This window comes from Samsonia erythrinae (assembly GCF_004342665.1).
GTDB classification, from domain to species: Bacteria; Pseudomonadota; Gammaproteobacteria; order Enterobacterales; family Enterobacteriaceae; genus Samsonia; species Samsonia erythrinae.
In genome coordinates this window covers 403,701-461,371 of sequence record NZ_SMBY01000002.1, presented here as the reverse complement: position 1 = coordinate 461,371, position 57,671 = coordinate 403,701, and the positions used below count along the sequence as shown (strand labels likewise).

Genomic DNA, 57,671 nt, shown 5'->3' with positions numbered 1-57,671 from the left:
CTCCATCGGTCTGGGCGAAGACGGCCCGACGCACCAGCCGGTTGAACAACTGGCGAGCCTGCGCGTGACGCCGAACATGAGTAACTGGCGTCCGGCGGATCAGGTGGAAACGGCGGTGGCGTGGAAATACGCGATTGAGCGTCAGGACGGCCCGACGTCTCTGAGCCTGTCCCGTCAGAACCTGGCGCAGCAATCGCGTACAGCCGAACAGCTGGCGAACGTGGCAAAAGGGGGCTACGTGCTGAAAGACAGCGACGGGCAACCGGAACTGCTCCTGATTGCCACCGGCTCGGAAGTCGAGCTGGCTGTCGGCGCCTATGACAAACTGACCGCAGCAGGCCGTAAGGTGCGCGTGGTGTCGATGCCGTCTACGGATGTGTTCGACAAGCAGGATGCGGCCTATCGTGAAGCAGTGCTGCCGCAAGCGGTGTCGGCGCGCGTGGCGATCGAAGCGGGTATAGCGGACTACTGGTACAAGTATGTCGGCCTGAACGGCGCGATTGTGGGGATGACAAGCTTTGGCGAATCAGCGCCGGCAGAACAGCTGTTTGAAGCGTTCGGCTTTACGGTAGACAACGTGGTCGCGAAGGCTCAGGCATTGCTGAAGTAAAGCCGTAGTGCAGTAAACTGAGCCACTGCGCTGCTCGCTTGCGTTTTGAGTTCGACGGCAGCCACGCGTACATTTATCGCAATGCTGAATAGTCGATCTCAATACAAGAAATTCAGGAAAAATTGCCTCAAAAAACGTCCATACCGGACCGACTAAAGTGATGACACCCAAGCCACAATTAAACTCATCACATTGAAATTCAAATGAGAAATCAGCAATAGAAAAACAAATCAAACGGCACACGTAGAGATCCGTGTGCCGTAAAATACGTTTACCCTTTGGCGAACCAGCCGCGAATGATCGCATGCTGTAACAGCATAATGGTCTTGCCGTCTTTAATCCGGCCGTCGTTCATCATCGCGATGGCTTCGCTAAACGGCAGTTCCAGCACCTCAATATCTTCATCGTCCACACCGCCGCCCGGATTGTCCCGCAGCGACTCATTGTATTCAGCAGCGAAAAAGTGCAGCCGTTCTGTTACGCCCCCCGGCGACATGTAAGCATCAAACAGCTTCTCCACGTTGCCGACCGCATAACCGGTTTCTTCTATCGCCTCGTTGCGGATACATTCTTCGGGCGAATGGTCGTCCAGCAGACCCGCGCAGGCTTCCAGCAGCATGCCGCTTTCATTGCCGTTCACATAAGTGGGAATACGGAACTGTCGCGTCAGGATCACCGTGCCTTTCGCGCGATTGTACAAAAGGATTGTCGCCCCATCACCCCGATCGTAAACCTCACGGATCTGGCGCACCACGCCACCATTTTTTCTTTTTAAGTCAAAAACATACTTATGCAGAATAAACCAGTTATCGGATAGCAGCTTCTTTTCGACAATATCAATAGGAGACGACATGCAAACACCTCGGCGATCGATGGCTGGGGAACGCTTGGCTTATAAAACAACGCAAATCATCATATCCCCTTTTCATTTCAGCATAAACGGATAAGAAGGTGGGTATCAAACGAAAAACACAGCAAAAAAAGGATTAACCCTATGATTTATATTGATTAAGTCTATTGTCGCTATTCCGCTCTTTTCGTCCATCTCACGTTTATCGACTATGCTATATCTTAATCCAGTCACGTTTCAGAAAGTCGCGCTGCGCTTTCGTTTCCTCCATCACCGCCGTCAAGGTGATCACTTCTCAAACCACATCATCGAGGTAGATAACATGAGCCATTTCATTTTCTCTTCACCTAGAAAATATGTTCAGGGTCGCGGCGTACTGGATGAACTGGGGGAACAACTCAAGCCACTGGGAACGAAAGCGTTTCTGATGGCAGACGACGTTGTTTGGGAGATTATCGGCCAGCGCGTTGATGCGTCCCTCAAACAGGCGGACATCGGTCACCATTACGAGCGTTTTAACGGTGAGGCATCCAGCAACGAAATCACTCGTCTTGCCAAGATAGCACGCGACGCGGGCACGGACATTGTCGTCGGATTAGGCGGCGGTAAAACGCTGGATACGGCAAAAGCGGTCGCCGATGAGCTAAAACATCATGTTGCGATTGTCCCTACCGCAGCCTCGACGGATGCGCCGTGCAGCGCGCTGTCCGTCATTTACACCGACGAGGGGGTATTTGAGTCCTACCGCTTTTACGACAAAAATCCCGATCTGGTGTTGGTCGATACCGGCGTCTGTGCGCAGGCACCCGCACGCCTGTTTGCCTCCGGCATTGCCGATGGTCTGGCAACCTTTGTCGAAGCACAGGCGGTTCTGCGCTCCCATTCCCTCTCCATGCTGGGTGGTAAACCCACGCTGGCGGGCATGGCGATTGCCGAAACCTGCGAAAAAACGCTGCTAACCTATGGCTACAGTGCTTACCAGGCGGTGGAAAAAGGCGCCGTGACCCCCGCGGTGGAATCCGTCGTTGAAGCCAACACGCTACTTTCCGGACTGGGCTTTGAGAACGGCGGGCTGGCGGGCGCTCACGCCATCCACAACGGGTTTACCGCGATCAAAGGTGATATTCATCACCTTACGCACGGGGAAAAAGTCGCCTACGGCACGCTGACACATATGGTGCTGGAGCAACGTCCTGATGAGGAAATCGCACGCTACATCCGTTTCTACCGCGCAATTAACATGCCGACGCGGCTAAAAGATCTGCATCTGGAAAATGAACCCTTTGAGAATCTGGTCAAAGTGGGTGAACTGGCGTGCAGCGACGCCGATACGTTGAAAAATCTGGACAGCGGATTAACGGCTGAAGACGTCGCCCACGCGATTATTGCCGTCGACGCGTTCAGTAAAACCATCAGCTAAGCGCGACCTCGATAAAACGGCCCGACGCCAGCACAAGCTCCGCACAATGGCGTCGGGGTTAATATAACAGGAGGATTTCTCACCACCGCACCCCAACCAGAAAACGTTCTCTTTGCGTCAGTAACCTGCTCATGACTATTCACTTTTCCCTGACAAGAAAACAGGCACAATAACGGCATATTCTCTGCACATTGGGTTATCGCATTATGAAACGTCCTCGCCTTATCACCCTCTCGGATACGCTGACCCTCGCCCTTTTCGGGGCAATGGCGCTGGCATTGGGTATGGGTCTTGGGCGCTTTTTGTATACGCCGATGCTGCCCGTGATGCTGGAAGAAGGCCGCTTGACCTTCGGTCAGCTCTCCTACATTGCCAGCGCAAACTATGCCGGTTATCTGCTCGGTAGCCTTTTTTTCTCTTTCCACCGCCGCGACGCAAGCGTTCAACCGTCGACCCTGCTGTACATCGCCGCGGCAGCGAGCGGCGTTTTACTTTGCTCGATGGCATGGACGACCAGCCCGTTATGGGTCACGTTCATTCGCTTCATTGCTGGGATCGCCAGCGCGGCGATGATGATTTTCGGCTCCCTGATCGTGTTGCAGCACACGCAACACCACGCAAAACGTATTCACATTATCGCCGCACTCTATTCCGGCGTTGGCTTAGGAATTGTATTAGGCAATGAATACATCATCATAGGACGGCATTACGCACTCACCGCCGAACGATTGTGGTACGGGGCCGCCCTGCTCTCCGCGCTACTGCTGTTTGCCCTCTATGCCCTTTCACCACATAACCCCGGCAGCGTGCAACCGCCGGTGGCCGATATCGATGAGCAACCTGCTCTCGGCTGGCGACGGCTTGCATTGCTGTATGGCCTTGCGGGTTTCGGCTATATCATCATCGCGACCTATCTGCCGCTAATGGTGACCGCTCTGGGCATACCGCGGTTATCGCTGCATTTATGGTCGCTGGTTGGGCTGGCAGCGATCCCCGGCTGTTTTTTCTGGCTGTGGGCTGCCCGCCGCTGGGGTACCTTACCCTGCCTAACGGCCAACCTGCTCATTCAGGGCATCTGCGTTCTGATGACGCTCTTCCACTCCCCGGTGGCGTTGATATTCAGCTGTATCGGCTTTGGTGCTACCTTTATGGGCACCACCTCGCTGGTGATGCCATTAGCCAAACGACTACGCGCGCCGCACAGCATCAACCTGCTTGGGCTGGTGACGCTCACTTACGGTATTGGTCAGATTCTGGGCCCGCTTTTAACCAGCGCCCTGACGACCAACGCGGTCGCGGTATCGATTCTGTGTAGCGCGGCAGCACTTTTTATCGCGGCAGGGCTCTGTTTCCCCTACCGTCGTCTCTCACCATCATCCCGGAGAACGCATGCCATACGTCAACATTAAAATCACCAATGAAGGGGCAACCGCAGACCAAAAACGCCAGTTGATCGAGGGCGTAACCCAACTGCTGGTCGATGTGCTCAACAAGAACCCGAAAACCACCGTGGTCGTGATTGATGAAGTCGAAACGGACAACTGGGGGATCGGCGGCATACCGGTGACGGAGTTGAGGAAAACCAGCAAATAGCGAAACCGTGCCACCTCGGTGGCACTGGATTTATCCCCCCGACATCGTATCAATAAGCAGATACATATTCAGGGCAACCACCAGCACCACAATGAGTTGCCCAATACGCTGCACCCATTTGCCGTTAACCATTGCCCCCATCAGTTCACGGTTGCCCGTGAAAGCCAACAGCGGCATGAGCGCCAACGCAATCCCGAAGCTCAGCACCACCTGACTCAACACCAGCACTCGCGTCGGATCCATACCGGACAGAATGACGATAAACGACGGCAACATCGTCACGGTGCGACGAACCCAAAGCGGGATATGGAATCGCACGAACCCTTGCATCACCACCTGACCCGCCAGCGTGCCGACAACCGTAGAGGAAAGCCCCGCAGCCACCAGACTCAGACCAAAAATCACCGCAGCGGCTTTACCTAACAGCGGCTCCAGCGTGAGATAGGCTTTATCCAAATCGGCAATATCCTGATTGCCGCTGAAATGGAACGCCGCCGCCGCTGTTGCCATCATGGCCAGATTAACGAACCCGGCGATGGTCATCGCAATCGCGACATCGACTTTCGTTGCTGAATAGCGCTCGGCACGGGTGTGGCGACTCCCATGCTGCGTCAGCGAAGAGTGCAGATAAATCACATGCGGCATAATGGTCGCCCCCAGGACCCCTGCGGCCAGCAGCACGGCATCAGAAGTGGGCAAACTGGGGATGACCATGCCTTTGGCTAAGGCCGCCAGCTTAGGCTGAGAAAAGACCAATTCGACGATATATGCCGCCGCAACAAACAGCAGCAGGCCGCCGATCACCTTCTCCAGCGGCTTCTGGCCGCGCTGTTGCAGCATTAAAATCAGAAAGGTTGCAATGGCGGTGAGGATCGCGCCTTCCAGCAGCGACACGCCCAAAAGCAGTTTGAAGCCAATCGCCGCACCGATAAATTCGGCCAGATCGGTCGCCATGGCAATGATTTCGGCCTGCACCCAATACGCCCATACCACCGGACGCGGAAAGCGATCGCGGATATGCTCCGCCAGATTCTTACCGGTAGCGATCCCCAATTTAGCGGACAGCAGTTGGATCAGCATCGCCATCAGGTTCGCCCACACCACCACCCACAGCAACGTATAGCCATAAGCCGCGCCGGACTGGATATTGGTGGCGAAGTTACCCGGATCGATATAACCAATCGCCGCGATAAACGCCGGGCCCATCAGAGAAAGTTTCATCTTCCTCGATGTACGGCTTGCTGACTCAATAACCCGGCTACCTGGCATAGTATGACCCTTCTAACACTGTTGTTTTATTACTCTCACAAAAATGATAATGATTATCAAGTGCATTCAGGGCGGTGATACCAATTCTTTTGATAGCTAAAGATGATGAGTCATTCAAAACCTAAAAAATATCTTTTTATCAAACAAACCTTAACAAAATGTACACTAATGCCTTCATGTTGCGAGATAAAAACAAAAAACCCCATGCGGTAGGCACGGGGTTCAGAATGAAGGGATTACGCAAAAACAGAATGTATCAGCCTTGTGCTTTTGATACCGCAACCATCGCCGGGCGCAGCAAACGACCGTTCAGCGTATAGCCTTTTTGCATGACCATCATGACATGGTTCGGCTGATGATCGGCTGATTCCAGCATCGTCATCGCCTGATGTACTTCCGGGTTAAACGGAACGTTTACATCGCCAACCACCTCAATACCGAACTTGCGTACCGCATCCAAAAGCGATTTCAGCGTCAGTTCGACACCTTCAATCATTGATGCCAGCGATTCGTTGGATTTGTCTGCCACTTCCAACGCGCGCTCCAAATTATCAATCACGGGCAACATCTCGCCGGCAAATTTCTCCAGCGCGAATTTGTGCGCCTTTTCAACATCCATTTCGGCACGACGACGAATATTATCGGCTTCAGCACGGGCGCGTAATACATTGTCCCGCTCACGCTGCTGCAATTCGGCTAACTGAGCTTCCAGCTCGGCGATGCGCGCATCACGCGGGTCAGCGACGTCTGCCGTCTCTGGCGCGGCATCCGCCTGCTGCTCCTTTACTTCTTCCTTTTGATCCAAGACTTGCTCGTCAGGCGTTTTCTGTTCTTTACTACTCATGAAAATCTCCGCGGTTTAGCATTAATCTCGCTAATTGCTATTATGGGGATCAAAATGGGGGATTCAAGGGAACCCCTCACATATTGATTTTCGCCGCCGCCGGTACACCACGCTGAGGACAAAAACAGCAATGAACACACCGCTTGTAATGAACAGGCCGTTTAATCGTATTGGCATTGTCGGCCACCCACGACACCCAACCGCGCTGGCAACGCATGAAATGCTCTACCACTGGCTGAGCGACAAAGGTTACTCCGTGCTGCTTGAACAGCAGATTGCCCGCGATCTGAACCTGACAGGCGCATCGACGGGCAGTCTTGCCGATATCGGCCAGCAGGCGGATTTGGCGGTTGTGGTCGGCGGCGACGGCAACATGCTGGGCGCAGCGCGGGTGCTGTCGCGATATGACATCAAGGTTATCGGCGTGAATCGCGGCAACCTCGGTTTTCTGACCGACCTCGACCCTGATCAGGCGCAGCAGCAACTTTCTGACGTGCTCGACGGCCACTACCTGAGCGAACAGCGTTTCATGCTGGAAGCGCACGTCTGCCGCGTAAACCAGCCCGACAGCGTCAGTACCGCCATTAACGAAGTGGTGCTTCATCCGGGAAAAGTCGCCCATATGATTGAGTTTGAAGTCTATATTGACGACAAATTCGCCTTTTCCCAGCGCTCGGACGGCTTGATCATCGCCACCCCTACGGGGTCGACAGCCTATTCGCTTTCCGCTGGCGGCCCTATCCTGACGCCATCGCTGGATGCCATCGCGCTGGTGCCGATGTTTCCACATACCTTGTCTGCCCGTCCGTTAGTCATCAACAGTTGCAGTACGATCCGGCTGAAATTTTCCCGTATTACCAACGATCTGGAAATCAGCTGCGACAGCCAGATTGCGCTGCCTGTTCAGGAAGGCGAAGAAGTGCTAATTCGCCGCTCTGAATATCACCTGAATCTCATACATCCAAAAGATTATAATTATTTCAATACGTTAAGTTCAAAACTCGGCTGGTCAAAAAAATTATTCTAAAATTTCACCCAGCCACTTTACTGTATATAAAACCAGTTTATACTGTATGTAATTACAGTCCCATGATGCCCTAAATCATTCGAGTTTCAGGTCAAACGTTAGCGTTTGAACACCGTGCAGGCGACTTGAGGTAGGACGGGTATCTTACATACAGGAAATCTATCATGCTGGCGCAACTCACTATCAGTCACTTCGCCATCGTGCGCGAGTTAGAAATCGATTTTCAGTCAGGAATGAGCGTCATCACCGGGGAAACCGGCGCGGGGAAGTCCATTGCGATCGATGCCCTCGGTTTATGTCTGGGGAATCGCGCGGATGCCAGTATGGTCAGGCCGGGGGCGGCTCGGGCCGACATTTGCGCCCGTTTTGCTCTGTCAGATACCCCAACGGCACGCCAGTGGCTGGAGGAAAACCAGCTGGATGACAGCAATGAATGTTTATTACGCCGCGTCATTAGCGCCGATGGCCGCTCGCGCGGGTTCATTAACGGCACCGCCGTGCCGCTGTCTCAACTGCGTGAACTCGGTCAGCATCTGATTCAGGTACATGGTCAGCATGCTCATCAGCGCCTGCTCCGCCCCGATCATCAAAAACACCTGCTGGATGCCTATGCTGACGAGCCTCAATTACTGGCCGCTATGCAACAGGTTTGGCAGCAGTGGCACCAGAGTTGTCGTGCGCTCGCGCAGTTAAAACAGGCGGCGATTGAGCGCGAGGCCCGCCGGGAACTGCTGCAATATCAATTAAAAGAGCTGAATGAATTCGCCCCACAGCCCGGCGAATACGAACAGATAGACCTTGAATACAAGCGTCTGGCGAATAGCGGCCAGCTCCTGACAATGAGCCAGCAAGCGATGCAGTTGCTTAGCGAAGACGAAGAGCAAAACATCCTCAGTATGCTGCACAGCGTAAAACATCAGCTTGGCGAACTCATCAGCATGGATGACAAACTGTCCGGCGTGCTGTCCATGCTTGAAGAGGCCGGTATTCAGCTTAGCGAGGCCAGTGATGAACTGCGCCACTACAGCGAACAAATGGATCTCGACCCGATTCGGCTGTATGAGCTGGAACAACGTCTGTCACGTCAGTTGGCGCTGGCACGCAAACACCATATTGCGCCAGAGGCGCTCCCGGCATTCCATCAGCAGTTACTGGAAGAACAACAGCAACTGGAACAGCAGGAGAGCGATCATGACGCGCTCAGCGCCTCCGTCGGAGAATATCATCAGCAGGCATTGCACCTTGCAGAACAACTGCACGTGCGCCGTCAGCACCATGCCAGCGAACTGGCGCTGCTTATCACCACCAATATGCGTGAACTGGCGATGCCACACGGCCATTTCACGATTGATGTGACGTTTACGCCAGACAACCTGACCGCCACGGGCGCCGACAGCATTGAATTCCGCGTCACCACTAACCCCGGCCAGCCACATCAAACCTTGGCGAAGGTGGCATCAGGCGGTGAATTATCCCGCATTGCATTGATTATTCAGGTGATCACGGCGAAGAAAATGGACACGCCAGCGATGATCTTCGATGAAGTCGATGTGGGAATCAGTGGGCCAACCGCCGCCATTGTCGGCAAAATGCTGCGCCAGCTTGGGGAATCCACTCAGGTAATGTGCGTAACGCACCTGCCGCAGGTAGCGGGCTGCGGCCATCAGCACTTCTTCGTGAGCAAGCAAACGGACGGTGCAGCAACGGAAACCCTGATGCAACCACTGGACAAACGCGCACGGCTACAGGAACTCGCACGCCTTCTGGGTGGCAGCGCGGTAACCAAAAACACGTTGGCGAATGCCAAAGAACTGCTGGCGGCCTAAAATCGTCGCCGATAGGGGTGAGAAAGGTGCATAACAGGTAAAAAAGCTCAACTTTTTTACCTTCCTGAGGTCATACAATCGCCTTGCAGGTTTTCAAGTCCTGCAAGGTCTATTATCATCGGCAACCTATGCCCTTAAGGAATGTAATCACTATGCGCTGTAAAACGCTGACTGTCGTCGCCACGGTGGTTGTTATGCTGACCGCCGGTTGTTCCACACTGGAAAAGGTGGTCTATCGGCCGGACATCAATCAGGGAAACTATCTGGCACCGGCTGACGTTGCGAAAATTCACACCGGCATGACCAAACAACAGGTCGCTTATACGCTGGGAACACCCATGATGCAGGATCCGTTTGGCAGTGATACGTGGTTTTACGTCTTCCGCCAGCAGCCCGGTCATGAATCGGTCAAACAACAAACGCTGACGCTGACCTTCAGCAATGGTGGTGTGTTAACCAACATTAACAACAAACCTGCGTTGGATTAATCCTCGCGTTGTTTGGCGCAGCCAGTGGGATAGGCCGACAGGGACAGCGGTCGCGTTGGCCCAGAAGATTCAAACCCGATGTTCACGCGCAAAACAGGCAAGTCTGTTCGCTTCAGGCTTGCCCGTTTCGTTTTCGGTCGGAACACGTCAGGAGAATGAGTGAGTGGTTTAACGGTCTGGCTCAGGCTTTGTGTTTAGAACGCTCAGCCCGTTGGCGGCGTAATTCTTTCGGATCGGCAATCAGCGGACGGTAAATTTCCACGCGATCCCCCTCCTGTACAACATCGGTCAGCTTCGCCGCACGGCTGTAAATGCCGACTTTATTCACCTGCAAATTGATATCGTGACGCAGTTCCAACAGGCCCGATGCGACGATAGCCTGCTCTACCGTACTGCCCTCCTCCAGCGTCACCGTGCGCAGATACTGGCGTTCCGGCAACGCATAGACTACGTCAACCTGCATTGCTGACACTGTAGACCTCTTTGGCTCGCTGTGTGAAAGCTTGCACCATACTCCCCGCCAACTCCTTGAATACTTTTCCAAAAGCGAGTTCAATCAAGGCATTGGTGAATTCAAATTCCAGATGCAGCTCGACTTTGCAGGCGTCGGCGCTCAGCGGCGTAAAATGCCAGTCACCGCCCAACTGACGAAAGGGGCCATCGACCAGTTGCATATTGATATTCTGATTGTGGGTCAGCGTATTGCGCGTGGTAAATGTCTTGCTGATGCCGGCCTTGGAGACGTCGACAGCGGCGGTCATCTCCTCTTCTGAAGAGGCGAGCACGCGGCTCCCGGTACAGCCCGGCAAAAACGCAGGGTAGGCAGCGACATCATTGACCAGCTTGTACATCTGTTCAGCACTGAACGGCACCAGCGCGGAACGACTTATCTTTGGCATACTCTTTTCCGTGATTCATAAAACGCGCAAAATGATAGCACTGATAACCCGACAGGCAAAAATTCTGCGACGCTAATCGCACGATATCATTAACCACGACACGGACGCACGGCGGGGATTTCATTCCCAATGACATCCAGTATAATGACGGCATTATGACAAAGAAAAAAGCACACAAACCCGGTTCCGCCACCATTGCGCAAAACAAACGCGCCCGTCACGAATACTTCATTGAGGAAGAATTTGAGGCTGGACTTGCGCTGCAAGGATGGGAAGTTAAATCACTGCGCGCAGGCAAAGCTAACCTCAGCGACAGCTATGTCACCTTCATGAACGGTGAGGCTTACCTGTTCGGCGCGACCATTACGCCGCTGAATGTAGCCTCATCACACGTGGTGTGCGATCCCACACGCACGCGCAAATTGCTGCTTAACAAACGCGAACTGGATTCGCTGTTTGGTCGCGTCAGCCGTGAAGGCTACACGGTCGTCGCGCTGTCTATGTATTGGAAAAATGCCTGGAGCAAAGTCAAAATCGGCGTGGCGAAAGGGAAAAAAGATCATGACAAGCGTGATGACATCAAAGAACGTGAATGGAAGTTAGACAAAGCCCGTATCATGAAGAACGCCAATCGCTAAGCCACTGGCTTAACAACGGTAAGTTCTGATATACTGGCGACAGTTTCTTGGGGGCTGATTCTGGATTCGACGGGATTTGCAAAGCCCAAGGTGCATGCCGAGGGGCGGTTGGCCTCGTAAAAAGCCGCAAAAAAATAGTCGCAAACGACGAAAACTACGCTTTAGCAGCTTAATAACCTGCTTAGAGCCCTCTCTCCCTAGCCTCCGCTCTTAGGACGGGGATCAAGAGAGGTCAAACCTAAAAGAGATCGCGTGGATGCCCTGCCTGGGGTTGAAGCGTTAAATCTAATCAGGCTAGTTTGTTAGTGGCGTGTCTGTCCGCAGCTAATAAGCGAATGTAAAGACTAGACTAAGCATGTAGTGCCGACGGTAGAGTAATTCCGGACGGGGGTTCAAATCCCCCCAGCTCCACCAATTTAGACATCGGGTATTACCAGATAAGTCCGATGAAGTACGAAAAGCCCGCATAGCGCAAGCCCTGCGGGCTTTTTTGTGTCCGTCATTGTCCGACGATATTCGCCTGAATCCAGAGATTATTGGCCTACGTTTAGGCCCACGGTATCATATAGGCCTAAAAACGTAGGCCTAAAACACGGATGACCCCGCCATGCCAAGAATTGCGCGCCCTTTGACACACACCGAAGTCAGCAAAGCACGAACGCCTGATAAAGAGTTAAGCCTGCATGATGGTGATGGACTCTTTCTACTGATCAAACCGTCAGGGAAAAAATTATGGCGGTTTCGCTATCTACGCCCTGATACCAAGAAACGCACGACACTCTCCTTTGGCAGCTACCCGGCCTTATCATTGGCCGACGCAAGACAGCTACGGGCAGAACATTTAGCCCTGCTGGCAAAAGGCATAGATCCACAACAAAAAGTGGCGAAAGAAGAGGAAGAAGCGCAAATCGCGGTAGAAAGCATCTTCATCAATGTGGCGCGTAATTGGTTCACGTTGAAGCAGACCAAAGTCAGCGCGGATCACGCCAAAGACATTTGGCGATCGCTGGAAAAAGATGTACTCCCGGCGATTGAGAATATCCCGGTACAGGAAATCAAAGCCCGCACGCTGATACAGGCGCTAGAACCGATTAAAGCCCGTGGTGCACTGGAAACCGTCAGGCGGTTAGTGCAGCGTATTAACGAAATCATGGTTTACGCGGTCAATACGGGGCTGATTGACGCTAACCCCGCCTCTGGTATTGGTATGGCGTTTGAACGTCCTAAAAAGCAGCACATGCCGACTATCCGGCCAGAAGAACTCCCTAAGCTAATGCGTACCATTGCCATGTCTAACCTGTCCATCCCAACCCGTTGCTTATTAGAATGGCAGCTACTGACGCTGATTCGCCCGGCTGAAGCCTCCGCAACGGCATGGGCAGAGATCGATACAGAGAAAAGAACGTGGAGCATTCCGGCTGAACGCATGAAAGCCAAGCGTGATCATATCGTTCCACTCTCCGATCAGGCGCTGGAACTGCTCGACATCATGCGCCCTATCAGCGGCAACCGCGAACACGTATTTCCTAGCCGCAACGATCCTAAAAAACCCATGAACAGCCAGACCGCAAACGCCGCATTAAAACGCATAGGCTACGGTGGCAAACTGGTCGCACATGGTTTACGCTCGATAGCCAGTACCGCAATGAATGAAGCCGGTTTTAATCCCGATGTGATTGAAGCGGCGTTAGCGCATTGTGATAAGAATGAAGTTCGGAGAGCATATAATCGTTCGACTTATATCCCACAGAGAATTGAACTAATGACGTGGTGGGGAATGAAAGTAACGAGGTAGGGCTTACGCCCTACTCATTCATAAGGTATTTAGAGAAAAGTTACGATACCTCATTAAAGCATATATATATCTTGTAGTAGACGCTGGTGTCCATGATTTTTCTAGCTCCCTAGCTAAAGAATCGCCCATCATTTTTTTATCATTTTCACCGAATTTATTAATATAGACATTTAATATCTTAATTGCAGGTGAATCAGATACTAACCTAGCGATAATTCTTTCAAGCTGACTATTTTCTAATAAAATATTAATTTTTTGGTTAATTACAATCCGTTCATCTTGGCGAGAACAAAAACTCAATGCAACTAAATCTTGTGTCGCATTTCTATATTTATTATGCTTGATATATTCGTAGTCCATTGATTTATTTTTTTGTAAATATCTCGCAACTTCGAGGGTTTTCTCAGGAGTTGTTGCTGCAAGGAAAAGAGAACCTCTTCTATTACGAGCACCGCGTTTATTGAGATCAATAGCTCCGAATGCAGGTGAAGCCACCTCTCCATCATATATAACAATATTATTACCTATCACTGAAACGAGTCCGACATATTGTAACCATGAAAGAAAACGTGAACTGTATCCTTTTGGATAACTACCATCTTTATTAGTATACAATTTCTTTATTATACCTTCATATTGACCTAAACTAACTCGTTTTAATTCAACATCAGTCACATATTCTAGCATATTCAAGTAAACACTGTGACTTATAAAATGCTCCCTCAGAAACTCAGGGACATTTTTTATGTTTCGTCGAGAAATAATATCACCAGAAGAACTCTTTTCAACTAAAACAAAATACTGTAAATCCATAATTATATTTTTTAAAGTCCCTTTACTGTAACTCAATAACACTTGTAATTTTTCAACGTTAACAGCATTCCCATTACTCAAAGCATTAAGTATTAGCGAGACCATTTTAGGTGATGTCAAAGGCATATACGACCAAGGTATAGAGGGCAAATCATTTCCTTTTAAATAATCTCTGAATACATCCCAATATACAGATAATTTTTCACCTGTCTTAATTATCATTCTATCAGAAATAAGTTCCAGCACGGTATCACCACCAAATTCTTTAGTTGTCTCATACTGACTAACCGGAGAGTTTTTAGCAACAAACTTCAAGCAAGCCTTTTGCTTATCAGGTCGTTCAAGATCTTCATCAAAAAGATTTGATATTTGCATCTGACTAACTAACATTTGATCCTGAGATACACCACTTTTCAACTTATTAAATACATGTATACATAATTTTTTTAATAACCAAGGGTAACCTTGGGCCTGTTGTATCAAACGGGTACGAAGTGGCTTTTTTAATTTTGAACTAGAATTTAGCTCAAAGCTGCTGATAAGTTTTGATGAATCTTTATGATCAAATGGTTCTAGTTTTTTTTCAACACGATAGTCTTTAAGCTTATTCCACATAGAATAAGCTGGATTCTCATCACCCAATGTAATTCCCGTTCTCCATGAGAAGCCAACTACAACATTACTTTTTAAAGCGGAAACATCTAGCGCAAACCTTTCAAAGGCTTTGAACAATCCAAATAATTCCTCCTTCATAAAAACTTCTTCAAACTGGTCAAAAAATATAGTTAATACTTTTTCATTATTGACTAAATAATCAAGACATTCCTTAAAACTTGTAGAGCTTGTAATATCTGATATATTCTCTATAACAAATGGATCTTTATAATCTATAAACTTATCATTTATAGCTGTAGTAAATGCCTTAACAACGGCTTCTGAAACAAAGCGTCCACCTCGAGCAGATCGAACATCTACAGATGACAAAAAGAATTTATTCTTCCACTTTTGATTCTTAAAGCGTGATGATAACCTTGCTATTAATGAAGACTTACCATTACCTGAACCACCAATCAATGATATCACTCGACTTTGAGAATTTAACCCTCTGACACTTTCGAGATAATCCCATATTTCTTTTTGAATAACATCACGCCCAACAAAATCCTTAGGCTGACACGGTTTATAATCCATAAGGTCATCAGCCAAAATAATTTCGCTAACAATTTCCTTTTCATAATTCTCGGATGGATTTATATTGGATATTTTGTTTTCTGGCTCTGAAAAAACAAAGAAATCAGTTATCTCTAGCCCTTCAAATAAACCTTGTTCTTTTACGATCTCACTAATTCTTGATACCGTTGGTTTGTTAACATCATTATTCATTATGAAAGGCACTAGCTTTATCGAACTACCATTTTCGGTCTCTTGAAGCAACCATGTCATTTCAATTTCCGGATGAACAAGTAAAGTGGCATTTGTATATTTAGCAGAAATTTTACTCTCTGGAATATCAGTAACTTTACCTGTCGCCAGTATCGATAATAGAATTTCTTTCTTATCAAAGAACGAATAATCAGTACGTTCATCAAGTCTATAATTTTCAAGGGTTGATTGTGCATCTTTACCAAGATCAGAAATTGAAAACAGTGCTATTTTCTTGACTTTAAGTCTAAATGATTGTGCAAATGCTAAATCGACTATAGAAGAGTCTATTCTTTGCTGCATAAATTTACATTCAACATATAATTTTTCATTTGATGGCGTATGAGTGGCCTGAATATCAACCTCCATGCCAGACATCCTAACTTCCATGCCATCTATTCTGAATGATTGGCGACGAAGTATATCGGCGCAAAAGTTCTCAAAAAACTTTCCTTTTTCTGAAGTTGAATAGCTTTTAGGTACACAAACAATTAAATCTTTATTTAACGGTAATGGTCTTGACATAATTAACCCTTTTTTCTCTTCCCATTACTGGCAAAGTTAGCAATATATATGCATACATAAGCCAGTGCGACCTTCAAATCAATTTATCCGTGTGACACTACATTTTAACTAGCCCGCGCGCAATGCTATCCCCGCCACGCCTGCCCGCTTTATGCAGCGCATTTCATGCAGTTGCATGGAAGCGTTCAGGCCGCGCCAATACTGGCACTGTAGGTCAGATTCGGGGGTAAGTATTGCATGAAAATCCATGCACCGTATGCATGCACGGTCAAAAAATCGCTAGCCAGAGAAAAAAGCTCGCAAAAAAGCCCGCGCAATGGCGGGCGACGTTCTGATATTAACGACAATGAAATTATAATCTGGCTAATTAATTCCGTTGAGTTGCGGTTGGGTAATCCTTATATTTTTTCTGCATAGCCGGTGATAGCGGAATATCCGGCACCGGCAGATCTCGTCTATTCGACGGCTGAATAATTTCCTCTATCGATTCCAGTGTCCGAAAGGTTGCTGAACATTCAATATTCCGACACTGGTGATAACGCTGTTTGACGTTCTCCGATAACGGGCGACTGGTGCGGGTATGCGCTGCATGGCCACAGAACGGGCAGGACATCATTTTGCGTTCTCCCGCTGTTTACGCAGTGCCTCTGCTTTTTTCATTCTTGTTATTGGGCTGGTCAATAATTTCTGATCCACATTCTTAATGGATTGGCTGTAGAGGCCAATTTCCTCTAACAGCGCTTCCTTTTTCATGTCAAAGAGGTAGCTCTCCATCCGGCTTTCAAGTTGCTGAGTCACCTCCTGTAGCACTACCTGATTGTCGCTTGCTGTAAAGTTCACATGGTGATAGATCTGTTCATCATGCGATTTCAGGGAAAGTGCATGAAGCCGTAAGGCCATACCCCTGATAAGCGGCTCTGCCGTTCTCATCGCCATTTCCAGCTCATAAGCAGCGTAACTGCGTATCAGGGAACGGTGAGCATTTTGATAATTCAGCCCGCTTTGGGCGGCAACCAGTTCTGCCTGTCCTTTATCCAGCTCCAACGCGGCCACCAGACCGTCATACTCTTTCGCCAGCTCTTTGTGTGATACCTGTTGCAAATGGAGCGACTTCAAATCGTCTGACATCTGGCCGCCTGCATCACGAAAGCGCTGCCGCCAGTCGTTTTCCAGTAACTGGCTCTTTTCCTGCTCCGCGCGCTGCTGCTTCTGGGCATTTTCAATCGCGTTAATCACATTCTGTAACGCATCGCTGTCTTTCTGGTATTGCGCTTTAGCGTTGTTGTAGTAGTTACGTTGTTTTTCGATACGTTCATTCAGCAATGAGGCTACGGTTTTGGTCATGGTCATTTCTCCGCTAGGGTTAGTGTCTGATGGCTATTGTGCAATTCACTACACAACCCCCGCTATCTGAGCCTGTCCTGCCATCGACCACACAAAACAATCTCCCCCTTAGGCGGTTTGCCCGATTTAAAACCCACTCTTTTATAAAACTATTCACTACTCTTCACCTGAGAAAAAAGAATAGATAAATCAATAAATAAAGAGGTTAACAGTTGATAAAAAACTCTTCACCGAGTGTTCACACTGTTCACCCGGTTTTTTGAGTTTTTTTCTGGCGAGCGGTTTTTTCCATGTTTTTTGCTATCAATATAGGAAGGATTAATAGGGGTGAACAATGTACTTTCTTCAACTCAGCTATATTCAGTAACTACCGATAACTATCAGAATTAACATAACTTTCCGCCTTTACTTTGTTCATTCATCACACAACAGCCCCTTGTTGCCAGCCCTGAAAATATTCACATAATAGCGAGCTACCAGAGCAATCCAGCGCCATCCGGCCAGAGTCGGGCGGACATTAACGAGGTAGCGTCACATGTTGTCAGCCACACCCCCAGCCCCCATTCCTGCTATGCCTCCGATGCCACAGCATCCGGCCAGAGAGCGCTTAATGCGCCTGCCGGAAGTGCTGCACGTCACCGGCATTTCCCGCTCGACGCTGTACGAGCTGAGCAGCCGCAAAGCCTTTCCCGCCAACGTTTCGCTGGGTGGGAAAAGTGTCGCGTGGGTTGAGTCCGAAATTCATCACTGGGTGGCCGAACGTATCGCCGCCCGTCAACAGGAGAACCACGCATGATCACCTTAACTATCGCCGGGCAGTCGGTCACACTCGATGAACGGGAAGCCCTTAACCTGTGCGATCAACTGTTTCCCGCCATCCGTAACCCGGCCACCGTTGCCGCCCGTGAACAGCGTTTCGGCGCGTTGCTGCTGAGCGTTGCACCGACGCCCGCCGCTTCTGATTCACCCCGGCGTTACTGCGCATCCCGTGCCGGTGATGCGCTGACTAACTGCTGAGGCTATTCATGACTGCGCAATTTATCCGTTTCCCCGGCTTGCCTGCCGGGGCTTTTTGGCGTTATAGTTTCGTCGCTGTCGCAAAATCGGCAGTCGGGCGTAGGAACCCGAGTTACTCAACGGCGACACCAGACGCGCCATGCGTCTTTTTTTACGTCGCAGCCTTAGCACACCTGCATAAAATGCGGCATGTTTTACGCCGTCATTGCATCCAAATTATGGTGGCTCAGGCGGGGCAGCCTTCGGGCTGGCCGGTGTTCGTTGAGGCCGGTATTCCTACCCCCGTCTGGGCTACCACCCATGAGTGTAGGAACTCCGGTGGTAGCAGTTTTAGCTACTCAACGGAGATTGCCACATGGCTACGCCCCCTATCCCGTCACACCCGCAATTTACCTTCTTGTTTCTGGCCGTGCGTCGCGCCGAATTACGCGCCTTACCGCACCGTGAAACCGTTATCGCCCCGGATGAAATCAGCGCCCGCCGTCTGCTGGCGCGTGACTATGTGCTGTCGTTTGCTGGCCGTCTGCCGCTGCGGAGTACACGCCATGTTTGATGACACGCCCCTGACCCCGGAAGAGCTGACCGACCAGTGCCGCGCCCTGACGCACGCCGTGATTGAACTGGATAATCCGATGGCGAAAGAAGTGCTGCTCTTTGTGCTGGCTGAACGGCTGGAAGTGTTGTCGTCCACGCTGGATACGCCCGACCACATCGACGACCTGAGCGATGTTGACTACACCGACACCACACTGCATTAAGGGGCGACACATGGCACACCTTACCGTGACACAGACCATGAAACGCGCCAGCAGCCACTGGCCGCAACTGCTCCCGGCAGTGGGTATTCGCATTGATGCCACCGGGCAGCATACCGCCTGCCCGATGTGCGAGGGCAAAGACCGTTTCCGCTTCGATAACAAAGAAGGGCGCGGCACATGGATTTGTAACCAGTGCGGCGCAGGTGACGGCCTGAATCTGGTGGAGAAAGCCCTGAACCTGACGCCGACAGAAGCCGCCCTGAAAGTGGGCGCATGGCTGGGCGACCTGCCGGACAGCCCGGTAGCGTCCACATCTGACGACGCAGACAGCGAGGCCGCCCGGCAACGGGCGGCAGTTCAGGCGCAGGCGAAACTGAAAGAGGCGGTGACACAATCCGGCAACACGTATCTCAGCGCCAAAGGCTGGCCGGATATCGCTGTGCCCACCCTACAGGGTAAACCGCCGCGCGTAGGCGGTATTACCTATCAGCCCGGTGATGTACTGGTGCCGCTGACCACGCCGGAGGGTGAGGTGGTGAATCTCCAGCTTATCAACGCACAGGGTGACAAACGCACGCTGAAAGGTGGGCAGGTCAAAGGCGCTTTTCACGCTTTCAGCGGCAAACAAACCAGCTTTATCTGGCTGGCTGAGGGCTACGCCACCGGCTTAACGCTGCATCAGTTAACCGATGATAGCGTGTATGTCGCGCTCAGCGCGAACAACCTGCCGTCCCTTGCCCGTGAGCTGAAAACCCGCCACCCGGCGGTCACGCTGCTGATAGCCGCTGACCGGGACGAGAACGGCACCGGCCAGACCAAAGCGGAACAGGCCGCCGCTGCCGTCAATGGCCGTGTCGCGCTGCCGCCGGTGTTTGGTGACTGGAATGATGTCTATCTTGCTGAGGGTGCCGACGCCACCCGCCAGCATCTGAACGCGTTTACCCAACCAGAGCCTGTCAGCCCGTTTGCGTCGCTGGGCGAGGCCGAGTTCAAGGCCATGGGCGCCAGCGAGAAAGCGGAGAAGATACGCGAGCATTACCGCGATACGCTGGCGATTGACGCTTTTGGGGAAACGTTCTTCCAGTACCAGAACGGCGCATGGAAAGTGTTGCCCTATCGCCTGTTAAGCCGGGATATCGCGGCGCTGTTTCAGAAGATACAGGCGCCCTTTACCGCGTCCGGGATTGGCAGCGTGCTGGACACCCTGAAACTGATTATCCCGATGCAGGAAAAGCCCCAGCGTCGGTTAATCGGCTTTCGTAACGGGGTATTTGATACCGTCAGCGGTGAATTTAAACCCCATCGCCGGGAGCACTGGCTGAATACCGTGAATGACGTGGATTACACGCCGTTTAAGGCCGGGGAAAATCTTGCCGACAACGCTCCGCACTTCTGGCGCTGGCTGACCCGTGCCGCCGGGAACCACGCGGATAAACAGGAGCGTATTCTGGCCGCACTGTTTATGGTGCTGGCGAACTGCTACGACTGGCAGCTGTTCCTTGAAGTCACCGGCCCCGGCGGCAGCGGAAAGAGTATTCTGGCAGAAATTGCCACCATGCTGGCCGGGGAGGACAACACCACGGCGGCCACCATCAATACCATTGAATCGTCCCGTGAACGCTCGTCGATTATCGGCTTCTCACTTATCGTGTTGCCTGACCAAGAAAAATGGAGCGGTGACGGTGCAGGCATTAAGGCGATTACCGGCGGCGATGCGGTGATGGTTGACCCGAAATACCGTGACGCCTATTCCACCCGGATACCGGCGGTGATTCTGGCCGTGAACAACTCGCCGATGCGTTTTAGCGACCGCAGCGGCGGCGTGTCCCGTCGCCGGGTGATAATCCACTTCGGTGAAACCATCCCGGCCAGCGAACGCGACCCCAAGCTGAAAGAGAAAATCCGCGCAGAGCTGGCGGTGATTGTGCGTCACCTGATGAAACGTTTTGCTGACCCGAACGATGCCCGGACGCTGTTACAGGCACAGCAACACTCCGCCGAGGCGCTGGAAATCAAGCGGCAGGCTGACCCGCTGGTTGATTTTTGCGGCTACCTGCTGGCACACGGCGACACCACCGGGCTGTATATGGGCAACGCCAACATTACGCCGCGCAACCCGCGTAAATACCTGTATCACGCCTATCTGTCCTTTATGGAGTCGCACGGCCACCAGAAGCCCATCAGCCTGACGGCCTTTGGTAAGGTGCTGCCGAATATGATGTCGGAATACGGGCAGACATACCTCAAAGGGCGAACCAATCAGGGCATACAGACTAACCTTGAGCTGAAAGACGAATCAGACGCCGACTGGCTGCCCAAATGCGAGATAGCGAGGTAGAGATACCAAATACGACGAAACCGGCTCCGGCCGGTTTTTTTGCGTCCAGACACTTCAATATTAGATGCCTCTAATCGTATAACCATTTTCCTGCTTTAGCTGACTCAATAATCATCCCGACCGTGAGCGGTTTTAACGCTTGCGATAGGGGTTTCTTTTGCCAGATTGGATACTCATATTCAAAATAATTTCTTCCATCAAAGTTTGAGTGCTCAATATTAAAATGTCCGAATACATCGAGAAGAAAATCGTGAGCATCCTCCGGCAGAAACTGGTAATCATCCTGTAATGTCCAGTCTTTAGTGACTTGTCTAATACCGGATTTAAACCAATGCTTCCTAATCGGGTAACGTTCCATGAGATATTGAATAACCTCATTTTCGATATCTCTTTGGTTCATCAGAAATACGTCCATTCAATGCGGTCTTCTGGCCTGGCGATTAGGTTATATTGTCGACGGGTATCTCTTGCTACCCATTGCATTATAGCTATCAATTGGACATAACCGATCCATGAAATATAACGCCCAACAAAAGAGGCAATCTTATTCGTAGGAACCATCTTCAATGTCGCAAGATTCTTTCCCATAGGCGTGAGCGGCCTTAGCCCATAAGGGAAACGTAAATCTCTGAGCAATGCTCGTGATACTCTGGAAGCCACACTGGTTCCGGGCGTCGCAGTGGCGGCGGATAGTTTCCCTGATACCTTTAGATAAGGTTGCCCTGAGAGGATCAGCGCCGCCGCTGTAATCTCTAAACCGGTGCGAGAAGAAAAATTTTCAAGAAAGATCAGGTTAAATAACTCACCGGCAGTTAAATTCCCATGCCCGTGATAATAATATGTGTTATTGATTTCCTCAGTAGTATCCATTAAACCTCCCTGTTTTTAATGTATTTTCAATATTATTTTATTTGGTGTCACATTGATACCGTGATGTTGCTACCTTCTTGGTTAAGTGCTAAATTCAGTATCAAACATCATACTTAAAAGGGGCTAGTTATGTCCGTACAACCTATTCTTGCCAATGCTGCCGTGAGTATTAGCGACTTTAAAAAATCGCCCAATGCCGCGCTGAAAGAAGCTAACGGCGAGCCTGTAGCCGTGTTAACCAATGGCCGTATCTCTGGCTATTATGTTTCCCCGGAAACATGGGAAGCGCTGGCCGACTATCAGGAAGATATCGAACTTGCCAAAATTGCCCGTTCCCGGATGAAGGGGAAACGTGTGAAGGTCGATCTGGATGAGTTATAAGCTGGAGTTTGAAGAGCACGCGCTGAAAGAATTTAAGAAGCTGGGTGCACCCGTGCGGGAGCAGTTCACCAAAAAACTGAAAGAGGTTTTACAAAATCCCCACGTTCCCGCCAACCGGCTTCACGGAATGGCTGACTGCTACAAAATCAAACTTCGTTCCGCTGGCTATCGGTTAGTGTATCAAGTGCTTGAGCATGAGATCGTGGTACTGGTTTTAGCTGTGGGCAAACGAGAACGCTCAGAGGTTTATCAAGCAGCCAAGGACAGACGATAGGCGCGAATATCTTACATTCACAGCTTTTTGTCATATGGCCTATCTGCCATTAAGGTGATGAGTCACTCGTCACCTGTTCACCAACTCATCACGCTTTAATACATTGATTAATAAAAATAAAAAACCATAGTGAAGAGAGTGAACAGTTTTGTGCAAAATCTTTTTATTTTGAGAGAAGCACACTCATCCTCAATGTGAATACTCAGACTATCTTTTGATATGTATCTTTTATATACTATTTGTACGGCAATCTGCCGGGATTGTTAATGTGAGGTAACTATGCCTACAACCGCAAGGCTGGAAGCGCGTATCCCTTCGGAACTCCACGCATTGATCAAACATGCCGCTGAGTTGCAGGGACGCACAATGACGGATTTTATTATCACAGCAACGCAGGAAGCCGCTAAAAGAGCCGTAGAGGAAACCGCGATACTGAGACTGGCAATGGAAGACCAAAAGCAATTTGCTGACTCACTGCTATCCGAATCACCGGCTTCCCCTGCATTATTAGGCGCAATGCAAAGGCGTAAAGCGTTGGGAAGATAAAATGAGCTTATTGACCTACACGCTACTTGCCAAAAACCATAACAAGAAAGATTTTAATTGCGGCGTTCCTGAGTTAAATACTTACCTGCAAAAGTACGCCGGGCAGGACAGCCGGGAACGCTTTACTAAATGTTATGTTGCCGTTGATGAAAACAATACCGTAGCAGGCTTTTATACGTTGTCTTCTAGCGCAATCGACATCAGCGGCCTTCCCGAGACGATGACCAAGAAACTTCCGCGTTATCCTTCTGTACCCGCTGCATTACTTGGTCGCCTTGCCGTCGATTCTGAATTTGCGGGAAAAGGCATAGGCGGGTCATTACTTGTTGATGCGATCCTCAATGTTTCGCGCTCGACAACAGGAATATGGGCTTTACATGTCGATGCCAAAGATCAGGCTGCAAAGAATTTTTATCTGAAATATGGGTTTGTTGCCTTTCAACGTAAGCCTAATTCGCTCTATCTTCCTATCACAAATACCCTGTTAAAAGAATTAGCTTCATTTGAACTAGCTTGATAAGCATTCGTCAGGATTAAGTACACACCAACACCACTAAAAAGTGATATTCGCGTGTACTTATCAAAGCATCATCATAGATTGAGGTAACAGAAGGGTGGGATTCACAGGGTGAAATCATTAGCAAAAAGCCCTATCACTTTTCTGCATTGGTATACGCTTAGGTATACCAACAAAGTCTGAATTAAAACTTAAAACATAAATATCATTGAGTTACGTTAATTATTCAGATTCCCCCAGCCGCGGGCTTTTTTGTGCCTGCAATTTGTCCCGCGAAGTCCGAAGAGAACTAATTAAATCCGAACCTTTTAGGCCCATTGATAGGCCCAACGAAAAGCTCTATTGTTTTCGTTGGGCCTAAACGCATGGAGACTCCCCATGGCAAGAAAAACCCAGCCGTTAACCGATACGGAAATCAAAGCCGCCAAACCTAAAGATGCCGATTATCAACTTTATGACGGCAACGGGCTTACTCTGCTAATCAAGTCCAGCGGTAGTAAGCTCTGGCAGTTCCGTTACTATCGCCCTCTGACCAAGCAGCGAACCAAACAAAGCTTCGGAGCCTACCCTGCCGTCTCACTTTCTGATGCACGTAAACTCAGAGCCGAATCTCGAGTTTTATTGGCGAAAGACATTGATCCTCAGGAACATCAGAAAGAACAGGTGAGGAATTCTCAAGAGGCCAAAACTAATACCTTCTTGTTAGTTGCCGAGCGTTGGTGGAATGTGAAGAAAGCCAGCGTAACAGAGAACTATGCTGACGATATCTGGCGCTCGCTTGAGAGAGATGTTTTCCCAGTAATCGGTGATATCAGTGTCACTGAGATTAAGGCTCATACTCTGGTTAAAGCAGTTCAGCCGGTTCAGGCCAGAGGTGCATTAGAGACTGTTCGCCGCCTTTGTAAGCGTATTAATGAAGTTATGATTTATGCGCAGAACACGGGCCTGATTGATGCGGTTCCCATGACCTGCACCCCATTGCTTAAGACAACTCAATGTAAGTATGCATTCCGAACGTCTGCTCCTCGCTCATAGCTGAACGGCAAATATCTGGCAGACTGCATGTGCCAGAGGCCATTATTACTGGTATGCCGTGCCCGAAAGCCTGATTAGTTAAAATATTCACATAATTCATCAATAAAAACCCTGTACCGGGTTTCGTTTGCGCGGGAAGCGTCATACAACAAATTCATCACACGTTCGGGAATTCTGTAGTCTTCCAGTATGGTAACGAGTTGTCCCTTTTTAACAGGTTGTTCAAGCCCTTTTTCATAACCAATCAGCACTCCCAGGCCTTTTAACGCTGCTTCGAGTATTGCCCCCCAGTCATTGATTGCCAGCCGGGAATTTACCGACACCTCTGTGAGGCTCTCTGCGCCGACGAAAGGCCACTGATGGGTTAGTCCCGCTGGCCACGGAGAAAAACCAAGACACGCGTGATGTTTTAGGTCTGAAGGATGCTCCGGCCAGCCATGTTCTGCCAGATACTGAGGGGCTGCACATGCAATAAGCCGGTAAGCGGGCAACGGTTTCGCTGCAAACCTGAGATTTTTATCAGGTTCACCTATCCGGATGACCATATCGAAACCCTCAGTGGCCGGATTGATAATTTCATCAGACAGCGTGAGCTCAATACTCATTTGCGGATAACGGCGGAGAAACTGGCTTAAAAAATCCACCAGGGCATAGCGTCCGAATGTTACCGGTGCATTCAGTCGCAGCGTACCGGAAGGTATTTCGGCCGTTCCACTGGCTTCCCTCTCCGCAGTATCAATGGCCTTCAGAATAGCCTCGCACCGTCTGTAGTACAGACTGCCTGCAGGAGTGAGGCTCTGCCTGCGTGTCGTTCTGTTCAGTAGCCGGGTTTTCAGCTGCTTCTCCAGCGTCGCGATATGGCGCGCCACCATTTGCGGCGACATGCTGAGTCTGCCTGCTGCGGCGATAAAAGATCCTGTCTGTACAGCAGCTACAAAGGTGCGCATACCAGTCAGTTTATCCAGCATTAACAACCCCTGATTGTTTCAGAAAGCAGTATTGGTTCATTTTAAAAACTACGGGTAATCATTATGCTTATTTTGTACATAATCTACAGGCAAGAGGCAATTATGAGCATCTATATCGTAAGAATGGAGCATCCGGAAGGCACTGAATGGAATACCTTTGTTCGTGAGCATGTTCTTTATCTGAAGGAGCTTATCAGGGAGGGGAAACTGGTCGCTTCCGGACCACTGAAGAACACTCCGCTACGGGCTGGCTTTCTTGTTTTCAGGGCAGAAACGCTGGATGAAGTACATTCAATGATAAATGCAGATCCTTTTGCACGTGAAGCGCTCATTGAACATCTGGATATCCAGGAGTGGGACCCGTTGTTCGGTCAGCTCAGCGGACTCTCAAGTCACATCACTGTCAGTGAATTACAGGACCTGGTTGACTGAACAGGAGTCGAGGCTGAATGGACTGCCCCCCACGACAGTAGACAAAACCTGTCCTCACGACGAGGCCTGTTCAAAGGCCTCCGGGCTGACGCCGCCGAGATGACTGTGGCGCCGGGCCCGGTTGTAAAACACTTCAATGTAATCGAATATATCCGCTCGGGCCAGATCCCGGGTTTTGTATATTCTCTTCCTGATGCGTTCTTTTTTCAGCGAACTGAAGAACGATTCGGCCACCGCATTATCCCAGCAGTTGCCACGTCGGCTCATGCTCGGGGCCAGGTTATTGGCCCGGCAGAAGCGCTGCCAGTCATCACTGCCGTACTGGCTGCCCTGATCGCTATGTACGATGACCTCGTCGTCGGGTTTACGTCGCCAGACAGCCATCATCAGCGCATCCAGCGCCAGTTCGCGAGAGAGAGTCGGCTTCATCGACCAGCCCACTACGTTACGGGCGAAGAGGTCGATAACTACCGCCAGATACAACCAGCCCTGCCAGGTGCGGATATAAGTGATGTCGGTGACCCAGACCTGATTGGCCCGGACAACAGTAAACTGCAGCTGCACGCGATTAGGCGCGACTACTGAGGGTCTGCCAGCGATACGGCGTGGCGCTTTATAGCCGCGCACAGCTTTAATCCGGTTCAGTTGCATGATGCGGCTCACTCGGTTTTTACCGCAGGTTTCCCCGATTTCGTTCAGGTCGCCATGAACCCGCCGGTAACCGTAAACGCCTCCGCTCAGTGAGTATGAGTCACGGATAAGCATCAGCAGGCGCTCATTATCTTTATCACGCGCCGAGACAGGGTTATGCAGCCACGCATAGAACCCGGCCCGGGCGACATTCAGTACACGACACATCGTCATCACACCCCATATATTGCGGTGCTCATTGATAAAGCGGTACTTCAGTCGGGCTCCCTTGCAAAGTACCGCGCGGCCTTTTTCAGGATATCCCGTTCTTCTTCGGTACGTTTTAGCTGCGCCCGTAGTTTCAGGATCTCGCTTTTGGCTTCCAGTAAATCCCGGGCATGATGCTCGCTGTTATCAGGTTTGATAGCCCGTAGCCACTTGTAGAGGCTGTGTGCAGAAACGCCCAGACGGTCAGATACTTCGGCAACGGAATAACCGCGTTCCGTGATTTGACGGACAGCTTCTTCCTTAAATTCAGGTGTAAATCGTGGTCTGCCCATAACGTCCTCCTATGCTCAAAATATACGGCAGGATCGTCTACCGGCATAGGGTCAGTCCATCATAGGGTTTTCTGCATTGGTATACGTTTAGGTATACCAATAAAGTCTGAATTCGCACATAAAAATACCATAATGTGAGAAATCAGACCTCGAAGCCGTTACCAGCCGCAAACATTCGTTTCTTCATCCGAATCGTAACCGCGCACGATATTAATCAATTCTTTGACCGCATCGGCAGCAATTGTCGGATCGGTTAATTCAGCGAAGGTGGGAAAATGTTTATCAACCGATACGCCATTATTTTTGTTCGTTACTGTCAGCAAAAAACCTTTATCATCATTTGTGCCTTGCAAGCCATCGCTCAGTTCTGTCACCGCGCGTGCAGCAATGTCTGGTACATATAAGGACATAGGTTTAAGATAAATGCTTTCCTTCATTTCTTTATTACTGCAATTCAAAACAGCAAGTGAGTATCCTTTATTTTCATTTTCGGTTGTCATCTCTATCTCAGCCTTCTATCAGAATTTTTGGATCGACATAAAAGTCCACGTTGAATACCGTATCATCAGATAATGCTTCAATTCTGTGCCATTTTTCCGGCGGAAATACACCAAATTGACCCGCGTTAATCGTCAGCGTTTCAACGGGTTCAGGACTTGTTTCATCGGCGTAGCCATAATAACGGATAGTCCCCTGCATCACGCATAAACGTGGATAAATACCTTGCCGCGTGCCTGCATCCAGGTGTCGCTGCCAGATAGACGCCGGCGCCGTGTCCTTCGTCCACAATGGCGTGGTACGTGTGTGAACATAGTGAGTGGGAATAACAATTCGTTGCATGTTTCAACCTCCTTTTACCCAATCCACCAACAATGGTGAAAGAGAACAAAAACATATGATGTATATCATATACCCCTTTCAAGGCTTGTGAATTCTTTTCGCCAAAAATATTTTCATATTACAGTGGCACGTTTCTGACAATTATATAAGAGGTAAATTGAGAATCTTTTTACTTATCTATCCTTAGCATAACAGATGAGAAAACCGAGCAGAAACGCCACCAAAAGATAATCATTTGGGGTTATCTACGATGCAATTATTTAAGCGATAAATTAACCACAGACCTCTTCATCTGCCAAAGAAAAATCGACATTACTCAATTTGAGTTATTACAAAAGAAATAAAAATACTCCGATTTCTTTAATAGCACTGATAAACATGTCGTTATTATCGATAACCTCATATTACGGTCATTGGGGTAACGCACTCCTGACAGGCGATGAATTTCAGCATCATCTGGAGCGATATTTGCCTGGGCCGTCACGCTTCTACTCTTCTCTCTTCCAGCAGATAAAGTCATTTAGCCGGGAACAGCAACAGCTCTATCCCCCGCGCGCTAAGAAATCGGGATGAGCAAAGAAGGGGGGCACGGCGCGACCATGCATCGGGTAAATCTCAGGGGGCGATAAAAAGCTCGTCGACGTCCTGTGTTGTCAATTGAGGGTATGAGGCATGTAATGCAACGGCAATATCGCGGTCAGCGTAACCCAGCTTGCGTAAGAGCAGCGCAATCTGCCGGTAGGTTATCGTCTCCTGATAGACGGTATAGAGTACATCGGCAATTAATGTGGACGTCAAAACTGAAATACGGGACACATCACCAGCCCGCCCCCCTAATGCCTGAAGGATGTTTTCGACCGCCTGTTCCGGCGTTCTTCCCTGCGCCTGCTGTGAAGCCAGAATGGAAACCAGTTTGTTTTTTATTTCATCATTTCCCATCGCTCGGTTCCTTCGTACATGACAGTGAAGATGTCAGTATAAGCACGCTAACTGTCATCATTGCAATGAACAAATAAAATCCTGTGGCGGTACCCTCTTGTAGGTACTCAAAGATGCTGGAGGTTTCAGCGATATATAATGACGTTCCTATTTTAGGAAACGCTGGCTCTCCCTGATGACGAAAGCAACATACGCAAAGGGAGACGGAAGTCTGGCGGAGATAAACATATATTGATACAACTCTGCTGACATCGTCCCTCTTCTTTTTTTCCTGAAGTGCGATAATTCGCCAATAAAAATCGCATTTTTGTTTATGCCCAATCGTTTTCATTGCCTGAAAAGGCCATGTAAATTAAGGGCTTTGTGAGCAATAAGGCTATAAGTCATGATCACCACCGACGGTAATAACGCAGTCGCCTCCGTGGCCTGGCGTACCAATGAAGTCATCGCCATCTACCCTATTACCCCCAGTTCCACCATGGCTGAACAGGCTGCGGCCTGGTCGAGCGAGGGCAGGCTGAATATATGGGGAGATACGCCTCGCGTTGTTGAAATGCAATCGGAAGGCGGCGCGATTGCTACCGTCCACGGTGCGTTGCAGACGGGGACGTTAGCCACCACTTTTACCTCATCGCAGGGTCTGCTGTTAATGATCCCCACGCTGTATAAGCTGGCCGGTGAGCTAACGCCATTCGTACTGCACGTGGCGGCCCGAACGGTTGCTACCCATGCGCTTTCCATCTTCTGCGATCATTCCGATGTCATGGCGGTACGCCAGACAGGCTGCGCGATGCTGTGTGCCAGCAATGTGCAGGAAGCCCAGGACTTCGCGCTGATTGCACAAATCGCCAGCCTGAACAGCCGACTGCCATTTATCCACTTTTTTGATGGCTTCCGCACGTCACACGAAATCAATAAGATTGAACCGCTCGACGATAAAACAATCCGTCAGCTTCTGCCGCAGCAAGCGATTGATGCACACCGTAAGCGAGCGCTCACACCGGAGCATCCGGTTATTCGCGGCACCGCCTCTAACCCGGATACCTTCTTCCAGGCGCGGGAAGCCACTAACCGCTGGTATGACGCGGCCTGCCAGCACGTTGAGCAGGCAATGGCCGATTTTGCCGCCGCCACCGGGCGTCAGTACCAGCCATTTGAATATTATGGTCATCCGGAAGCAACCAACATCATCGTGCTGATGGGTTCCGGCGTCGGTACCTGCGAAGAAGTCGTTGATACGCTGCTGACGCGCGGCGAGAAGGTCGGCGTGGTCAAAATCCGCCTGTATCGTCCATTCTCCGCCAAGCATCTGTTGGCGGTGATCCCGCAAACGGCGAAGAGCATCGCCGTGCTGGATCGCACCAAAGAGCCGGGTGCACTGGCAGAACCGCTGTATCTTGATGTCATGACCGCGCTGGCCGAGGCCTTCTCCGCGGGTGAGCGTTCACTTATGCCACGCGTCATCGGCGGGCGTTATGGGCTATCTTCTAAAGAATTTACCCCGCAGTGCGCGCAGGCCATTTTTAATGAGTTGGCGCTTACCAACCCAAGACCACGTTTCACCGTGGGAATTTATGATGACGTCACCCATCTGTCTCTGCCCTTGCCGGCTCAGCATTTGCCGACCGGCGCCTCGCTCGAAGCCCTATTCTACGGATTAGGCAGTGACGGCACCGTTTCCGCGACCAAGAACGCAATCAAGATCGTCGGCGAAAGCACCCCGATGTTCGTGCAAGGCTACTTTGTCTATGACTCCAAAAAAGCAGGCAGCCTGACCGTATCCCACATGCGCGTTGGCCCGCATCCGATCAATTCGGCTTACCTGATCGATCAGGCGGATTTTGTCGCCTGCCATCAGTGGCAGTTTATCGACAAATACAGCATGGTCGAACGCCTGAAGCCCGGCGGCGTCTTCCTCATCAACTCACCATATAGCAGCGACGATCTTTGGCATCGTTTGCCTCAGGAAGTACAGGCAGGGCTGAATCAACGCAATGCGCGCGTTTATTGCATCAACGCCGCGAAGATTGCCCGCGAATGTCAGTTGGGCGCACGCATTAATACCGTGATGCAGATGGCATTCTTCCATCTGTCACAAATTCTGCCAGCCGATGTGGCGGTGGAAAAACTGCGCAACGCGATCGCCAAAAGCTATGGTAGTAAAGGTCAGGAGTTGGTTGAGCGTAACTGGCAGGCGCTGAGCGCCACGCTGGAAGCGTTGGCCGAAGTTCCACGGCAGGCCGTCAACCCGGACAGCCCACAGCGCCCGCCGGTCGTGTCCGATTCAGCCCCTGATTTCGTCAAAACCGTCACCGCCGCCATGCTGGCGGGACTGGGCGATACGCTGCCCGTCTCCGCTCTGCCGCCCGACGGCACTTGGCCGAGCGGCACCACCAAATGGGAAAAACGCAATATCGCGGAAGAGATCCCGCTGTGGCAGCCGCAGCTTTGCACCCAGTGTAACCACTGTGTCGCCGCCTGTCCGCACTCGGCGATCCGCGCCAAAGTCGTCCAGCCCGATGCGATGGAAAATGCGCCAACGTCACTGCAATCGCTGGATGTGAAAGCGCGCGACATGCGCGGCCAGAAATACGTGTTGCAGGTCGCTCCGGAAGACTGTACCGGCTGTAACCTGTGCGTGGAAGTCTGCCCGGCCAAAGACCGTCAGAACCCGGAAATCAAAGCCATTAATATGGAATCCCGTCTGGATAATCTGGCGGTGGAGAAAGCGAACTTCGACTTCTTCCTGCAACTGCCGGAAATCGACAAATCCACGTTGGAACGCATTGATATCCGTACATCACAGCTGATTTCGCCGCTGTTCGAGTACTCCGGCGCGTGTTCCGGCTGTGGCGAAACGCCGTACATCAAGCTGCTGACGCAGCTCTATGGCGATCGTCTGCTGGTCGCCAATGCGACGGGCTGTTCGTCTATTTATGGCGGTAACCTGCCCACCACGCCGTGGACGACGGACGCCAACGGTCGCGGCCCGGCCTGGGCTAACTCGCTGTTTGAGGATAACGCCGAGTTCGGTCTGGGCTTCCGTCTGAGCGTCGATCAGCACCGCCAGCGCGCAATACGTCTGCTCAACAAACTGGCGCCGCAGCTGCCGCCGGATCTGGTCAGCGCGTTGCAGGAGTCGTCTATCGCCCCCGATCTACGCCGTCAGCAGATTGCACAGCTGCGTGAATTGCTGGCAGCTATCAATGATGCCGACGCCAGCGTGCTGGCAAACGAAGCCGACCACTTTGTCGATAAGTCTATCTGGCTCATCGGCGGTGACGGCTGGGCTTACGATATCGGCTACGGCGGTCTGGATCACGTCATGAGCCTGAGCGAAAACGTCAACGTGCTGGTGCTGGATACCCAGTGTTACTCCAACACCGGCGGCCAGCAGTCCAAAGCGACGCCGCTGGGCGCCGTCACCAAGTTTGGCGAGAAAGGCAAACGCAAAGCGCGTAAAGATCTTGGCATCAATGTCATGATGTACGGCCATGTCTACGTGGCACAGATCTCGCTGGGCGCACAGTTGAACCAGACGGTGAAAGCGATTCAGGAAGCTGAAGCCTGGCCGGGGCCGTCGCTGATTATCGCGTACAGCCCGTGTGAAGAGCACGGCTACGATCTGGCGTTCAGTCACGAGCAAATGCGTCAATTAACGGCGACCGGCTTCTGGCCGCTCTACCGCTTCGACCCACGTCGCACCGAAGAAGGCAAGCCGGCACTGGTGACCGACTCCCGTCCGCCCTCAAGCAGCCTGAGCGAAACGCTGCTGAAGGAGCAACGTTTCCGCCGCCTCAATAGTATGCTGCCGGAAGAAACCGCACTGCTCTATGAAGAGGCAGAACAGGATCTGCGTCGCCGGTTTGACTTCCTGAGCATGATGGCAGGCAAGGCGGAAAAAACCTCGCAGGAATAATCCTTCCCCACCACAAACCGGCTTCGGCCGGTTTTATGGTCTCCGGTCGCCTGACGCCGTGTTAAACGGAAGCTGACAACGCGCACATTACCTTATATTTTAAGGAATGACTTGTTACGATCTCCCCTATATCAACGTCGCAAAGGATGAAACATGAAAGGAAAGTTCGCCCCCTCACAGATTGCGTTGCACTGGCTGGTTTTTATATTGCTCATTGTGACCTATGCCGCTATTGAGCTACGCGGGTTTGCTGAGCGCGGTTCACTGCTGCGCACGGTGATGATCGTGACGCATTTTAGCTGTGGCGTAACCGTGCTGCTTCTCATGGCGACGCGTCTGTTCTTACGTCATCGTCATGCTTCGCCAGCCATTACTCCCCCGCCTCCCCGCTGGCAAAGCGCACTCGGTTCACTCACTCACGCGATTCTTTACGCACTGTTTGTTACGCTGCCGATACTGGGCGTTATCTCGCGCTATTACCGGGGACGGGACTGGATGCTTTTTGGTATCGATATGCCAACGTCAGCCACGCCGGATTTAGCGCTCGCTAAAACGCTGATCGGCTGGCATGAAACGCTGGCCGCGTTAGGGTACTGGCTCATTGCGCTGCATGCCGCCGCCGCCTTGTTTCACCACTATGTCATGAAAGACAACACGCTGCTGCGCATGATGCCCGCCAGGCATGATTAATCAGGTAAAGTAGGAGCAAACATGAAAGTTGCGCTGGGACAGTTCGCCGTTGACCGCGAGTGGCGACACAACGCCGCCGCCATTACTGACCTTATGTCGGCAGCGCAGCAAAACGGCGCCGATCTGCTGGTGTTGCCTGAAGGCGTACTGGCTCGCGATATTACCAATCCCAATATGGTCCTCACCGCCGCTCAGCCACTGGACGGCCCGTTTATCTCTCACCTATTGGAAGCCAGCAAAGGCAGCAACCTGACGACAATGCTGTGTGTGCATATCCCGAATGGTGAAGGGAAAGTCTGGAATACGCTGCTGGCGCTGCGCAACGGTGAAATCATCGCTCAATACCGCAAGCTGCACCTGTACGATGCCTTTTCCGTACAGGAATCGGATAACGTGCTGGCTGGCGAGGACGTTCCACCGCTGTTGACCATCGCCGGATTAAACGTCGGGCTAATGACCTGTTATGACATTCGCTTCCCTGAGCTTGCCCGGCGTCTGACGTTAGACGGCGCAGATGTGCTGGTTCTCCCCTCCGCCTGGGTTAAAGGGCCGCTGAAAGAAGCACATTGGGAACTGCTCGTGCGGACGCGGGCGCTGGAAAACACCACCTATCTCGTTGCCGTTGGCGAATGCGGCCCCAGGAATATCGGCAACAGCATGGTTGTCGATCCTTTAGGCGTGGTCGTGGTTCAGGCTCCGGAAACGCCGGCATTAGTGTATGCCGAGATTCAGCCGGAACGTCTGGCCTATGCACGCCAGCAGTTGCCGGTCCTCGCTCATCGCCGCTTCAAAAAGCCGATGTTGGACGGAGAAAATTAAGCGCCGGTGCTCACCGAGAGATTTTCTTTCTTATTAATGCGCTAAAAAGTGTGATTAGTTACACATGTTGTTTCCCTCAATAGCCATTCTGCACATATAATGCGCATCCGGTCATTATCGACCCTAGCAGGCCAGCCTCCTTATTGGGGGTGCATTTACCACTCAAATAAAGAAATGAACATGAGTATTCGCGCGATCTTTACGTTAGTTCTGGCAGTCGCGGCATTTAGCCAGACTGCTTTTGCCGTTGTTTATCCGCTGCCCGCGGCCAACAGCCGGCTGGTAGGCGAAAATCTGGACATCACCGTGCCGGAAGACAGCACGCTGCCGCTGGAGCATTTTGCAGCACAGTTCCAAATGGGGCTGAGCAACATGATGGAAGCTAACCCGGAGGCGGACGTTTACCTACCCGCCCCAGGCAGCAAAATGGTGATTCCTCATCAGTTGATTCTGCCGGATGCACCGCGTGAAGGCATTGTGATCAACAGTGCGGAAATGCGCCTGTATTATTATCCGAAGGACACGAAAACCGTGGTTGTGCTGCCCATCGGGATTGGTGAGTTAGGGAAAGATACGCCGATTAACTGGACAACCTCCGTTCAGCGCAAAAAAGCAGGGCCAACCTGGACGCCAACCGCCAAGATGCACGCGGAATATGCGGCACGCGGTGAAACGCTGCAAAAAGTCTTCCCGGCAGGGCCGGATAACCCGATGGGGTTATACGCGCTGTACATCGGCAACCTGTACGCGATCCACGGTACCAATGCCAATTTCGGTATTGGCCTGCGCGTCAGTCACGGTTGTGTCCGCCTGCGCGCCGATGACATTAAATACCTGTATGACCATGTACCGGTTGGTACGCGCGTTCAGTTCATCAATGAGCCGGTGAAGGCCACCGTTGAACCGGATGGTTCACGCTACCTTGAAGTGCATAACCCGCTGTCCCGCACGGTAGAAGAGTTCCATTCGGATGCCCCGGCACCAATCACCATCACGCCCAAAGTGAACAAGGTTCTGGCCGATGCCAGCGTGAATGGCGGTGAAGTGGCTCAGGCCATCCAGAGACGTTCCGGTATGCCGACTAAAATCAATGGCCCCATCGAACAAGCCGCGCCAGAGATTCCGGTCGAATCCGCTGCGGCTCCCGCTGCGCCGGAAGCAGAACCGCAAACAGAAGCGGAAGCAGAGCCGCAGGATAGCGACAACGCGGTAGAAAACGCGGCACCAGTCGAGTCACAGACGGATGCAGCCGTAGAGGACAACCGCGCTTAATCATTATCCCGGGTTGGAAACCAAAACCAGACCGTTGACAAACCCATCACCTTTTATCGAACGGTGAGAATGGAATGGAAGAGTAAAGCGTCCGCGCCAGGGATGGCGCGGTTCGAGCTTACAGGGACGTACTTGCAGCGTCTTTACGATCCATCCATTATCACCGCATATCGGACTTTGCCAGCAAACTCAAACGGTTTCCAACCGTTTCCGCATCCTGCGCAACGCATCTGCGAGGCGCTCAACCAACCGTATGGTGCCGGCGCCACAGACGTGAAAACGGCGAAGGGATGCAGAGAAAAAAACGTGCGCACGGTAACCAATCTGCCCGGCGCGTATTGCACTCCCCCTAAATCACAGCTACTTTTAACGTCATCATTCCCCCCGCCCGAAACCCGAATCAATGACGGATAAAATAAAAAACATTGCTACCTCTGAATTGCCGGCAAACGTTCACTACCCCCACTATGATCGTCAGGCGCTGAAGCCGCGCATCGTCCATATCGGTTTTGGCGCTTTTCACCGCGCTCATCAGGCGCTACTGACCGACCGCGTACTGAATTTAATGGGGGGCGACTGGGGGATTTGTGAAATCGTGCTGTTTAGCAACGACACCCTGATCAACGCGCTGCGCCAACAGGATCATCTGTTTACCGTGCTGGAAAAATCCGCCACAAGCAATCAGGCCATCGTCGTCGGTGCGGTGTGTGAATCACTGCACGCCAGACTGGAAGGCATTGACGCCATTATTGAAAAACTCGCCGCGCCGGAAACCGCCATCGTCTCCCTGACGATCACCGAAAAAGGCTATTGCATGGACGGGGCGAGCGGCAAATTGGATCGTCATAATAAACTCATTGAGCAAGATCTCCTCGATCCCCGCCGCCCTGCGTCGGTGCCGGGGCTGCTGGCGGAAGCACTGCGCTTGCGCCACGAACGCGGGATCGCGCCGTTCACCGTCCTGTCCTGTGATAACGTGCCGGAAAACGGCAAAACGGCGAAAGCCGCCGTACTGGGCTCCGCGGGGATCAACGATCAAAACCTGATTGACTGGATCGCAGAACATGTAGCCTTCCCGAATACCATGGTGGATCGCATTGTCCCTGCCGCGACGCCGGAGGCATTACAGGAGATCGCTGACCATCTGGGCGTCGCCGATCCCTGTGCGATCGCCTGTGAGCCCTTTATTCAATGGGTAATTGAAGATCGTTTCACGGCTGGTCGCCCTGAATGGGAAAAAGCCGGCGTGCAGATGGTGCCGGATGTATTACCGTTTGAAGAAATGAAGCTGCGCATGCTAAACGGCAGCCACTCATTTTTAGCCTATCTGGGTTATCTTGCCGGTTACGACCACATCAACGACTGTATGAACGACGAAAATTACCGCCGGGCGGTTTCTCACCTGATGCTGGCGGAGCAGGTTCCGACGCTGACAGTGATGGAGATCGACCTGAAAGATTACGCGGTTCAATTACTGACTCGTTTCTCCAACCCCGCGCTCAAACACCGTACCTGGCAAATCGCGATGGATGGTTCGCAAAAACTGCCGCAGCGTATGCTGGAACCGTTACGCTGGCATGTGAAAAACGGTGGGAATTATCAAGGGCTGGCGCTGGGGATAGCAGGCTGGATGCGCTATGTCAGCGGGCAAGACGACGTGGGTAACCCAATTGAGGTTCGCGATCCGTTGGCTGATACGCTCAAACAAATCGTGGCGGAAACATCGGATAGTGCCGAGCGGGTCAGCGCATTTCTCAATATTCGTGCTATTTTCGGCGAAGATTTGCCTGCAAACCATGATGTATTCAACGCGATAGCACAGGCTTATCTGAAGCTCCGCGATCACGGCGCAAAGAACACCGTGGCCGCGCTGGTACAAGGCTTCAAATAACGATAAACCCCAGCAGCGCAAGGTACAACGCACTTTGGGCCCCCAGCGCCAGCGGGCGGCCTTTACCTTTTGTTTCATCCAGCCACGGCAGCGATGACCAACGCATTACCCCACCGATCACGGCGATCGCCAACATCGCTGAAACCACCAGCCAGACGATCTTATCCAGCAACGCGTGGGGAAACAAAATTTGCAGTGCGGAAACGACAAGAAACAAGGTGGCGCAACGTAATATCCCAACCAGCATGCCCGCGCGATCTCTCAGTCCGCGAGGGGCGGAAGACGGTAACCAGGACTGAAAAGCAAAGATCCCCGCCACGGCAATAAAAATCACATAAATAACAGCATAGACCAGCAAATGACTCACATTACGGCTCCTGAGAAGGAAAGACGATAAAGTAAACTGGGCTGGATAATGTCGATATTTCCACGCTGAGGTCAATGCGTTATTTCGCGCAATGCTCAATTTGTGGCGCAGTACTCAATATCGTCTTATCGCCAATTTTCGCACCCAACGCCCTTGCCGTAAGAAACCGACACATGTTGTAAATTAAGCACATAAAGCCAGAATCAAAAAAATTATAAAAATCAAATTAAAATATCTTATTTCATGATCTACCTGACAGATCGTCATTAAAGGCGCTCAAAATCGTGATCCTCAGTTTACTTTCTTTTGAATCGGGCAAATTATAAGAAATGGCAGTTCAATTGAACTGAAATTATGTTTCATAATTGTAATTAGGCTGATCATGAATAAACCAATTTCTTTTAAACATACGTTCTGCTACGGCAGCGCAAACCTGCTTGGCAGTGGCGCTCTCGCGATCAGCGGCGCATGGCTGATGTACTTTTACACCACATTTTGTGGATTAACATTGGTTCAGGCTGCCGCCATCTTTTCCGTTGCCAGCATCATTGATGCCATCAGCAACCCCGTCATGGGATACATCAGCGATAACTTTTACAACACGGGTATTGGCCGTCGATTTGGTCGCCGCCGCTTCTTTATTTTACTGGGTGTGCCGCTGGTGCTGGTCTACCCCATGCTGTGGGTCGACGGTTTTGGTTTCTGGTACTATTTGGCGACATACGTGCTGTTCGAGCTGATCTACACCTCGATCATGGTGCCGTATGAGACGCTGGCTACCGAAATGACCTCCGACTTCAAACTGCGCTCTAAGCTGACAGGCTCTAAAGCCATTTTTGGTAAAATCGCTAACTTTCTGGCGGCGTTTATTCCCGGACAGTTTATTGCCATCTACGGTAAAGATTCTGCAACGCCATTCCTCTACACCGGTATGGTCTATGGCGCGATTATGTGCGCGGCGATGATCGCGCTCTATATGACGTCCTGGGAACGTCCGGTCAACGAAATCGTCCGTGAAAGTACATCCGGCTTGTGGCAGGCGATGAAAAAGCTGAGCGTGGATATGGCTTCGACCTTCCGCCTGCGTATTTTCCGCAAGCATCTGGGCATGTACCTGTTTGGCTTCGGCGCTGAGTGGCTTTTCGCCTCCGCATTCACTTACTTCATCGTCTTTGGCCTGAAGCAAAACACCGCGCTGGTGTCACACCTCAATAGCTTTAGTTCGGTCATGCAACTCATTTCCACCGCCGCTTTCATCGGTATCTGCGTCAAAATGGGTTTTGCGCGACCGTTCCGTCTGGCGCTGATGATCGTGATTGTCAGCGTTATTGCCTATGCCGCGCTCTATTTCACTAACTGGTCGGAAGGGATGACCGTCTTTGTGCTATTCGCGATTACCGCCGTATTTGGCCTGAGCACGGGCGGCATCTACTACATTCCCTGGACCGTTTATACCTTTCTGGCCGATGTGGATGAAGTCCTTACCGGGCGGCGCCGTGAAGGGATTTACGCGGGGGCCATGACATTTGCCGGTAAAATGATTCGTTCCGTGATCGTCTTCGCGATGGGTTGGACGCTGAGCCAATTCGGCTTCGTTTCCGGGCAGGCGACGCAGCCGGAATCCGCGGTTCAGGCCATTGTCGGCGTGTTCTCACTGGGTGTTATCGGTCTTGCGCTAATCGCAATTTATTACACGACGCAAATGAAATTGGATCGTAAAAACCATGCCATTCTGCTGGAAGAAATTACGCGTATCAAAGCGGGCGGCGCGATTGCCGATGTGCCCCCTCAGGCACGTGCCGTCGCAGAAGAGTTGACGGGCTGGAAATACGAGGAGTGCTGGGGCAATAATCCGTTAGGCGTGCAGTCAGAAGACGCGCCGCAGGTTGTTACGGCACAGCATTAATTAAAGCCAGTCATCCATCAGAAAAAGGCATTGATTAAAAACCGTCATCACTTAATCACAATCAGCCCAATTTCACCTTGGGCTGATTCATTCGGGCCTGCATTTTTTGATTAACGGATATCACTCATCCAAGTTTCAGGCAGACGGCAGGAGAAATCATCCCACCAGGCTTTCAAATGCCCGATTCGGGAGACTGACAAACCGGCCAAAGGCAGGCCTGAACGTTGCTTACAACGGCCTCAGCGGACAGCATGAGTCGCGGAGCCAAGCCCCATACAGCTGGAAGTATGGCGGGTATACAGCACACCAGCAATCAGGCACAGCGTGTAACCATAAAGCTCAGCCCCTTCTTCTGCCAGGTTTTTTACCGCCCTGATATACCCATCATCCATCAGCGCCGCCCACAAGGCGTTCATACCGAACAGACGGGAGAAAACCAGCACCGTCAGCAATCCACCCACCATATAGTGATAGCTATAGTGCTGGAGAAAATGCGCCAGCCCGGCAAAGGTATTTTTTAACGAGGTGAGCGCGAAGCCAACGCAGACCACCGTACACAGCACGGCGAAATAGAGCCAGCAGCCGTGAACAATGTTGTCCAGAAAGAAATCCATTTCGCGGATGAGCAAACAGAAAAAGAACCCGGCGATCAACAGATAGCCTCCCCGGTGCTCTCGCCATTTTAGCGCGATGCGCAGAAACAGCAGCGCGGTAATGAATAAAAAAGCCTCCTGAATAAATTCAGTGATAGATATTTCCCCAACTGAGTTATGCATCACCACAACGTCAGCAAACAAGGCGAGCTGCACGACGCCGACAATAACCGCCAACGCCAGAGCGCCCCCCAGATAGCGGGCAACGACAGCAACATTTTTACTCATGCTTCACAAATCCGTACGACAATAATAATTTTGGCAATCGTACCATTTCGTATAAGAGCAGATTGGACAGTTGGTGCGTTGCGCCAGTGTTCTGTGTGGCAATAAAGAGGTAAGACAGGCGATCACATCAATTACCCGCCACAATGCAGAATTAAATCAAATCGGCCTCTTTCAGTTCACTTTTCAGGTAGGCGTAGTAAATCGGAGCCGCAATCACCCCGGATAACCCAAACGCCGCCTCAAACACCAGCATCGCCAGCAGGATCTCCCAGGCATGCGCCTTGATCCGCGTGCCGACGATCTTCGCATTCAGGAAATACTCCAGTTTGTGAATCAACATCAAATACACCAGCGCGATCAGCGCGATCGGCAATGAGAGGGATAACCCAGATATAAAGACGATCGAATTGGAAATCAGGTTCCCGATGACCGGCAACAGACCGAAAATAAAGGTCAGCACCACCAGCGTTTTGGCAAATGGCAGATGAATTTCACACAGCGGCAGAACACCAAGAATGAAAATGGCGGAGAGCACCGTATTCACCACAGAGATTTTGACCTGAGCAAAAACGATATTGCGAAACGAGGCCGACAGGAGTGCGACCCGACGCAATAACTCCGCTTTCAGGAGCGGCTTTTCCGTACCCTGATTGACGTTATACAGCGAAACTATCGCCCCCAGCACCATACCGATCAGCATCGTGACGAACCCATGCAGGAAACTTTTCCCCATGTTTTGCAAAATCACAATGTGTTCCTGAATCCATTGCAAGAATTCATGCTGGAGCTCTTCGATGCTGACCGGCAAATAGCCCGGTAAGTAGTGTACGATCTGTTGCTGGATGTCATTAAGGATGTAGCCAATCCGCACATTAAACGCAGTCGTATCTTTCATCTCCTGCATCAATAATCCGACCAGGCTGCCAAATAGCAAACTCAACAGGCTGACCACAACCGTGCTGATAACCGCAACCACCATCCAACGCGCGCGCTTACCGCCGATCACCTTCTGAAAATAGGGGGTCAGTAAATTAACAATTTCATACACCAGAAAGCCGGCAACAAAGCAGGCCAGCAGGCGCAAAGGCAACAACAGAAGCAGGCCGCCCATAATAAAGAAAAAGCTCAGCAGCCGAGCTTGTTTCAAATTTAGTAACTGCATAATGACATCCCGTATGAAGAGGCAACGCGGAGAATCTCTTTGTTGAGTATATTACGCCTTTTCCAATCTCAACTGATTGTTATTTAATCGCAAAATCACTTTTTCCCCTTGAATCATTCGGCTTTAGCCATGATGGGAGATGAACACAAAACGCGATAACCAGCCAGAGAACAAACGAGGGATATTTTTGAGGTTTTGTCGGCAAAACGCCAGCAGTTTAACGTAGCGTAATCTTACCCACGGGAAGAAACGCGTTTCACCTTTTACCGGTGAGGTGTTGGAACGTCGGCAACGGAAATACGTCCTCCCCTGCGCCGAATCGTAGTAACCACATCCCCCGGTTTATAAGGTTTCCGCCAGCAGACAGGGCGAAATTAAAACCATCATTTATTCCCCTATCATATAAAAAACGATTTTTTAAGAAAAAAGGTCAATTAATAGCATCGAAAAGGAAACTAAAAAGTAAGAAATATTGATATATACGGTATTGGTATGAATAGGTTGCACCGCTATTCCGTTAAAAATCGGCCCTTTCTCGTCTCAACCCGGCAATAGATATGTAGGTGCCTCGTCGGTAATTAGACTCGAGTCTAATTATTTTCCTGTCGCGAGTTAAGATCCAATACGTTAAAAAAAATTTTCAGTGCTTATTTTAATAAGCAGAGAAACATTCAGAGAATAGTCCATGAAGCCGCCAGAGAGAAAGAGCGGACAGAATCATCAGAACATTTCGCGGTTTTCGCCAGAAACACATTGGCAGGCACGAAAAATATATAACAGCTTATCTTTACGTCATTTCAGCATCGTTATGACCAATAACAAATAAGCCCTGTTAACACTCGCCGGGTTTCGATTCTGCGCTTATCTTTCTACCGACCAGGAGCGGTATCAGCGAATCCCCCATATAATCCGTTACCGTTGAAAACGTGCTTAACAGGTAGCAATCCCGCTTTCCTATTGTCACCACTGACCACAGGAAAAGACCTATACCCACGCAACAGACCGGATAATAAACGCTTAAGAAGCCAGATTTGTTGAAGGCTCAACCGTATCCTGATTTAGGATCAACAGGGAAAGTACCCGGTTTTCAACGTTTAACTTGGAAAAAGACAGCGTGCTTAACGGCTTTTTGCTAAACCCATCAGACAACAGGTCCGAAACAACTCGCGTACTCAACACATCAGAATTCGTCATAAAGTCGTGGTAAGCAAATTTTACGTTAACAGGCAACACATCATCAATTGAGACTGGCGTATTCATTTCATCACGCAAGCCAAAATGATCGTTAAAGGCAGAATTTGCACAAACCACTTTACACTTTTCGTCAATCACTGCCACAGCACGTCGATCATTCTGAACTGGTTGAGAAAGTATGCCTAAAATCTCATTCCGACCAAATATCAGACTCATTGTTTCCTCTGCATCATGCTATCAAAAAGACATCTCACAGCACACCATGACCCCCACGGCATACCATCGACAAGCATTCAACCTACCCGGATTAAACCGTTTCCGGGTCAATAGTGTTATCCCCTATTCCAGTCAGTCTCCCGCAACACATGTTAATGTTGTCTAAGAGTCGCTGACCCGTCTCGAACAGCCGAGCCTCAAACCTCTGCCGCCTTGCTATGACTTCAGTTTAGAAGGTAATTGGGTGTGTCTACGTTATTTTTTGGAAAGCGGTGATTTCCAAATAAGAAAAAAACACTTTTTTCTTGTCATCCTGATAAGCGCACTACTCTGTTTTTACTGCCTTTGAAAAAGCGTACATCTTCGTAATGGAAGCAGGCGAGAGTACAGATTATTCACTCGTATCAGCTTGTCGCAAATCAGATAAATCTATCTCATTAATAGCTCACACATAATTAACAATTAAACCAAATTCACAACAGTAAAAACACAACTGAACGTGCTATACAGCGTGAGCATAACGAAATATACCCCGAAGAATCTGCTTACTATCGGTTGAATAAGCGGGATCTTTATACCATTTGATCGTAAAAGGCGATCAAAAATCTAATAACAATAGATATAATCTATTGAAAACAATAGATTGATCGTTAATGGCATTACAACAGCGTCGGAAATTCCTTAGTATTCCGACGATGACAGATAGACATCGCACGTTTTAGCTGCTGAGAAAAAATTTACCCCAATGCCGATCTTTCACGTCACAACGCCTTCCTTATTCCTGCATTGCGTGATCAATCGCGCAAAAAAGAAACAAAGCCTTCGAGTTAACTACAATTAACCATTGTTTGACATATCCTTAACATGTTTAAGGAGAAGCGCCTATGACCCAACATAATAAACATACAATCCCGGCCGCAATTGCGGAAAATGCACTGATAAATGCCCAGCAATACGAAAAAATGTATCGGCAATCCGTTGACGATCCCGCAGCCTTTTGGGGAGAGCAGGGAAAAATTGTCGATTGGATCAAACCTTACAACACGATCAAGAACACCTCATTTGATCCCGGCCACGTCCGTATCCGTTGGTTTGAAGACGGTACTTTAAATGTGGCAGCAAATTGCCTGGATCGCCACCTTGCCGAGCGTGGCGACCAAACGGCCATCATTTGGGAAGGCGATGACGCTAACGACAGTAAAAAAGTCACCTATCGCGAACTGCATCGGTCCGTGTGCCGCTTTGCCAATGTGCTTAAGTCACAGGGGATCCAGAAAGGTGATGTCGTGGCCATCTATATGCCGATGGTGCCGGAGGCGGCGGTGGCAATGCTGGCCTGCGCCAGAATTGGCGCGGTTCACTCCGTCATTTTCGGCGGATTCTCTCCGGAGGCGATTTCCGGACGTATTATCGATTCCAATGCCAAGCTGGTGATCACAGCCGATGAAGGCGTGCGCGCCGGACGCACCATTCCACTGAAAAAAAATATTGATGAGGCGCTAAAACACCCGCTTATCACCACCATTACTCACGTCATCGTGTTCCGCCGCACGGGGACCCAATCAGGCGAGTGGCAGACTGGACGCGATCTCTGGTGGCACGAGCTGGTTGAAAAAGCAGACGACGACTGTCCACCGGAAGAGATGAATGCGGAAGATCCGCTGTTTATCCTTTATACATCAGGTTCAACCGGCAAACCCAAAGGGGTGCTGCACACCACCGGCGGCTATCTGGTTTACGCCGCGCTGACGTTCAAATACGTCTTCGACTATCATCCGGGCGATATTTACTGGTGTACCGCCGACGTTGGTTGGGTCACCGGACACAGCTATCTGCTTTATGGCCCGCTGGCATGCGGCGCCATTACGCTGATGTTTGAAGGCGTGCCAACCTGGCCGGACACCCGACGTCTGGCGCAAGTGGTGGATAAACATCAGGTCAACATCCTCTATACCGCCCCGACCGCAATCCGCGCGCTGATGGCTGAAGGTGATAAAGCGATAGCAGGCACATCACGCGAATCGTTAAGGATCATGGGTTCCGTGGGTGAACCCATCAACCCGGAAGCCTGGGAATGGTACTTCAACAAAATCGGCAACGGTAAATGCCCGATTGTCGATACCTGGTGGCAAACGGAAACCGGCGGCTTCATGATCACGCCGCTACCGGGCGCGATTGAAACCAAGGCGGGGTCGGCGACACGTCCCTTCTTCGGCGTGCAGCCGGCGCTGGTCGATAACCTCGGTAACCCGCAGGAAGGCGCAACGGAAGGGAATCTGGTTATTGTTGATTCCTGGCCCGGTCAGGCGAGAACGCTGTTTGGCGACCACGACCGCTTTGAACAGACCTACTTTTCCACCTTTAAAGGCATGTACTTCAGCGGTGACGGCGCGCGCCGTGACGAAGACGGCTATTACTGGATTACCGGGCGCGTCGATGACGTACTGAATGTTTCCGGGCATCGTCTGGGAACGGCGGAGATCGAATCCGCGCTGGTCGCGCATCCCAAGATCGCCGAGGCCGCCGTCGTCGGTATCCCACACAGCATGAAAGGACAGGCCATTTATGCCTATATCACCTTGAACCATGGCGAAACGCCGTCCAGCGAGCTCTATACGGAAGTCCGTAACTGGGTACGTAAAGAGATCGGCCCGATAGCCACGCCGGATATCCTGCACTGGACCGACTCCCTGCCTAAAACGCGATCCGGCAAAATCATGCGTCGTATTTTGCGTAAGATCGCCGTCGGCGACACCAGCAATTTGGGTGATACCTCAACACTGGCCGATCCTGGCGTCGTCGAGAAGCTGCTGGAAGAAAAACAAGCCATGAATACCTCCCCATAACAATCACCTGACTCACTTCTCTTCGCCTCCCCGTAAGCCATGCCGTGGCTCACGGGGATGTGGTTGCCGATAAGTCAGGCGGTGAAGCCGCGACAACGCTCAACCCTACCGATGACTGGAGACTTACGATGAATGATGACATTTATCAACGGATTGAACGTAACCCCTTATTCAGAGAACTGGTTAACCGACGGCAGCGTTTAGCCGTTATTCTCACGCTGATTATGCTGGTGCTTTATGTCGGTTTTATCCTGTTGATCGCCTTTGCGCCAGGCTGGCTGGGTACGCCCATCAGTCCCGGTTCCGGCGTGACTCGCGGCATCCCGCTTGGCGTAGGGCTTATCGTGACGTCTTTCGTCCTGACAGGGCTCTATGTCTACCGCGCGAATGGTGAATTTGATCGGCTGACCAAACAGTTACTGAATGAGGTAAAGCAATGAAAACTCGCTTTATAATGCTGTTCGGATTTTTGATGCTGCCGTCCCTGACGTGGGCGGCGGACGCGCTCACAGGGGATGTCCAGCGCCAGCCATTGAATGTTCAGGCTATCGTGATGTTTCTGTTGTTCGTCGGCGGCACGCTGTATATCACTTACTGGGCGGCGAAAAGAACCCGTTCGCGCAGCGATTACTATACCGCCGGCGGTAACATCACCGGTTTTCAAAATGGTCTGGCGATTGCCGGCGATTATATGTCTGCCGCCTCTTTTCTCGGCATCTCCGCGCTGGTCTACACCTCCGGCTACGATGGCCTGATTTACTCGCTCGGTTTTTTGGTCGGCTGGCCAATCATCCTGTTTCTGATTGCCGAGCGACTACGTAACCTTGGCCGCTATACCTTCGCCGATGTCGCTTCCTACCGTTTGCAGCAGCGTCCCATACGCAGTCTGTCCGCCTGCGGCTCGCTGGTCGTCGTGGCGTTATACCTGATCGCGCAAATGGTGGGCGCAGGAAAGCTCATCGAGCTGCTATTCGGCCTCAACTACCATATCGCCGTCGTGCTGGTCGGCATCCTGATGGTGATGTACGTGATGTTTGGCGGGATGCTCGCCACAACCTGGGTCCAGATTATTAAAGCCGTCCTGCTGCTTTTCGGCGCGACCTTCATGGCCATTATGGTGATGAAGTCCGTCGGATTCAGCTTCGACGCGCTGTTTAAACAGGCGATGGCGGTTCACCCGAAAGGCTCGGCCATTATGAGCCCCGGCGGACTGGTTTCCGACCCGATCTCCGCCCTGTCCCTCGGATTGGGCCTGATGTTCGGTACCGCCGGCCTGCCGCACATTCTGATGCGCTTCTTCACCGTCAGCGATGCCAAAGAAGCGCGAAAAAGCGTGTTCTACGCCACTGGGTTTATGGGCTATTTCTACTTCCTGACCTTTATCATCGGTTTCGGTGCCATCCTGCTGGTCAGCGCCAATCCATCGTTTAAGGATGCGGCGGGCGAGCTGATCGGCGGAAACAACATGGCGGCGGTGCATCTGGCTAATGCGGTCGGCGGCAACCTATTCCTTGGTTTTATCTCCGCCGTGGCCTTTGCGACCATTCTGGCCGTCGTTGCCGGACTCACGCTGGCAGGCGCCTCTGCCGTCTCCCACGATCTCTACTCTAATGTCATCAAGAAAGGGAAAGCGACGGAGCGCGATGAACTGAAAGTGTCGAAAATTACCGTGCTGGTACTGGGAGTTGTCGCTATCGCGCTCGGTATTCTCTTCGAGAATCAGAACATTGCCTTTATGGTAGGGCTGGCTTTCTCTATCGCCGCCAGTTGCAACTTCCCGATTATCATCATTTCCATGTACTGGTCGAAGCTGACAACGCGCGGCGCCATGATTGGCGGCTGGGCCGGGCTGCTGACCGCGGTCATCTTAATGATATTGGGACCCACCATTTGGGTGAAGATCCTTGGCTACGCCACGCCAGTTTATCCTTATGAATACCCGGCACTCTTCTCCATGCTGGCGGCGTTCGTAGGCATCTGGTTCTTTTCCATTACCGATCGCTCCGCTGCCGGACAGCAAGAACGGGCACGTTTCCATGCCCAATTCGTGCGTTCACAAACCGGCGTGGGCGCGTCCCGCGGCGGTTCCCACTAGTATCACGTCTCGCAGGCCCGTCTTGTTGGGCCTGCGCCACAGGCTACTCATTCCCGATCAGAAGCGCTTCCATCAGATCGAGATCGCGTAGCATTTTTTGCAACGTCTCATTGCTGATCTGCTGCGTTGCACGCAAGTGGTACAGCTCCGCACGCTCCGAATTCAACGCGGTCAGACGAAAACGCCGCTCCAGATTCTCAATCAGCAAGCCGTTTTCCGGATCGTCTTTATCGATCAGACGCCGACGTAAATTACCGATAACCCGCGCGCTGACCTCTTTTAGCACCTGCTCGTCAATGTTCTCTTCGCGATCGGCCGCCAGACGTTCCTCCATTTTATGGATGCTCTTTATCGCCACTTCGGCGACAGCCATGCGCGCCATGCGGATTTCTTTCTCATGCACCGCTTTGTCTGCAATCACCACGCCGCGCAGCAGTAACGGCAACGCCATCACACCGCACAGCAGAGAAAACAGAATCACACCCGTGGCGATAAAGACCAGTTGATAGCGCGACGGGAACGCGGTGCCATCCGTCAACAGCAGCGGAATGGACAGCACACCAGCCAGCGTAATGGCCCCGCGCACGCCCGCAAATGAGGCGATCCACAATTCACGCGTGGAAAATTCGGCGAAGACCATCGGCCGTTTTTTCTGGATATGAATGCTGTATCTTTTCATCATCCACAGCCAGCTGAAACGCAGTAACAACAACGCGCCATAGATAATCGCGATGTCGGTAAACAGCATCCAGGTTTCCACCGTGGGATCCAGCTCCGCCTGCGTGATGGAGGTTTCCAAAATGCCCGGCAGTTGCAGGCCCAGCATGATAAACACCATGCCGTTAAACACAAACTCCAGCATCGACCAGACGCCGTTAGCCCGCAGCCGCATCGTTAACGGCGCACTGCGGATCAAGCCGGACTGGCCGATGGTCATCCCCGCCGCGACCGCCGCCAAAATGCCCGATACGCCAATATGTTCCGCGATCAAATACGAGGCAAAGGGTAGCAGCAGCAGCAACACGACCTGCGTCGCCGTGTCATCGCCGCTCCAGCGGTTAATAATGCGCAGCGATTTACCGAACAGCCAGGTAACGGCGACCCCGGCCAGCAGCCCACCTAACGCCACCTGAATGAACTCCAGCGTCGCGCCGGACACCGTAAAGACCATCGTGCCCATGGCGATGGCGACCGCAAATTTTAACGACACCAGGCCGGACGCATCATTCATCAACGCCTCGCCCTGCAAAATGCCCATCAGTTTTTTCGGTATGCGATCTTCCCCCACGATACCGGAAAGCGCCACCGCATCGGTTGGCGACAGCACGGCGGCCAGCGCGAAGGCAGCAATCAACGGCATGCCCGGTACCATCCAGTAGATGAAGTAACCAATACCTGCGACGGTAATCAGCACCAGAACCAGCGCCAGACCGATAATTTCCCGACCATGTTTCAGGAACTCGCGCGTGGGCGTTTTCCAGCCATCGGCAAACAGCAACGGCGGAATGAACAGCACCATGAACAGCTCAGGATTGAAATCAACATGCAAACCAAACTGAGGCCAGGCAAGGATGGCGCCAAGCGCGATTTGCATTAACGGCAGAGGGACTTGAAAAGGTAAAATGCGAGTAACCACCCCGGAAAGAGATACCATCAGGGTCAAAATCAGAATCGTAAAAAATATTTCCATGCTTTCCTTAGACGTACTCCCAAATCAAAAAAATCTGCCGGTTAGTGAGCGAACTGCCCTACCATATTTAACGCATTTAGTTCGGGATGAAAATGGATTTTTAGGTGAAGAATGACAGGATGATTATCGCACAAACAGCATCAATCCAATGCCAACAAAAGACACATTACGTTGCGTTTGCCGCGAGCAATACCAAAGAGAGGACGATGAATAAACGACAGACCTTCGGGACGAAGCCGGAAGGTCTGCCGCAGGAGGGATTACAGAGCCCAGCCACCGGCGTAGAACGCCGCCAGTGCCACGGCGATGATGACCGTACCGATGTTCAGCTTGCGCCATTCACCGGAACAGAGACGACCTAAAACCAGCGCGCCAAAGCCCAGCATGATGCCGGTCACAATGTTACAGGTCAGCACGATAAATACGGCGCAGACCAGACCTGACATCGCATCCACGAAATCATCAAAATTCAGTTTGGAGACATTGCTCAGCATCAGCAGCCCCACATACATCAGCGCCGGCGCAGTGGCGTAACCGGGTACCAGATAGGCTAACGGCGACACGAAGAGCAACAGCAGGAACAGCACGCCCACGACCGTCGCCGTTAAGCCCGTTTTCCCCCCGGCCGCGGTGCCCGCTGCGGATTCAATGTAAACCGCCGCAGGGGATGTCCCGACCAGACTGGAGAAAATGCTGCTCACGGAGTCTGCGGTCAGCGCTTTCCCCCCATTGATGATTTGTCCGTCTTTATCCAGCAGGTTCGCCTGTCCGGCGACGGCGCGGATTGTACCGGTGGCATCGAACACGGCGGTCATCACCAGCGCCAGCACGCTCGGCAGGACCAGCGGCTGCAACGCGCCCACGATATCCAGACTGAAGATCAGCGACGACCCGTCAGCCGCCGTCAGACTCGGCAACGCAAAAAAACCCTGATATTTTACGTTTGGATCAAAAATAAGACCCAGAATAGAGATCGCGATGATCACCAGCAGAATACCGCCCGGCACGCGACGCTTCTCCAGGCCGATGGTCGCGGCCAGTCCCAGCAGGGACATCACCACAGGAAACGAGGTGAAATCGCCCAGCGCAACCGGCAGACCGTCAGCCGGGTTTTTTACCACCAGCCCCACACCGTTAGCGGCAATGATTAGCAAGAACAGACCGATACCGATTCCCGTCCCGTGCGCCACACCCAGCGGCAGGTTACGCAGGATCCACGAACGAATGCCCGTCACGGAAATAATGGTAAACAGCACGCCCATCAGGAAGATCGCCCCGAGCGCCACGGGAATACTGATTTGCTGCCCCAGCACCAGACTGAACGCGGTGAATGCCGTCAGCGAAATCGCACAGCCAATCGCCATCGGCAGGTTGGCCCACAACCCCATCAGCAGCGACCCCAGTCCGGCAACCAGACAGGTTGCGACAAACACGGCCGCTGGCGGGAAGCCCGCCTTGCCCAGCATACTCGGAACCACAATCACCGAGTAAACCATCGCCAGAAACGTCGTCAGGCCCGCTAACACTTCCTGACGCACGCTACTGCCGCGCGGTGTAATTTTGAAAAAAGCATCAAGCATGCCCTGCGAGCCTGCCTGACGGGTGGTGTTTGACATGGTGGTATCCCCTGAAATGCCATGATTATTAAAGAACGATACTGCACGGTTCCTGCGGCCTCGCTCCGCGCGCCCACATCAGGGACGCATTCTGAACCGTGTGGCTCCGCACGCAAACGATTAACTTGCCGAATGCAAAGCTGGAAAACGTTGCCTAATTAAACTATTGCGGTATCAAAAACAGACTGTACTGAACAGGCTGGATTAACGCTGCCCGGCAATGTGAAGCGCACGATTATCCCGCTTCCTTCGCGCTGATTTCAACTGCTAATCGAGACAATTTACCTCTCTCACCTCATCTGCCTGATCGAAGAAACGCGAAACCCGCTGCCGATGATGGAAATTCAGGCAACGAACTGAATGCACAGCGGTATGAAGCAACGCCAAGAAGGATCTCAGGAATAAATCAAAACAGCAGTTCATACAATGCAAACTTATCATTCATTTTTTTGTGATTCTCATCACAAAAAAGTTGACCCGCCATATCAGTATGCGTATCATTGAAAACGTGAACAGCATCACAAAAAATCAACTAACAACGAGGAAATGACCATGACACTGCTGAACAAAATCATCGCTATGTTTGAAAACTTCAACGTGAACTTCGGTACATTCAACCACTAATAATTTAAGAATCGTGGGGATAAAAAGATGCGTATTGTCCGTAAAATCAATCAAATATTAAAAGCGTTGGGCAAAACCTATCGCGGTGTTAACCCCCACGCGCTCTTCCGTTAATCGTACTCAATACGATAACCACCCTAAATGGCTGCCTTCCGGCGGCCATTTTTGTTTTCGTTGTGGCACGGGATCACTGCGCCACATACGGGTGATGCTGACGCCAGTGCGCAGCAATATCCTGCCGACGGCAAATCCATACCCGTTCATGCTGCTGAATATAATCAAGAAAGCGCTGTAAGGCGCGGAAACGCCCGGGTCTTCCAAGCAAGCGGCAGTGCATACCGATCGACAACATTTTTGGCGCCGTCTCTCCTTCCGCATAAAGTACGTCGAAACTGTCTTTCAGATAACTAAAAAACTGATCGCCGCTGTTAAAACCCTGCGGTGAGGCAAAGCGCATATCATTCGCATCAAGGGTATAGGGAACGATAAGGTGCGGCCGCACCTCGCCATTACTTTTTTTCACCGGCATCCAGAACGGCAAATCATCGCCATAATAGTCACTGTCATACCAGAAATGGCCTTGATCGACGACTAACTGGCGGGTATTGGGGCTGTCCCGACCGGTATACCAGCCGAGTGGCGGATTGCCGAATAGCGCCGTCAGCACCTCGATCGCCTTCGCCATGTGCTCACGCTCTGTGTCGATATCCATATTTTGATAATGAATCCAACGCCAGCCGTGGCTCACCACATCATAGTCAGCCGATTTGATCGCATCCACAATCGCCGGATTGCGTGCCAGCGCCATCGCCGCGCCAAATATCGTCAGCAGCAGGCCGCGTCGCTGAAACTCCTGATGGATGCGCCAAAACCCTGCGCGCGAGCCATATTCATACAGTGAATCCATTGACATATGGCGGGCGGGATAACTTTCCGCGCCGATGATCTCAGACAGAAACTGCTCAGATCCGGCATCGCCATGCAGAACGTTATTTTCCGCCCCTTCTTCATAATTCAACACAAACTGCACCGCGATGCGGGCTTTTCCGGGCCAGTTAGCCTGCGGCGGGTTTCCGGCGTAGCCGATGAGATCGCGTGGATAGTCGCCATCGATGATATCAATCAATGCGGCGGGTTCTTTTACCATCATCTTGTTTCCTTAGCGCAAAGTGCTAAACATGCCGCTCAACGGCTTGGCGACAGGGTAATCCAGATCGCCGTGTTTACTGGTCGTCAGCCCCAGTGCCGACAAGGATTCAATCAGTTTCACCGCAGCGCTGACGCCGTCAATAACCGGAATCGCCAGTTCGCGCGTCAGTGCTTGCGCCAGATCGGCCATGCCGCCGCAGCCAAGCACAATCGCCCCCACGCCATCCTGATGCAGGGATTGTATACAATATTCACGCACTTTCTGCTGCGCGATACCGCTATCCTGTTCCAGCGCCAGCACGGGCAAATCGATCGCATGCAGTGCGGCACAGTGATGCTCAAAACCATAACGCTGTAATAAATGACGCGCGATAATCACGGTGCGCGGCAGCGTGGTGACAATGGAGAAGCGCGTTGCCACCAGCGTCGCCATATGCATGGCGGCCTCTGCAATACCAATCACCGGCTTGCTGGCAACTTCACGCGCCGCGAGCAAACCGGGATCGCCAAAGCAGGCAATAATGTGCCCGTCGACGCCCTGCGCTTTTCCCCGCTTGACCTGTTCCAACACGCCAACCGCCGCTATCGCTTCATCAAAATGCCCCTCAATGGAAGGCACGCCCTGAGAAGGCGACACCGCAATAATCTCCGTCCCCGTAGCGGCAACAGCACGAGCCGCCATCCCGATCGTTTCGGTCATGGCGAGGCTGGTATTGGGGTTAATCACCTGAATCAACAATGGATTCATACGAATTTCTCCTTAAGATGGCCAAACAGACGGCAAAAGTCAGGCTCGGCATCTTCACCTCTGTCAAAACGCAAGCTCGCTACAATGTCATCGAAATGTCGTGACAGCGCGTCAGACAGCGCCTGCACCTTTTTCTCCCGCAACAGCGCGAGAAGGTCATGATGATCGTGACACCGGCAGCCTTGCTGCCACGGCGATCCATAAGCGGCAATGACCAGCGATGAGCGCAGCGTTAGCTGTGAGACCATTCCCGTTAACACCGTGTTGCCGGAAATCGCCTGTAACTGAATATGGAAGGCGGCAGACTGACGGATCGCCTCCGCCCCGTTTTGCTCGGCATGTGCCTGCTGTTCCGTGGCGATCAACCTATTCAACGCCGCCAGATGAGGAGCGCGGCAATGAGCAACCACCTCCGGCAGGTTGGCACACTCGATAAGGCGACGCGTTTGAAAAATTTCCCGCGCCTCTTCCACTGAGGGGGTCGATACCTGCGCACCACGTTTGGGCGTTAACGTCACCATTTGCACCATGGCAAGACGCTGTAAAACTTTTCGGATCCCCGTTCTGCTCACTTCAAACACGTCTGCCAGCGCTTCCTCCGGCAATTTTGTTCCCGGCAACAACTGATGTTCCACAATGGCATTGAGCAATGCCTGAAAAATAACCTCATCTTTTTGCTGGGATAATGACGCGTTTTCAAGTCCGTACGTGTAGTTCATTTTATCTTCCCGTTGTTGCAGCCCCTTTAAATCGTATACAGCAAAGATCATCTATGTATACAAAAAAATGAATTTTGGCCTGATTCATGCAACGTCGTTTTACACAACGTCATTTCCTTAACGACCTGGGTAAAAGGAGCAGATTCCATGCCAAAAAAAATCAACACCGGTAATGGCAGCAGCATGTACAGCCCCAGACTCTGTAATGCGGATTTGGCACCGACCCGCGTTCAGACCTGGTCCTGGTACAATATTTTTTCTTTCTGGATGTCCGATGTGCACAGTATGGGAGGGTACGTCGTCGCGGCCAGCTTTTTCACGTTGGGATTAGCAAGCTGGCAGGTGCTGCTGTGTCTTCTGGTGGGGATCTGTATCGTGCAGATCTTCGCCAACCTCGTCGCCAAACCGAGCCAAATGAGCGGCGTGCCTTACGCCGTCATTTGCCGTCAGGCATTCGGCGTGTTCGGCGCCAATATTCCCGCCGTGATCCGCGGCCTCATCGCCTTTGCGTGGTATGGCATACAAACCTATCTGGCTGCTCATGCCTTGATGCTGGTGCTGCTGAAATTTTTCCCGGATCTCGCGCCCCTGACGCAGAGTCACTGGCTCGGCCTGTCTGCGCTTGGGTGGATGTGCTTTGGTATCATGTGGATTTTGCAGGCCATGGTGTTCTGGCATGGTATGAACGCGATTAAACGCTTTATCGACTTCGCCGGTCCGGCTGTTTATGTGGTGATGACGCTGCTGGCCGTCTGGATTATTTACCAGACCGGCTGGGAAAACATCTCCTTTACGCTAAGCAGTAAAACGCTGACGACCGGCGAACAAACCTGGCAAATGCTCACCGCAACCGCGCTGGTGGTCTCCTATTTTTCCGGCCCGCTGTTGAATTTTGGCGATTTCTCTCGCTACGGGAAAAGCATGCAGGAGATCCGCCGCGGCAATCGCTGGGGGCTCCCCTTCAATTTTCTGCTTTTTTCCATCATCACCGTCGTGATTGTCTCAGGAACGCAGTCGCTGTTTGGCCGCATGATTACCGACCCCATTGAAACCGTCACGCATATCGGCAGCGGTTTTGCGGTTGCTCTCGGCGTGCTGACCATGATCATCGCCACAATAGGGATCAATATCGTCGCCAACTTCGTCTCATCGGCCTTCGATTTCTCAAACTGCTCGCCGCAGCGCATCAGTTTCCGCACCGGCGGCATGATCGCCGCGATCGGTTCCGTTCTTCTCACCCCCTGGAATCTGTTCAACTCGCCGGAGCTGATTCACTACACGCTGGATGTGCTCGGCGCCTTTATCGGCCCGCTGTTCGGTATTCTGCTGATGGATTTCTACGTCATCAAAGGCGGGAAAGTCTATGTGGACGATCTCTTCGACGCGACGCCAAAAGGACGGTACTGGTATCGGAACGGTTTCAATCCGAATGCGCTGATGGCATTGATCCCCGCCGTCGCCATCGGCTTGATTATCAGCTTTACCCCGCAATGGCGCGATGCCGCCAACTTCAGTTGGTTTATCGGCGCGCTCCTTGCCGCAGGCTGCTACCGTTACTTAGCGCGCCACGAATGCATCGGCGCCACCAGAAAATCCATCGCTCTGCGCGGCATGCTGTTAGAGAAGGAATAACCACGATGAGCGCCGCATTGGTCATGCGGCGCTGGCACGTCAGGCATAGAGCGAGACTTCCCCTATCGGACGCGTTTTAAAGCGGCGGTGCAGCCAGAGATACTGTTCAGGCGCACGCATGATCTCTTTCTCAATCACCGTGTTCATGTAGCACGCCGCCGCCTGCTCATCGTGATACGGATAATCCTGTAGCTCCGGCTGGATCACAAGGTGATAGCCCGATGCATCCGGCTTGCGAATTAGTACCGTGGTCATCATCGCGGGCTTTGCCAGACGGCTGATGGTGAAGGTGCCGTTGGTGGTCGCGGCATGTTTTACCGCAAAGAACGGGGCAAATACGCTCCCTTTCGGGCCGTAATCCTGATCGGGCGCGAACCACACCGCCTCCCCCCGTTTCAGCGCCTGCACCATACCTCGCAGATCTTTACGGTCAATCATCGCTTTGTTCGAGCGGGAACGTCCCCAGGTCTGCACCTTTTCCATCACTTTATTATTGTGCGGCCGGTACATCGCCATCATTGGTTGGCACAATCCCATCGCTCTGCCGCCCAGTTCCAGCGACATAAAGTGAATGCCAATCACCATGACGCCCCGTCCCTTCGCGGTAGCCTGTTGTAAATGCTCCAACCCAGAAACATCAAACCAGTGGCGAACACGCCGATCGGACCAGAACCATGCCATGCCAGTCTCAACCAATGCCATGCCCAGCGAAGCGAAGTTACTGTCGATCATGGCTTCGCGTTCGTCGTCAGAGATGGTAGGGAAAC

The 57,671-nt window shown here is 51.5% G+C and carries 54 protein-coding genes, 1 other RNA gene and 2 pseudogenes (2 of these 57 cut by a window edge); 32 read left to right on the top strand and 25 right to left on the bottom strand.

The annotated features are described in order from the left end of the window. Positions 1-610, top strand: part of the annotated coding region (locus tag EDC54_RS06560; protein ID WP_329957841.1) for a transketolase-like TK C-terminal-containing protein (this coding region is incomplete at its 5' end). Its footprint begins 521 nt before the window's first position; 610 of its 1,131 annotated nt are in view. Between the two features lie 271 nt (positions 611-881). On the opposite strand, the gene nudK is transcribed toward EDC54_RS06560, so the two are convergent. After that, entirely contained in the window at positions 882-1,463 is a 582-nt protein-coding gene (nudK, locus tag EDC54_RS06555) for a GDP-mannose pyrophosphatase NudK (protein ID WP_132454420.1), read from the bottom strand. A gap of 319 nt (positions 1,464-1,782) precedes the next feature. On the opposite strand from nudK, the gene EDC54_RS06550 reads away from it, so the two are divergent. From EDC54_RS06550 to EDC54_RS06540, 3 genes are all read left to right on the top strand, one after another. Next, positions 1,783-2,880 (top strand): glycerol dehydrogenase, encoded by a 1,098-nt coding sequence (locus EDC54_RS06550; protein ID WP_132454418.1) that lies wholly within the window; start codon positions 1,783-1,785, stop codon positions 2,878-2,880. A gap of 206 nt (positions 2,881-3,086) precedes the next feature. Then, a complete protein-coding gene (locus EDC54_RS06545; RefSeq protein WP_230514481.1) occupies positions 3,087-4,289 on the top strand; it encodes an MFS transporter in 1,203 nt (400 codons plus the stop codon). Further along, positions 4,270-4,473, top strand: a complete 204-nt coding sequence (locus tag EDC54_RS06540; protein ID WP_132454416.1) for a 2-hydroxymuconate tautomerase family protein — start codon at positions 4,270-4,272, stop codon at positions 4,471-4,473. Before EDC54_RS06545 ends, EDC54_RS06540 begins: the two co-directional genes overlap by 20 nt. A gap of 30 nt (positions 4,474-4,503) precedes the next feature. Here EDC54_RS06540 and EDC54_RS06535 read toward each other — a convergent pair whose 3' ends face one another. After that, complete coding sequence (locus tag EDC54_RS06535; RefSeq protein WP_132454414.1) at positions 4,504-5,742, bottom strand: Nramp family divalent metal transporter; 1,239 nt, start codon at positions 5,740-5,742, stop codon at positions 4,504-4,506. A 256-nt stretch (positions 5,743-5,998) separates the two neighbouring features. After that, positions 5,999-6,586, bottom strand: coding sequence for a nucleotide exchange factor GrpE (gene grpE / locus EDC54_RS06530; protein WP_132454412.1), 588 nt, complete (start codon positions 6,584-6,586; stop codon positions 5,999-6,001). 148 nt (positions 6,587-6,734) lie between these two features. Here grpE and nadK point away from each other — a divergent pair, with 148 nt between their 5' ends. From nadK to bamE, 3 genes are all read left to right on the top strand, one after another. After that, positions 6,735-7,613 (top strand): NAD(+) kinase, encoded by an 879-nt coding sequence (gene nadK / locus EDC54_RS06525; protein WP_132454466.1) that lies wholly within the window; start codon positions 6,735-6,737, stop codon positions 7,611-7,613. Between the two features lie 164 nt (positions 7,614-7,777). After that, positions 7,778-9,439, top strand: a complete 1,662-nt coding sequence (recN, locus tag EDC54_RS06520; RefSeq protein ID WP_132454410.1) for a DNA repair protein RecN — start codon at positions 7,778-7,780, stop codon at positions 9,437-9,439. Between the two features lie 152 nt (positions 9,440-9,591). Next, positions 9,592-9,927: an outer membrane protein assembly factor BamE gene (gene bamE / locus EDC54_RS06515; protein WP_132454408.1), complete on the top strand. Its 336-nt coding sequence runs from the start codon at positions 9,592-9,594 to the stop codon at positions 9,925-9,927. A gap of 181 nt (positions 9,928-10,108) precedes the next feature. Here the strand turns inward: bamE and EDC54_RS06510 are convergent, their stop codons facing one another. Together EDC54_RS06510 and EDC54_RS06505 are read right to left on the bottom strand one after the other, a co-directional pair. Beyond that, positions 10,109-10,390: an RnfH family protein gene (locus EDC54_RS06510; protein WP_380895439.1), complete on the bottom strand. Its 282-nt coding sequence runs from the start codon at positions 10,388-10,390 to the stop codon at positions 10,109-10,111. Next, entirely contained in the window at positions 10,380-10,826 is a 447-nt protein-coding gene (locus EDC54_RS06505) for a type II toxin-antitoxin system RatA family toxin (protein WP_132454404.1), read from the bottom strand. The genes EDC54_RS06510 and EDC54_RS06505 overlap by 11 nt, the downstream gene beginning before the upstream one ends. 155 nt (positions 10,827-10,981) lie before the next feature. On the opposite strand from EDC54_RS06505, the gene smpB reads away from it, so the two are divergent. From smpB to EDC54_RS06490, 3 genes are all read left to right on the top strand, one after another. After that, on the top strand, positions 10,982-11,464 hold the full coding sequence (gene smpB, locus EDC54_RS06500) for an SsrA-binding protein SmpB (RefSeq protein ID WP_132454402.1): 483 nt from the start codon (positions 10,982-10,984) through the stop codon (positions 11,462-11,464). Positions 11,465-11,514: 50 nt separating this feature from the next. Further along, positions 11,515-11,878, top strand: a transfer-messenger RNA (tmRNA) gene (gene ssrA / locus EDC54_RS06495). A gap of 193 nt (positions 11,879-12,071) precedes the next feature. Beyond that, entirely contained in the window at positions 12,072-13,259 is a 1,188-nt protein-coding gene (locus tag EDC54_RS06490; RefSeq protein ID WP_132454400.1) for an integrase domain-containing protein, read from the top strand. A gap of 18 nt (positions 13,260-13,277) precedes the next feature. Here the strand turns inward: EDC54_RS06490 and EDC54_RS06485 are convergent, their stop codons facing one another. The 3 genes from EDC54_RS06485 to EDC54_RS06470 form a co-directional block, all read right to left on the bottom strand. Further along, positions 13,278-16,019 carry an nSTAND1 domain-containing NTPase gene (locus EDC54_RS06485; protein ID WP_132454398.1) on the bottom strand — a complete coding sequence of 914 codons (2,742 nt, stop codon included), beginning with the start codon at positions 16,017-16,019 and terminating at the stop codon, positions 13,278-13,280. A gap of 367 nt (positions 16,020-16,386) precedes the next feature. Further along, positions 16,387-16,635, bottom strand: a complete 249-nt coding sequence (locus EDC54_RS06475) for an ogr/Delta-like zinc finger family protein (protein WP_132454394.1) — start codon at positions 16,633-16,635, stop codon at positions 16,387-16,389. Further along, positions 16,632-17,363 (bottom strand): hypothetical protein, encoded by a 732-nt coding sequence (locus EDC54_RS06470; protein ID WP_132454392.1) that lies wholly within the window; start codon positions 17,361-17,363, stop codon positions 16,632-16,634. Before EDC54_RS06470 ends, EDC54_RS06475 begins: the two co-directional genes overlap by 4 nt. 535 nt (positions 17,364-17,898) lie before the next feature. Here EDC54_RS06470 and EDC54_RS06465 point away from each other — a divergent pair. From EDC54_RS06465 to EDC54_RS06440, 6 genes and pseudogenes are all read left to right on the top strand, one after another. Next, positions 17,899-18,159 (top strand): helix-turn-helix transcriptional regulator, encoded by a 261-nt coding sequence (locus EDC54_RS06465; RefSeq protein ID WP_039462814.1) that lies wholly within the window; start codon positions 17,899-17,901, stop codon positions 18,157-18,159. Continuing rightward, positions 18,156-18,380 carry a hypothetical protein gene (locus EDC54_RS06460; protein ID WP_132454391.1) on the top strand — a complete coding sequence of 75 codons (225 nt, stop codon included), beginning with the start codon at positions 18,156-18,158 and terminating at the stop codon, positions 18,378-18,380. The genes EDC54_RS06465 and EDC54_RS06460 overlap by 4 nt, the downstream gene beginning before the upstream one ends. 8 nt (positions 18,381-18,388) lie before the next feature. Continuing rightward, positions 18,389-18,694: pseudogene (locus EDC54_RS06455) on the top strand (ash family protein); the annotation flags it as partial. A gap of 41 nt (positions 18,695-18,735) precedes the next feature. Next, positions 18,736-18,933: a host cell division inhibitor Icd-like protein gene (locus EDC54_RS06450; protein WP_132454462.1), complete on the top strand. Its 198-nt coding sequence runs from the start codon at positions 18,736-18,738 to the stop codon at positions 18,931-18,933. Further along, positions 18,926-19,138 carry a hypothetical protein gene (locus EDC54_RS06445; RefSeq protein WP_132454464.1) on the top strand — a complete coding sequence of 71 codons (213 nt, stop codon included), beginning with the start codon at positions 18,926-18,928 and terminating at the stop codon, positions 19,136-19,138. The genes EDC54_RS06450 and EDC54_RS06445 overlap by 8 nt, the downstream gene beginning before the upstream one ends. A 10-nt stretch (positions 19,139-19,148) precedes the next feature. Next, a complete protein-coding gene (locus EDC54_RS06440; RefSeq protein WP_132454389.1) occupies positions 19,149-21,476 on the top strand; it encodes a phage/plasmid primase, P4 family in 2,328 nt (775 codons plus the stop codon). 70 nt (positions 21,477-21,546) lie between these two features. Here the strand turns inward: EDC54_RS06440 and EDC54_RS06435 are convergent, their stop codons facing one another. Further along, the gene (locus tag EDC54_RS06435; RefSeq protein ID WP_230514480.1) at positions 21,547-21,876 is read right to left on the bottom strand and encodes a DUF1493 family protein; all 330 of its coding nucleotides are present in this window, start codon (positions 21,874-21,876) and stop codon (positions 21,547-21,549) included. Continuing rightward, positions 21,876-22,346, bottom strand: coding sequence for an STM2901 family protein (locus EDC54_RS06430; protein WP_132454385.1), 471 nt, complete (start codon positions 22,344-22,346; stop codon positions 21,876-21,878). The genes EDC54_RS06435 and EDC54_RS06430 overlap by 1 nt, the downstream gene beginning before the upstream one ends. A 129-nt stretch (positions 22,347-22,475) precedes the next feature. Here EDC54_RS06430 and EDC54_RS06425 point away from each other — a divergent pair, with 129 nt between their 5' ends. The 5 genes and pseudogenes from EDC54_RS06425 to EDC54_RS06405 all read left to right on the top strand — a co-directional run. Next, positions 22,476-22,727, top strand: coding sequence for a type II toxin-antitoxin system Phd/YefM family antitoxin (locus tag EDC54_RS06425; RefSeq protein WP_005973616.1), 252 nt, complete (start codon positions 22,476-22,478; stop codon positions 22,725-22,727). Continuing rightward, positions 22,717-23,001 carry a type II toxin-antitoxin system RelE family toxin gene (locus EDC54_RS06420; protein WP_132454383.1) on the top strand — a complete coding sequence of 95 codons (285 nt, stop codon included), beginning with the start codon at positions 22,717-22,719 and terminating at the stop codon, positions 22,999-23,001. Before EDC54_RS06425 ends, EDC54_RS06420 begins: the two co-directional genes overlap by 11 nt. A gap of 279 nt (positions 23,002-23,280) precedes the next feature. Then, entirely contained in the window at positions 23,281-23,547 is a 267-nt protein-coding gene (locus tag EDC54_RS06415) for a type II toxin-antitoxin system TacA family antitoxin (RefSeq protein ID WP_039303572.1), read from the top strand. A gap of 1 nt (position 23,548) precedes the next feature. After that, on the top strand, positions 23,549-24,064 hold the full coding sequence (locus EDC54_RS06410; protein ID WP_132454381.1) for a GNAT family N-acetyltransferase: 516 nt from the start codon (positions 23,549-23,551) through the stop codon (positions 24,062-24,064). 378 nt (positions 24,065-24,442) lie between these two features. Then, a pseudogene (locus tag EDC54_RS06405) lies at positions 24,443-25,027 on the top strand (integrase arm-type DNA-binding domain-containing protein); the annotation flags it as partial. Between the two features lie 146 nt (positions 25,028-25,173). Here EDC54_RS06405 and EDC54_RS06400 read toward each other — a convergent pair. Further along, a complete protein-coding gene (locus EDC54_RS06400) occupies positions 25,174-26,067 on the bottom strand; it encodes a LysR family transcriptional regulator (protein ID WP_132454379.1) in 894 nt (297 codons plus the stop codon). Between the two features lie 102 nt (positions 26,068-26,169). Here EDC54_RS06400 and EDC54_RS06395 point away from each other — a divergent pair, with 102 nt between their 5' ends. Next, the gene (locus EDC54_RS06395) at positions 26,170-26,499 is read left to right on the top strand and encodes a YciI family protein (protein WP_132454377.1); all 330 of its coding nucleotides are present in this window, start codon (positions 26,170-26,172) and stop codon (positions 26,497-26,499) included. A gap of 54 nt (positions 26,500-26,553) precedes the next feature. Here EDC54_RS06395 and EDC54_RS06390 read toward each other — a convergent pair. From EDC54_RS06390 to EDC54_RS06370, 4 genes are all read right to left on the bottom strand, one after another. After that, positions 26,554-27,689 (bottom strand): IS3 family transposase gene (locus EDC54_RS06390; protein WP_230514479.1). Its coding sequence is split into 2 segments (ribosomal slippage): positions 26,554-27,443 and positions 27,443-27,689, totalling 1,137 coding nucleotides; the frame shifts between segments, so codons are not numbered across the junction. Between the two features lie 158 nt (positions 27,690-27,847). Continuing rightward, complete coding sequence (locus EDC54_RS06380) at positions 27,848-28,189, bottom strand: DUF1869 domain-containing protein (protein ID WP_132454371.1); 342 nt, start codon at positions 28,187-28,189, stop codon at positions 27,848-27,850. Positions 28,190-28,196: 7 nt separating this feature from the next. Beyond that, positions 28,197-28,529: a DUF1971 domain-containing protein gene (locus EDC54_RS06375; protein WP_132454369.1), complete on the bottom strand. Its 333-nt coding sequence runs from the start codon at positions 28,527-28,529 to the stop codon at positions 28,197-28,199. Between the two features lie 615 nt (positions 28,530-29,144). After that, positions 29,145-29,468: a hypothetical protein gene (locus EDC54_RS06370; protein WP_230514478.1), complete on the bottom strand. Its 324-nt coding sequence runs from the start codon at positions 29,466-29,468 to the stop codon at positions 29,145-29,147. A 385-nt stretch (positions 29,469-29,853) separates the two neighbouring features. Here EDC54_RS06370 and nifJ point away from each other — a divergent pair, with 385 nt between their 5' ends. From nifJ to EDC54_RS06345, 5 genes are all read left to right on the top strand, one after another. Next, entirely contained in the window at positions 29,854-33,387 is a 3,534-nt protein-coding gene (gene nifJ, locus EDC54_RS06365; RefSeq protein ID WP_132454367.1) for a pyruvate:ferredoxin (flavodoxin) oxidoreductase, read from the top strand. 153 nt (positions 33,388-33,540) lie between these two features. Then, positions 33,541-34,077 (top strand): cytochrome b561, encoded by a 537-nt coding sequence (cybB, locus tag EDC54_RS06360; RefSeq protein ID WP_132454365.1) that lies wholly within the window; start codon positions 33,541-33,543, stop codon positions 34,075-34,077. A 21-nt stretch (positions 34,078-34,098) separates the two neighbouring features. After that, positions 34,099-34,896, top strand: a complete 798-nt coding sequence (locus tag EDC54_RS06355; protein WP_132454363.1) for a deaminated glutathione amidase — start codon at positions 34,099-34,101, stop codon at positions 34,894-34,896. A 180-nt stretch (positions 34,897-35,076) separates the two neighbouring features. After that, a complete protein-coding gene (locus tag EDC54_RS06350; protein WP_132454361.1) occupies positions 35,077-36,168 on the top strand; it encodes a L,D-transpeptidase family protein in 1,092 nt (363 codons plus the stop codon). 403 nt (positions 36,169-36,571) lie between these two features. Next, positions 36,572-38,059 carry a mannitol dehydrogenase family protein gene (locus EDC54_RS06345; protein ID WP_132454359.1) on the top strand — a complete coding sequence of 496 codons (1,488 nt, stop codon included), beginning with the start codon at positions 36,572-36,574 and terminating at the stop codon, positions 38,057-38,059. On the opposite strand, the gene EDC54_RS06340 is transcribed toward EDC54_RS06345, so the two are convergent. Further along, on the bottom strand, positions 38,052-38,426 hold the full coding sequence (locus EDC54_RS06340; protein ID WP_132454357.1) for a hypothetical protein: 375 nt from the start codon (positions 38,424-38,426) through the stop codon (positions 38,052-38,054). The genes EDC54_RS06345 and EDC54_RS06340 overlap by 8 nt on opposite strands. A 382-nt stretch (positions 38,427-38,808) precedes the next feature. On the opposite strand from EDC54_RS06340, the gene EDC54_RS06335 reads away from it, so the two are divergent. Beyond that, complete coding sequence (locus tag EDC54_RS06335; protein WP_132454355.1) at positions 38,809-40,332, top strand: MFS transporter; 1,524 nt, start codon at positions 38,809-38,811, stop codon at positions 40,330-40,332. Between the two features lie 239 nt (positions 40,333-40,571). Here the strand turns inward: EDC54_RS06335 and EDC54_RS06330 are convergent, their stop codons facing one another. The 3 genes from EDC54_RS06330 to EDC54_RS06320 form a co-directional block, all read right to left on the bottom strand. Continuing rightward, the gene (locus tag EDC54_RS06330; protein WP_196238439.1) at positions 40,572-41,213 is read right to left on the bottom strand and encodes a hypothetical protein; all 642 of its coding nucleotides are present in this window, start codon (positions 41,211-41,213) and stop codon (positions 40,572-40,574) included. A 151-nt stretch (positions 41,214-41,364) separates the two neighbouring features. After that, positions 41,365-42,375 (bottom strand): AI-2E family transporter, encoded by a 1,011-nt coding sequence (locus EDC54_RS06325; RefSeq protein ID WP_132454353.1) that lies wholly within the window; start codon positions 42,373-42,375, stop codon positions 41,365-41,367. 1,017 nt (positions 42,376-43,392) lie between these two features. Next, positions 43,393-43,785, bottom strand: a complete 393-nt coding sequence (locus EDC54_RS06320; RefSeq protein WP_132454351.1) for a transcriptional regulator — start codon at positions 43,783-43,785, stop codon at positions 43,393-43,395. 884 nt (positions 43,786-44,669) lie between these two features. Between EDC54_RS06320 and acs the strand changes: the two genes are divergently transcribed. The 3 genes from acs to actP all read left to right on the top strand — a co-directional run bounded on the left by acs (position 44,670) and on the right by actP (position 48,726). Continuing rightward, on the top strand, positions 44,670-46,631 hold the full coding sequence (gene acs / locus EDC54_RS06315; protein ID WP_132454349.1) for an acetate--CoA ligase: 1,962 nt from the start codon (positions 44,670-44,672) through the stop codon (positions 46,629-46,631). 128 nt (positions 46,632-46,759) lie between these two features. Beyond that, entirely contained in the window at positions 46,760-47,071 is a 312-nt protein-coding gene (locus tag EDC54_RS06310; protein ID WP_132454460.1) for a DUF485 domain-containing protein, read from the top strand. Continuing rightward, a complete protein-coding gene (gene actP / locus EDC54_RS06305) occupies positions 47,068-48,726 on the top strand; it encodes a cation/acetate symporter ActP (protein ID WP_132454347.1) in 1,659 nt (552 codons plus the stop codon). Before EDC54_RS06310 ends, actP begins: the two co-directional genes overlap by 4 nt. Before the next feature lie 43 nt (positions 48,727-48,769). Here the strand turns inward: actP and EDC54_RS06300 are convergent, their stop codons facing one another. From EDC54_RS06300 to EDC54_RS06280, 5 genes are all read right to left on the bottom strand, one after another. Further along, complete coding sequence (locus EDC54_RS06300; RefSeq protein ID WP_132454345.1) at positions 48,770-50,416, bottom strand: Na+/H+ antiporter; 1,647 nt, start codon at positions 50,414-50,416, stop codon at positions 48,770-48,772. 260 nt (positions 50,417-50,676) lie between these two features. Next, on the bottom strand, positions 50,677-52,032 hold the full coding sequence (locus EDC54_RS06295; protein WP_132454343.1) for an NCS2 family permease: 1,356 nt from the start codon (positions 52,030-52,032) through the stop codon (positions 50,677-50,679). Positions 52,033-52,843: 811 nt separating this feature from the next. After that, complete coding sequence (gene puuE / locus EDC54_RS06290) at positions 52,844-53,803, bottom strand: allantoinase PuuE (protein WP_132454458.1); 960 nt, start codon at positions 53,801-53,803, stop codon at positions 52,844-52,846. A 12-nt stretch (positions 53,804-53,815) separates the two neighbouring features. Continuing rightward, the gene (locus tag EDC54_RS06285) at positions 53,816-54,553 is read right to left on the bottom strand and encodes an aspartate/glutamate racemase family protein (RefSeq protein WP_132454341.1); all 738 of its coding nucleotides are present in this window, start codon (positions 54,551-54,553) and stop codon (positions 53,816-53,818) included. Beyond that, positions 54,550-55,272: a GntR family transcriptional regulator gene (locus EDC54_RS06280; protein WP_132454339.1), complete on the bottom strand. Its 723-nt coding sequence runs from the start codon at positions 55,270-55,272 to the stop codon at positions 54,550-54,552. The genes EDC54_RS06285 and EDC54_RS06280 overlap by 4 nt, the downstream gene beginning before the upstream one ends. Before the next feature lie 147 nt (positions 55,273-55,419). On the opposite strand from EDC54_RS06280, the gene EDC54_RS06275 reads away from it, so the two are divergent. Further along, on the top strand, positions 55,420-56,904 hold the full coding sequence (locus tag EDC54_RS06275; protein WP_132454337.1) for an NCS1 family nucleobase:cation symporter-1: 1,485 nt from the start codon (positions 55,420-55,422) through the stop codon (positions 56,902-56,904). A gap of 39 nt (positions 56,905-56,943) precedes the next feature. On the opposite strand, the gene lpxP is transcribed toward EDC54_RS06275, so the two are convergent. Continuing rightward, positions 56,944-57,671 carry the 3' portion of a kdo(2)-lipid IV(A) palmitoleoyltransferase gene (gene lpxP, locus EDC54_RS06270; protein WP_132454335.1) on the bottom strand. It continues 196 nt past the right edge of the window, so only the last 728 of its 924 coding nucleotides appear in the window; its start codon lies beyond the right edge, outside the window; the stop codon is at positions 56,944-56,946.

Excerpts from the sequence above, each read along its gene's own strand:
- EDC54_RS06470 (WP_132454392.1), bottom strand. The coding sequence starts at position 17,363 with ATGACCAAAACCGTAGCCTCATTGCTGAATGAACGTATCGAAAAACAA.
- EDC54_RS06415 (WP_039303572.1), top strand. The coding sequence starts at position 23,281 with ATGCCTACAACCGCAAGGCTGGAAGCGCGTATCCCTTCGGAACTCCAC.
- EDC54_RS06400 (WP_132454379.1), bottom strand. The coding sequence starts at position 26,067 with ATGCTGGATAAACTGACTGGTATGCGCACCTTTGTAGCTGCTGTACAG.
- EDC54_RS06540 (WP_132454416.1), top strand. The coding sequence starts at position 4,270 with ATGCCATACGTCAACATTAAAATCACCAATGAAGGGGCAACCGCAGAC.
- EDC54_RS06310 (WP_132454460.1), top strand. The coding sequence starts at position 46,760 with ATGAATGATGACATTTATCAACGGATTGAACGTAACCCCTTATTCAGA.
- nudK (WP_132454420.1), bottom strand. The coding sequence starts at position 1,463 with ATGTCGTCTCCTATTGATATTGTCGAAAAGAAGCTGCTATCCGATAAC.
- bamE (WP_132454408.1), top strand. The coding sequence starts at position 9,592 with ATGCGCTGTAAAACGCTGACTGTCGTCGCCACGGTGGTTGTTATGCTG.
- EDC54_RS06275 (WP_132454337.1), top strand. The coding sequence starts at position 55,420 with ATGCCAAAAAAAATCAACACCGGTAATGGCAGCAGCATGTACAGCCCC.
- EDC54_RS06510 (WP_380895439.1), bottom strand. The coding sequence starts at position 10,390 with ATGCAGGTTGACGTAGTCTATGCGTTGCCGGAACGCCAGTATCTGCGC.
- EDC54_RS06535 (WP_132454414.1), bottom strand. The coding sequence starts at position 5,742 with ATGCCAGGTAGCCGGGTTATTGAGTCAGCAAGCCGTACATCGAGGAAG.
- EDC54_RS06435 (WP_230514480.1), bottom strand. The coding sequence starts at position 21,876 with ATGAACCAAAGAGATATCGAAAATGAGGTTATTCAATATCTCATGGAA.
- nadK (WP_132454466.1), top strand. The coding sequence starts at position 6,735 with ATGAACAGGCCGTTTAATCGTATTGGCATTGTCGGCCACCCACGACAC.
- nifJ (WP_132454367.1), top strand. The coding sequence starts at position 29,854 with ATGATCACCACCGACGGTAATAACGCAGTCGCCTCCGTGGCCTGGCGT.
- EDC54_RS06460 (WP_132454391.1), top strand. The coding sequence starts at position 18,156 with ATGATCACCTTAACTATCGCCGGGCAGTCGGTCACACTCGATGAACGG.
- recN (WP_132454410.1), top strand. The coding sequence starts at position 7,778 with ATGCTGGCGCAACTCACTATCAGTCACTTCGCCATCGTGCGCGAGTTA.
- EDC54_RS06375 (WP_132454369.1), bottom strand. The coding sequence starts at position 28,529 with ATGCAACGAATTGTTATTCCCACTCACTATGTTCACACACGTACCACG.
- actP (WP_132454347.1), top strand. The coding sequence starts at position 47,068 with ATGAAAACTCGCTTTATAATGCTGTTCGGATTTTTGATGCTGCCGTCC.
- EDC54_RS06420 (WP_132454383.1), top strand. The coding sequence starts at position 22,717 with ATGAGTTATAAGCTGGAGTTTGAAGAGCACGCGCTGAAAGAATTTAAG.
- EDC54_RS06325 (WP_132454353.1), bottom strand. The coding sequence starts at position 42,375 with ATGCAGTTACTAAATTTGAAACAAGCTCGGCTGCTGAGCTTTTTCTTT.
- EDC54_RS06440 (WP_132454389.1), top strand. The coding sequence starts at position 19,149 with ATGGCACACCTTACCGTGACACAGACCATGAAACGCGCCAGCAGCCAC.
- grpE (WP_132454412.1), bottom strand. The coding sequence starts at position 6,586 with ATGAGTAGTAAAGAACAGAAAACGCCTGACGAGCAAGTCTTGGATCAA.
- cybB (WP_132454365.1), top strand. The coding sequence starts at position 33,541 with ATGAAAGGAAAGTTCGCCCCCTCACAGATTGCGTTGCACTGGCTGGTT.
- EDC54_RS06545 (WP_230514481.1), top strand. The coding sequence starts at position 3,087 with ATGAAACGTCCTCGCCTTATCACCCTCTCGGATACGCTGACCCTCGCC.
- EDC54_RS06380 (WP_132454371.1), bottom strand. The coding sequence starts at position 28,189 with ATGACAACCGAAAATGAAAATAAAGGATACTCACTTGCTGTTTTGAAT.
- puuE (WP_132454458.1), bottom strand. The coding sequence starts at position 53,803 with ATGGTAAAAGAACCCGCCGCATTGATTGATATCATCGATGGCGACTAT.
- EDC54_RS06505 (WP_132454404.1), bottom strand. The coding sequence starts at position 10,826 with ATGCCAAAGATAAGTCGTTCCGCGCTGGTGCCGTTCAGTGCTGAACAG.
- EDC54_RS06280 (WP_132454339.1), bottom strand. The coding sequence starts at position 55,272 with ATGAACTACACGTACGGACTTGAAAACGCGTCATTATCCCAGCAAAAA.
- acs (WP_132454349.1), top strand. The coding sequence starts at position 44,670 with ATGACCCAACATAATAAACATACAATCCCGGCCGCAATTGCGGAAAAT.
- EDC54_RS06330 (WP_196238439.1), bottom strand. The coding sequence starts at position 41,213 with ATGAGTAAAAATGTTGCTGTCGTTGCCCGCTATCTGGGGGGCGCTCTG.
- EDC54_RS06485 (WP_132454398.1), bottom strand. The coding sequence starts at position 16,019 with ATGTCAAGACCATTACCGTTAAATAAAGATTTAATTGTTTGTGTACCT.
- EDC54_RS06425 (WP_005973616.1), top strand. The coding sequence starts at position 22,476 with ATGTCCGTACAACCTATTCTTGCCAATGCTGCCGTGAGTATTAGCGAC.
- EDC54_RS06475 (WP_132454394.1), bottom strand. The coding sequence starts at position 16,635 with ATGATGTCCTGCCCGTTCTGTGGCCATGCAGCGCATACCCGCACCAGT.
- smpB (WP_132454402.1), top strand. The coding sequence starts at position 10,982 with ATGACAAAGAAAAAAGCACACAAACCCGGTTCCGCCACCATTGCGCAA.
- EDC54_RS06295 (WP_132454343.1), bottom strand. The coding sequence starts at position 52,032 with ATGTCAAACACCACCCGTCAGGCAGGCTCGCAGGGCATGCTTGATGCT.
- EDC54_RS06490 (WP_132454400.1), top strand. The coding sequence starts at position 12,072 with ATGCCAAGAATTGCGCGCCCTTTGACACACACCGAAGTCAGCAAAGCA.
- EDC54_RS06550 (WP_132454418.1), top strand. The coding sequence starts at position 1,783 with ATGAGCCATTTCATTTTCTCTTCACCTAGAAAATATGTTCAGGGTCGC.
- EDC54_RS06285 (WP_132454341.1), bottom strand. The coding sequence starts at position 54,553 with ATGAATCCATTGTTGATTCAGGTGATTAACCCCAATACCAGCCTCGCC.
- EDC54_RS06465 (WP_039462814.1), top strand. The coding sequence starts at position 17,899 with ATGTTGTCAGCCACACCCCCAGCCCCCATTCCTGCTATGCCTCCGATG.
- EDC54_RS06410 (WP_132454381.1), top strand. The coding sequence starts at position 23,549 with ATGAGCTTATTGACCTACACGCTACTTGCCAAAAACCATAACAAGAAA.
- EDC54_RS06445 (WP_132454464.1), top strand. The coding sequence starts at position 18,926 with ATGTTTGATGACACGCCCCTGACCCCGGAAGAGCTGACCGACCAGTGC.
- EDC54_RS06370 (WP_230514478.1), bottom strand. The coding sequence starts at position 29,468 with ATGGGAAATGATGAAATAAAAAACAAACTGGTTTCCATTCTGGCTTCA.
- EDC54_RS06395 (WP_132454377.1), top strand. The coding sequence starts at position 26,170 with ATGAGCATCTATATCGTAAGAATGGAGCATCCGGAAGGCACTGAATGG.
- EDC54_RS06320 (WP_132454351.1), bottom strand. The coding sequence starts at position 43,785 with ATGAGTCTGATATTTGGTCGGAATGAGATTTTAGGCATACTTTCTCAA.
- EDC54_RS06450 (WP_132454462.1), top strand. The coding sequence starts at position 18,736 with ATGGCTACGCCCCCTATCCCGTCACACCCGCAATTTACCTTCTTGTTT.
- EDC54_RS06345 (WP_132454359.1), top strand. The coding sequence starts at position 36,572 with ATGACGGATAAAATAAAAAACATTGCTACCTCTGAATTGCCGGCAAAC.
- EDC54_RS06355 (WP_132454363.1), top strand. The coding sequence starts at position 34,099 with ATGAAAGTTGCGCTGGGACAGTTCGCCGTTGACCGCGAGTGGCGACAC.
- EDC54_RS06350 (WP_132454361.1), top strand. The coding sequence starts at position 35,077 with ATGAGTATTCGCGCGATCTTTACGTTAGTTCTGGCAGTCGCGGCATTT.
- EDC54_RS06430 (WP_132454385.1), bottom strand. The coding sequence starts at position 22,346 with ATGGATACTACTGAGGAAATCAATAACACATATTATTATCACGGGCAT.
- EDC54_RS06335 (WP_132454355.1), top strand. The coding sequence starts at position 38,809 with ATGAATAAACCAATTTCTTTTAAACATACGTTCTGCTACGGCAGCGCA.
- EDC54_RS06300 (WP_132454345.1), bottom strand. The coding sequence starts at position 50,416 with ATGGAAATATTTTTTACGATTCTGATTTTGACCCTGATGGTATCTCTT.